This is a genomic window from Paraburkholderia sp. EB58 (assembly GCF_050436665.1).
Classification (GTDB): domain Bacteria; phylum Pseudomonadota; class Gammaproteobacteria; order Burkholderiales; family Burkholderiaceae; genus Paraburkholderia.
This window is the reverse complement of the sequence record NZ_JBNDMQ010000024.1, coordinates 1-57,671: the sequence shown is the minus strand read 5'-3', so window position 1 is coordinate 57,671 and position 57,671 is coordinate 1. Positions and strand designations below refer to the sequence as shown.

51 protein-coding genes and 2 tRNA genes (1 of these 53 running past the window's edge) are annotated in these 57,671 nt (G+C 61.0%); 14 read left to right on the top strand and 39 right to left on the bottom strand.

The annotated features are described in order from the left end of the window. Together P3T40_RS29295 and P3T40_RS29290 are read left to right on the top strand one after the other, a co-directional pair. Positions 1 to 822, top strand: the 3' portion of a protein-coding gene (locus P3T40_RS29295; protein ID WP_429271200.1) for an efflux RND transporter periplasmic adaptor subunit. 186 nt of this gene lie to the left of the window's left edge; 822 of the gene's 1,008 nt are visible here — the last part of the coding sequence; the start codon falls outside the window, past its left edge; its stop codon occupies positions 820 to 822. Next, the gene (locus tag P3T40_RS29290) at positions 819 to 2,312 is read left to right on the top strand and encodes an efflux transporter outer membrane subunit (RefSeq protein ID WP_429271199.1); all 1,494 of its coding nucleotides are present in this window, start codon (positions 819 to 821) and stop codon (positions 2,310 to 2,312) included. Before P3T40_RS29295 ends, P3T40_RS29290 begins: the two co-directional genes overlap by 4 nt. A 117-nt stretch (positions 2,313 to 2,429) precedes the next feature. On the opposite strand, the gene P3T40_RS29285 is transcribed toward P3T40_RS29290, so the two are convergent. The 6 genes from P3T40_RS29285 to P3T40_RS29260 form a co-directional block, all read right to left on the bottom strand. After that, positions 2,430 to 2,873: a PRC-barrel domain-containing protein gene (locus P3T40_RS29285; RefSeq protein WP_429271198.1), complete on the bottom strand. Its 444-nt coding sequence runs from the start codon at positions 2,871 to 2,873 to the stop codon at positions 2,430 to 2,432. Positions 2,874 to 3,076: 203 nt separating this feature from the next. After that, positions 3,077 to 3,898 (bottom strand): alpha/beta fold hydrolase, encoded by an 822-nt coding sequence (locus tag P3T40_RS29280; protein ID WP_429271197.1) that lies wholly within the window; start codon positions 3,896 to 3,898, stop codon positions 3,077 to 3,079. A 195-nt stretch (positions 3,899 to 4,093) separates the two neighbouring features. Continuing rightward, a complete protein-coding gene (poxB, locus tag P3T40_RS29275) occupies positions 4,094 to 5,815 on the bottom strand; it encodes a ubiquinone-dependent pyruvate dehydrogenase (protein WP_429271196.1) in 1,722 nt (573 codons plus the stop codon). A gap of 304 nt (positions 5,816 to 6,119) precedes the next feature. Then, complete coding sequence (locus P3T40_RS29270) at positions 6,120 to 6,968, bottom strand: transglutaminase family protein (protein ID WP_429271195.1); 849 nt, start codon at positions 6,966 to 6,968, stop codon at positions 6,120 to 6,122. 8 nt (positions 6,969 to 6,976) lie between these two features. After that, a complete protein-coding gene (locus tag P3T40_RS29265) occupies positions 6,977 to 7,918 on the bottom strand; it encodes an alpha-E domain-containing protein (protein WP_429271194.1) in 942 nt (313 codons plus the stop codon). A gap of 65 nt (positions 7,919 to 7,983) precedes the next feature. Next, the gene (locus tag P3T40_RS29260) at positions 7,984 to 9,396 is read right to left on the bottom strand and encodes a circularly permuted type 2 ATP-grasp protein (protein ID WP_429271193.1); all 1,413 of its coding nucleotides are present in this window, start codon (positions 9,394 to 9,396) and stop codon (positions 7,984 to 7,986) included. A 390-nt stretch (positions 9,397 to 9,786) separates the two neighbouring features. Between P3T40_RS29260 and P3T40_RS29255 the strand changes: the two genes are divergently transcribed. After that, the gene (locus tag P3T40_RS29255; protein WP_429271192.1) at positions 9,787 to 10,749 is read left to right on the top strand and encodes a substrate-binding domain-containing protein; all 963 of its coding nucleotides are present in this window, start codon (positions 9,787 to 9,789) and stop codon (positions 10,747 to 10,749) included. 4 nt (positions 10,750 to 10,753) lie between these two features. Here P3T40_RS29255 and P3T40_RS29250 read toward each other — a convergent pair whose 3' ends face one another. From P3T40_RS29250 to P3T40_RS29240, 3 genes are all read right to left on the bottom strand, one after another. Then, on the bottom strand, positions 10,754 to 12,910 hold the full coding sequence (locus P3T40_RS29250; protein ID WP_429271191.1) for an FUSC family protein: 2,157 nt from the start codon (positions 12,908 to 12,910) through the stop codon (positions 10,754 to 10,756). Positions 12,911 to 13,031: 121 nt separating this feature from the next. Next, positions 13,032 to 13,718, bottom strand: coding sequence for an HAD family hydrolase (locus P3T40_RS29245; protein ID WP_429271190.1), 687 nt, complete (start codon positions 13,716 to 13,718; stop codon positions 13,032 to 13,034). A 114-nt stretch (positions 13,719 to 13,832) separates the two neighbouring features. Continuing rightward, positions 13,833 to 14,645: a hypothetical protein gene (locus P3T40_RS29240; protein ID WP_429271189.1), complete on the bottom strand. Its 813-nt coding sequence runs from the start codon at positions 14,643 to 14,645 to the stop codon at positions 13,833 to 13,835. Positions 14,646 to 14,772: 127 nt separating this feature from the next. On the opposite strand from P3T40_RS29240, the gene P3T40_RS29235 reads away from it, so the two are divergent. Continuing rightward, a complete protein-coding gene (locus tag P3T40_RS29235; protein WP_429271188.1) occupies positions 14,773 to 16,533 on the top strand; it encodes an ABC transporter substrate-binding protein in 1,761 nt (586 codons plus the stop codon). Positions 16,534 to 16,561: 28 nt separating this feature from the next. On the opposite strand, the gene catC is transcribed toward P3T40_RS29235, so the two are convergent. The 3 genes from catC to P3T40_RS29220 all read right to left on the bottom strand — a co-directional run bounded on the left by catC (position 16,562) and on the right by P3T40_RS29220 (position 19,053). After that, a complete protein-coding gene (gene catC, locus P3T40_RS29230; RefSeq protein ID WP_429271187.1) occupies positions 16,562 to 16,852 on the bottom strand; it encodes a muconolactone Delta-isomerase in 291 nt (96 codons plus the stop codon). Positions 16,853 to 16,939: 87 nt separating this feature from the next. Further along, positions 16,940 to 17,848 (bottom strand): catechol 1,2-dioxygenase, encoded by a 909-nt coding sequence (gene catA / locus P3T40_RS29225; protein WP_429271186.1) that lies wholly within the window; start codon positions 17,846 to 17,848, stop codon positions 16,940 to 16,942. A 47-nt stretch (positions 17,849 to 17,895) separates the two neighbouring features. After that, complete coding sequence (locus tag P3T40_RS29220; protein WP_429271185.1) at positions 17,896 to 19,053, bottom strand: muconate/chloromuconate family cycloisomerase; 1,158 nt, start codon at positions 19,051 to 19,053, stop codon at positions 17,896 to 17,898. A 103-nt stretch (positions 19,054 to 19,156) separates the two neighbouring features. On the opposite strand from P3T40_RS29220, the gene P3T40_RS29215 reads away from it, so the two are divergent. The 6 genes from P3T40_RS29215 to P3T40_RS29190 all read left to right on the top strand — a co-directional run bounded on the left by P3T40_RS29215 (position 19,157) and on the right by P3T40_RS29190 (position 26,108). After that, entirely contained in the window at positions 19,157 to 20,044 is an 888-nt protein-coding gene (locus P3T40_RS29215; protein ID WP_429271184.1) for a LysR family transcriptional regulator, read from the top strand. Positions 20,045 to 20,207: 163 nt separating this feature from the next. Continuing rightward, a complete protein-coding gene (locus tag P3T40_RS29210) occupies positions 20,208 to 22,949 on the top strand; it encodes an MGH1-like glycoside hydrolase domain-containing protein (protein ID WP_429271183.1) in 2,742 nt (913 codons plus the stop codon). Between the two features lie 185 nt (positions 22,950 to 23,134). After that, positions 23,135 to 23,641 (top strand): universal stress protein, encoded by a 507-nt coding sequence (locus P3T40_RS29205; RefSeq protein ID WP_429271182.1) that lies wholly within the window; start codon positions 23,135 to 23,137, stop codon positions 23,639 to 23,641. Between the two features lie 174 nt (positions 23,642 to 23,815). Further along, entirely contained in the window at positions 23,816 to 24,160 is a 345-nt protein-coding gene (locus P3T40_RS29200; protein ID WP_429271181.1) for an HdeA/HdeB family chaperone, read from the top strand. A 238-nt stretch (positions 24,161 to 24,398) separates the two neighbouring features. Next, a complete protein-coding gene (locus P3T40_RS29195) occupies positions 24,399 to 25,322 on the top strand; it encodes an esterase (protein WP_429271180.1) in 924 nt (307 codons plus the stop codon). Between the two features lie 186 nt (positions 25,323 to 25,508). Beyond that, complete coding sequence (locus tag P3T40_RS29190) at positions 25,509 to 26,108, top strand: helix-turn-helix transcriptional regulator (protein ID WP_429271179.1); 600 nt, start codon at positions 25,509 to 25,511, stop codon at positions 26,106 to 26,108. 16 nt (positions 26,109 to 26,124) lie between these two features. Here the strand turns inward: P3T40_RS29190 and P3T40_RS29185 are convergent, their stop codons facing one another. The 8 genes from P3T40_RS29185 to P3T40_RS29150 all read right to left on the bottom strand — a co-directional run bounded on the left by P3T40_RS29185 (position 26,125) and on the right by P3T40_RS29150 (position 34,313). Then, positions 26,125 to 27,048: a 2-dehydro-3-deoxygalactonokinase gene (locus P3T40_RS29185; RefSeq protein ID WP_429271178.1), complete on the bottom strand. Its 924-nt coding sequence runs from the start codon at positions 27,046 to 27,048 to the stop codon at positions 26,125 to 26,127. A gap of 94 nt (positions 27,049 to 27,142) precedes the next feature. After that, positions 27,143 to 28,327, bottom strand: coding sequence for a mandelate racemase/muconate lactonizing enzyme family protein (locus tag P3T40_RS29180; protein ID WP_429271177.1), 1,185 nt, complete (start codon positions 28,325 to 28,327; stop codon positions 27,143 to 27,145). A gap of 20 nt (positions 28,328 to 28,347) precedes the next feature. Next, the gene (locus P3T40_RS29175; protein ID WP_429271176.1) at positions 28,348 to 29,424 is read right to left on the bottom strand and encodes an ABC transporter ATP-binding protein; all 1,077 of its coding nucleotides are present in this window, start codon (positions 29,422 to 29,424) and stop codon (positions 28,348 to 28,350) included. Further along, complete coding sequence (locus P3T40_RS29170) at positions 29,411 to 30,370, bottom strand: dihydrodipicolinate synthase family protein (protein WP_429271175.1); 960 nt, start codon at positions 30,368 to 30,370, stop codon at positions 29,411 to 29,413. Before P3T40_RS29170 ends, P3T40_RS29175 begins: the two co-directional genes overlap by 14 nt. Further along, entirely contained in the window at positions 30,367 to 31,185 is an 819-nt protein-coding gene (locus P3T40_RS29165) for an SDR family NAD(P)-dependent oxidoreductase (protein ID WP_429271174.1), read from the bottom strand. The genes P3T40_RS29170 and P3T40_RS29165 overlap by 4 nt, the downstream gene beginning before the upstream one ends. Then, positions 31,182 to 32,021 (bottom strand): carbohydrate ABC transporter permease, encoded by an 840-nt coding sequence (locus P3T40_RS29160; protein ID WP_429271173.1) that lies wholly within the window; start codon positions 32,019 to 32,021, stop codon positions 31,182 to 31,184. Before P3T40_RS29160 ends, P3T40_RS29165 begins: the two co-directional genes overlap by 4 nt. Before the next feature lie 2 nt (positions 32,022 to 32,023). After that, positions 32,024 to 32,959, bottom strand: coding sequence for a carbohydrate ABC transporter permease (locus P3T40_RS29155; protein WP_429271172.1), 936 nt, complete (start codon positions 32,957 to 32,959; stop codon positions 32,024 to 32,026). 88 nt (positions 32,960 to 33,047) lie between these two features. Further along, positions 33,048 to 34,313 (bottom strand): ABC transporter substrate-binding protein, encoded by a 1,266-nt coding sequence (locus tag P3T40_RS29150; RefSeq protein ID WP_429271171.1) that lies wholly within the window; start codon positions 34,311 to 34,313, stop codon positions 33,048 to 33,050. A gap of 182 nt (positions 34,314 to 34,495) precedes the next feature. Between P3T40_RS29150 and P3T40_RS29145 the strand changes: the two genes are divergently transcribed. After that, on the top strand, positions 34,496 to 36,262 hold the full coding sequence (locus tag P3T40_RS29145) for an SMP-30/gluconolactonase/LRE family protein (protein ID WP_429271170.1): 1,767 nt from the start codon (positions 34,496 to 34,498) through the stop codon (positions 36,260 to 36,262). Positions 36,263 to 36,556: 294 nt separating this feature from the next. Further along, a complete protein-coding gene (locus P3T40_RS29140) occupies positions 36,557 to 37,552 on the top strand; it encodes a porin (RefSeq protein ID WP_429271169.1) in 996 nt (331 codons plus the stop codon). 257 nt (positions 37,553 to 37,809) lie between these two features. Here the strand turns inward: P3T40_RS29140 and P3T40_RS29135 are convergent, their stop codons facing one another. The 17 genes from P3T40_RS29135 to P3T40_RS29055 form a co-directional block, all read right to left on the bottom strand. Beyond that, the gene (locus tag P3T40_RS29135) at positions 37,810 to 38,064 is read right to left on the bottom strand and encodes a DUF4148 domain-containing protein (RefSeq protein ID WP_429271168.1); all 255 of its coding nucleotides are present in this window, start codon (positions 38,062 to 38,064) and stop codon (positions 37,810 to 37,812) included. A gap of 240 nt (positions 38,065 to 38,304) precedes the next feature. Continuing rightward, on the bottom strand, positions 38,305 to 39,903 hold the full coding sequence (locus P3T40_RS29130; RefSeq protein WP_429271167.1) for an acyl CoA:acetate/3-ketoacid CoA transferase: 1,599 nt from the start codon (positions 39,901 to 39,903) through the stop codon (positions 38,305 to 38,307). 739 nt (positions 39,904 to 40,642) lie between these two features. After that, positions 40,643 to 40,719 (bottom strand) — tRNA-Pro (locus tag P3T40_RS29125). A gap of 87 nt (positions 40,720 to 40,806) precedes the next feature. Continuing rightward, positions 40,807 to 41,214, bottom strand: coding sequence for a MerR family transcriptional regulator (locus tag P3T40_RS29120; protein WP_429271166.1), 408 nt, complete (start codon positions 41,212 to 41,214; stop codon positions 40,807 to 40,809). 46 nt (positions 41,215 to 41,260) lie between these two features. Continuing rightward, positions 41,261 to 41,671, bottom strand: a complete 411-nt coding sequence (locus tag P3T40_RS29115) for an integration host factor subunit alpha (RefSeq protein ID WP_074300147.1) — start codon at positions 41,669 to 41,671, stop codon at positions 41,261 to 41,263. Positions 41,672 to 41,740: 69 nt separating this feature from the next. After that, on the bottom strand, positions 41,741 to 44,176 hold the full coding sequence (gene pheT, locus P3T40_RS29110; RefSeq protein WP_429271165.1) for a phenylalanine--tRNA ligase subunit beta: 2,436 nt from the start codon (positions 44,174 to 44,176) through the stop codon (positions 41,741 to 41,743). Between the two features lie 254 nt (positions 44,177 to 44,430). Next, on the bottom strand, positions 44,431 to 45,444 hold the full coding sequence (gene pheS / locus P3T40_RS29105; RefSeq protein ID WP_429271164.1) for a phenylalanine--tRNA ligase subunit alpha: 1,014 nt from the start codon (positions 45,442 to 45,444) through the stop codon (positions 44,431 to 44,433). Between the two features lie 157 nt (positions 45,445 to 45,601). Then, entirely contained in the window at positions 45,602 to 45,961 is a 360-nt protein-coding gene (rplT, locus tag P3T40_RS29100) for a 50S ribosomal protein L20 (RefSeq protein ID WP_006052502.1), read from the bottom strand. A gap of 29 nt (positions 45,962 to 45,990) precedes the next feature. Continuing rightward, entirely contained in the window at positions 45,991 to 46,188 is a 198-nt protein-coding gene (gene rpmI, locus P3T40_RS29095) for a 50S ribosomal protein L35 (protein WP_074282768.1), read from the bottom strand. 264 nt (positions 46,189 to 46,452) lie between these two features. Beyond that, complete coding sequence (gene infC / locus P3T40_RS29090) at positions 46,453 to 46,977, bottom strand: translation initiation factor IF-3 (protein ID WP_074263967.1); 525 nt, start codon at positions 46,975 to 46,977, stop codon at positions 46,453 to 46,455. A gap of 49 nt (positions 46,978 to 47,026) precedes the next feature. After that, the gene (gene thrS / locus P3T40_RS29085) at positions 47,027 to 48,934 is read right to left on the bottom strand and encodes a threonine--tRNA ligase (RefSeq protein WP_429271163.1); all 1,908 of its coding nucleotides are present in this window, start codon (positions 48,932 to 48,934) and stop codon (positions 47,027 to 47,029) included. Between the two features lie 252 nt (positions 48,935 to 49,186). After that, a tRNA-Val gene (locus P3T40_RS29080) sits at positions 49,187 to 49,263 on the bottom strand. Between the two features lie 106 nt (positions 49,264 to 49,369). Further along, the gene (locus P3T40_RS29075) at positions 49,370 to 51,613 is read right to left on the bottom strand and encodes a RelA/SpoT family protein (protein WP_429271162.1); all 2,244 of its coding nucleotides are present in this window, start codon (positions 51,611 to 51,613) and stop codon (positions 49,370 to 49,372) included. 64 nt (positions 51,614 to 51,677) lie between these two features. Further along, a complete protein-coding gene (locus tag P3T40_RS29070) occupies positions 51,678 to 52,031 on the bottom strand; it encodes a RidA family protein (RefSeq protein ID WP_429271161.1) in 354 nt (117 codons plus the stop codon). Positions 52,032 to 52,115: 84 nt separating this feature from the next. Beyond that, on the bottom strand, positions 52,116 to 53,054 hold the full coding sequence (locus P3T40_RS29065; RefSeq protein WP_429271160.1) for an alpha/beta fold hydrolase: 939 nt from the start codon (positions 53,052 to 53,054) through the stop codon (positions 52,116 to 52,118). A gap of 524 nt (positions 53,055 to 53,578) precedes the next feature. Next, on the bottom strand, positions 53,579 to 54,220 hold the full coding sequence (locus P3T40_RS29060) for a CoA transferase subunit B (protein WP_429271159.1): 642 nt from the start codon (positions 54,218 to 54,220) through the stop codon (positions 53,579 to 53,581). Positions 54,221 to 54,222: 2 nt separating this feature from the next. Further along, positions 54,223 to 54,927, bottom strand: coding sequence for a CoA transferase subunit A (locus P3T40_RS29055; RefSeq protein ID WP_429271158.1), 705 nt, complete (start codon positions 54,925 to 54,927; stop codon positions 54,223 to 54,225). Positions 54,928 to 55,210: 283 nt separating this feature from the next. Here P3T40_RS29055 and P3T40_RS29050 point away from each other — a divergent pair, with 283 nt between their 5' ends. Then, positions 55,211 to 55,756, top strand: coding sequence for a LuxR C-terminal-related transcriptional regulator (locus tag P3T40_RS29050; RefSeq protein WP_429271157.1), 546 nt, complete (start codon positions 55,211 to 55,213; stop codon positions 55,754 to 55,756). A 33-nt stretch (positions 55,757 to 55,789) separates the two neighbouring features. Here P3T40_RS29050 and P3T40_RS29045 read toward each other — a convergent pair whose 3' ends face one another. Then, the gene (locus tag P3T40_RS29045; protein ID WP_429271156.1) at positions 55,790 to 56,221 is read right to left on the bottom strand and encodes an acyl-CoA thioesterase; all 432 of its coding nucleotides are present in this window, start codon (positions 56,219 to 56,221) and stop codon (positions 55,790 to 55,792) included. Between the two features lie 181 nt (positions 56,222 to 56,402). Continuing rightward, positions 56,403 to 57,179: an SDR family oxidoreductase gene (locus tag P3T40_RS29040; protein ID WP_144156664.1), complete on the bottom strand. Its 777-nt coding sequence runs from the start codon at positions 57,177 to 57,179 to the stop codon at positions 56,403 to 56,405. Between the two features lie 196 nt (positions 57,180 to 57,375). On the opposite strand from P3T40_RS29040, the gene P3T40_RS29035 reads away from it, so the two are divergent. After that, on the top strand, positions 57,376 to 57,671 hold a 296-nt coding region (locus P3T40_RS29035), incomplete at its 3' end, for an NAD(P)/FAD-dependent oxidoreductase (protein WP_429271155.1).

Below are 57,671 nucleotides of genomic sequence, written 5' to 3'. Positions count from 1 at the left end.
GTGGTCGACAATCAGCAGGTCAAACAGGGCCAAACGCTGTTCGTGATCGACCAGGCGCGCTACACGCTCGCGTTGCAGCAAGCGGAAGCCACGGTCCAGCAACGGCGCGCCACGCTCGATCAGGCGCGCCGCGAAGACGTGCGCAACCATCAGTTGGGCGACCTGGTGGCGCGCGAGGTAGCGGAAGAAAGCCGCTCACGCGTCGAAACGGATGAGGCGGCGCTCGCCGATGCGCAGGTCGCGGTCAATACCGCGCGCCTGAATCTGCAACGCACCCACATCGTCAGTCCGGTGGACGGCTATCTGAACGACCGCGCGCCCCGCACCGGCGAGTACGCCTCGGCCAGCCGGGCGGTGCTGTCGGTCGTGGACATGCATTCGTTCCGCGTGGACGGCTACTTCGAGGAAACCAAGCTCTCCGGCATCGATATCGGTCAGGCCGTGGACATCAAGATCATGGGCGAGCCGGGTCTGCTGCGTGGGCACGTGGCGAGTATCGTGTCCGCTATCGAGGACCGCGACCGTGCGGAGGGCTCGAACCTGCTGCCGAACGTGAACCCGGCCTTTAGCTGGGTGCGCCTCGCGCAACGCATACCTGTGCGCGTCGCGCTCGACGACATCCCGAAGGATTTCCGCATGATTGCCGGGCGCACCGCCACGGTGTCCGTGCGCGGACTCGCGCCTCCAGGGGGGACGCGGGGCGCGGTGGATCACACGGCGTCGTCGGCTGCGCAAGCGGGTTCGCCAGCTTCGGCTCAGGCGGCCGCTGAGCAACCTGCTGTGCAACCTTCGGTACAACCTGCAGCGAGCGCCGCAAAATGAAGCTGTCGCGTGCACGTCTCTCTCTGCGATCGACGCCGTTGGCGCCGTTGGTGCCACTTGCGCCTCTCGTGCTTGCGCTCGCCGCCTGCACCGTCGGCCCGAATTATTCGTTGCCAAAGGCCGCGGTCGTCAATGCGCCTTTCGTCGACGCGCCGTTGCCGGATGTCGACGGCGCACACGTATCGCAGCAACCGGTGCCGCCCGACTGGTGGCACCTCTATGACGACCCGGTACTCGAGCAACTGGTGAACGAGGCCCTGCAGTCGAACACCGACTTGCGTGTCGCCGCCGCAAATCTTGCACGTTCGCAGGAGGCGCTCGGCGTTGCTGAGGCTCAAGGCGGCTTCTCCGGCAGCGCGGAGGCAGCATTCGCTCGCGCGCAGGAATCCGGTCAGCAATACCTGATCTTCAGCAAGATTCCGGTCGCAAACGAAGGCGATTTGGGCATCCGCGTCTCGTATGAATTCGATCTGTTCGGCAAGTTGCGCCGCGGGGTGGAAGCGGCGAACGCCGACAGCGAAGCGACCCGGGCAGCGGCCGATCTCGCGCGAATCACCGTGGTGGCCAACGTCGTGCGCTCCTACATCGAGAACTGCTCGGCGGCGGAAGAACTGGTCATCGCGCAGAAGTCACTGGCGCTGCAGAAGGAACGCGTGGACGTTTCGCGGCGTCTGCGCGATGCAGGCCGCGGCAATCAGCCGGATGTGACGAGCGGACAGACTCAGGTCGAGTCGCTGACGGCCGATATTCCGCGCTACACGGCGCGCCGCAAGATCGCCCAGTATCAGCTCGCGATGCTGCTCGCGCGTGCGCCATCCAATCTGCCCCCTGCCGTGCTCACGTGCAACAAGGTGCCGCAGATCAAGCAGGCGCTGCCGGTCGGCGATGGCGCCGCTTTGCTCAAGCGCCGCCCCGATGTGCGCGAAGCCGAACGCCAACTCGCGGCTTCGACGGCGCGCATCGGCGTCGCCACCGGCGCGCTGTATCCCACCGTGAGTTTCGGAGCCGGGACCGGGACGACCGGCCTTGCCGCAGATCTCGGTGATTCGCAAACCAATTACTGGCGATTCGGACCCCTGATCAGTTGGACTTTCCCGACCAACGGTGCGCGCGGTCGCGTACGCGAGGCGCAGGATGCGAGCACGGCGGCGCTCGCGCACTTCGACGGCGTGGTACTCAACGCACTGCGCGAAACGGAGACGAACCTCGCCACCTACGTGTCCGACTACACGCGTGCCGATGCGCTGCGTGCGGCGCTGAAGTCGGCCACCGAGTCGGCTAGCGAAACGCACCGCCTGTATGTGGCCGGCCGGGAGTCGTTTATTTCGGATCTGGATGCGACGCGCACGCTGACTTCAGTCCGCTCGCAGGTGGCTGCGGCCGAAGGACAGGTCGCGCTCGACCAGGCGAATCTGTTCCTCGCGCTCGGCGGCGGGTGGGAGACGGAGACGGTGGCGGACGCAGGCAAGCCCGCGGGCGCCGTGAAGTAACGGGCAGTGGCACAGACGGGCGAGCAACGCCACGGGTCCTGGTGGACCCGGTCAGGCGCCCTGCCACCGCGTACAAGACGCGTCAGATGCAGCGGTCTCAGTGGCGTGCAGTGGAACTCAGTGATGTTCCGAAAACTCAGACCGCGCCATTGGCACCGTGGCCACATGCGCATACTGGAACGCCGGCATTGCCTTGATCGCCTCACGGGTACCGCCGGGCAGCGTCAGCTTGCCTTTCACGAAGTCGAGTTGATCGATCGGCACTGCGACGTCATGCTGCGAGACACCGGCAAACTGATGCGCCGCGATGATCGCGAACGAAGCGGACTTGTCCGGTGCAATGATGATGTCGTGCACAACACCGATCTGCTCGCCGCTGTCATTGACCACCGGCTTGCCTAGAATCGCCTTCTTCACGCTCCAGCCGCGCACAATCAATTCCGACTCCGACACGCTGATGCCGATCGGCTGGGAACCCGCCACCTGGGCACGCGCCTGCAGGCACGCCACGCTGAGCGTGGAGCTGAGCAGGAGGGCCATCACAAGCTGTGATTTTTTCATGATCGTTCTTCCTGTTAGAGAAAAGCACCAAGGCACGACTGCAGTCCGGCTGCTCCTAAGCATAATTGCTGCGTTGCAAAATGCCATCGAATTGCGATGAAATTTTCTGAATGCACGCGGATACGTGATCTGCGAAAGCTAACGGCTCGCGGTCCGGGCACCGCGAGCCTGCCTTACGATTCATACTGCGTTTGCGTACTGCGTTACGACTGGATGAACGCGAGCAGATCGGCGTTGACCTGCGCCGACTCGGTCGTACACATGCCGTGCGGTGCGCCCGGATACACCTTGAGCGTCGCATCCTTGACGATCTCGACCGACTTGCGTCCTGAACCGTCCAACGGCACGATCTGATCGTCATCACCTTGCAGGATCAACGTGGGCACGTCGATTTTTTTGAGGTCGTCGGTGTAATCGACCTCCGAAAACTGCTTGATGCACTCATAGAGCCCGAGCACGGACCCCGCCATCCCTTCGCGCCAGAACTCGTCGATTACGCCTTGCACGACTTTGGCACTGGGCCGGTTGTAGCCATAGAACGGCAGCGCAAGATCCTTGAAGAACTGCGAGCGATTGTTCATCGTACCGTCGCGAATGCCATCGAAGACTTCCAGCGGCACACCTCCCGGGTTGGCCTCGGTCTTCAGCATGAGAGGCGGCACAGCAGAGATCAGGACCATCTTCGACACGCGCGACGTGCCGTGACGGCCCACGTAATGCGAGATTTCGCCTCCGCCGGTTGAATGGCCCACGAGCATCGCGTCTTTCAGATCGAGGGAGTCGATCACGGCCGCCAGGTCATCTGCATAGGTGTCCATCTCGTTGCCGGTGCCGGTCTGACTCGATCGGCCGTGGCTGCGGCGATCATGGGCGATCACGCGATATCCTTTCTGCAGCAGAAACAGCATCTGCACATCCCAGGCGTCGGCGCACAGCGGCCAGCCATGCGAGAAAACGATTGGCTGACCCGTGCCCCAGTCCTTGTAGTAGATGTCTGCGCCGTCCTTGGTAGTAACGAAACTCATGGCATGTGCTCCTGTATGGTCGGGTGATGGCCGGCGCCACGGTTCGCGGCGGTCCCGGCGGGCATTCAGGATGCCATCAAATAGGCATCCTTATGTTTCTGCTTTCACGTTCACTTCGCTTGGCTTCGTGCCGGGCAGCTGGCCGGACATGTCTTGCACGTCCAGCCAGGCACCGTTGTTGTGCCTCACCCGCGCTCAGCGCAGGTTGGTCTTTGCCAGCTCGACGATCTCGTCGCCGCGTCCGCTCAGGATCGCGCGCATCATGTACAGGCTGAAGCCCTTGGCCTGCGCGAGTTCGATCGTAGGCGGCATGGCAAGCTCATGTTTGGAGGTCACCACATCCACCAGCGCCGGCCCAGGATGAGCAAACGCCTGCCGCAGCGCCGCCTCCACGCCCTCCGACTCCTCGACCCGGATGCTGTAGATACCGGCGCCCTGCGCGATCGCGGCAAAGTCGGTCTTGCTCAGATCGACATTGGTATCGAGGAACCCGGCCGCCTTCAACTCCATCGAGACAAAGCCTAGCAGACTATTGTTAAAGACCACTACCTTGATCGGCAAGTCGAGCTGGCGCGCAGTGAGCAAGTCGCCAAGCAGCATCGACAGTCCACCATCGCCCGACAGCGACACCACCTGCCGCTGCGGATGGCCGGCCTGGGCGCCGAGCGCCTGCGGCATCGCATTCGCCATCGAGCCATGATTGAACGAACCGTGCAACTGACGCTTGCCGTTCATCGTCAGATAGCGCGCGGCCCAGAGGGTCGGCGTGCCGACATCGGCGGTAAAGATGGCGTCTTCGCTCGCCGCCTGATCGATCATACGGGCCAGATACTGCGGATGGATCGGCCTGCCGGGACCTGCAGGCGTCGCGAGATCGTCGAGTCCCTTGCGCGCTGACGCGTAGTGTTTGCGGGCATTGTCGATGAAGCGGCGGTCCGTCTTGCGTGTGACCTTCGGCAACAAGGCTGCGACCGTCTCCTTGACGGTGCCAACGAGGCCGAGCGCGAGCGGCGCACGCTTGCCAAGCTGCGAGCCCTTGTGGTCGATCTGCACGATCTTCGCTTCAGGTGGATAGAACGGCCGATACGGGAAATCGCAGCCCAGCAGAAGCAGCGTCTCGCATGACATCATCGCGTGGTAGCCCGAGCTGAAACCGATCAGCCCGGTCATGCCCACGTCATACGGGTTGTCGTATTCGATGAACGGCTTGCCGCGCAGCGCATGCACAATCGGCGCACCCAGCGCGTCCGCGAGCGCGACCACCTCGTCATGGGCCCCCGCTACACCGCTGCCGCACATAATGGTCACCGCTTCGCAGCCGTTCAGCATCGACGCGAGGCGTTCGAGATCGGCTTCGGCCGGCACGATCGTGTGCGGCGAACTGTTGCTCCATTGCGCGGCTTCGCTGGGTCCTTCACTTAGGGCGACATCTCCCGGCAGCACGATCACCGCCACGCCGCGTTCCTCGATGGCTGTGCGCATCGCCCGTTGCAGCACACGTGGGAACTGCGAAGCATTGGAGACCAGTTCGACGAAATGACTGCACTCCTTGAACAGCTCCTGCGGATGCGTTTCCTGAAAGTAGCCGAGGCCGATTTCCGTAGACGGAATATGCGCGGCAATGGCCAACACCGGTTGCTGGTTACGATGGCAATCAAACAGACCATTGATCAGATGCAGATTGCCTGGGCCGCAACTGCCGGCGCAGACAGCGAGCTTGCCGGTGGAGGCCGCGTCGGCACCCGCGGCAAATGCCGCGACCTCTTCGTGACGGGTATGCATCCAGCGTATCGAGCCGAGCTGGTCGAGGCTGTACGCCAGTCCGTTCAGGCTGTCGCCAGTCACTCCCCAGATGCGCTCGACGCCTGCAGCAGCGAGTGTTTTTGCCAGATAGTCCGCGATGGTATGCCGAGCCATACGTTACTCCTTGACGACAGCGTCAACCGAACCCTGCGCGATGAGCACGCAGCCCTGAGTTCGGCGACCTTGTTAGGAAACGGTAAGAGGCGACGCATGGTTGCGCCCAAGAGCGTGGCGGCGTCGATCATGCTCCGGCCAGGGCCGGACGTAGCCGCACGATTGAGCTTAGTTTATGGAATCAGAACTTAAAAGTCCTGAAACGAAGTTAACGCCGGTTGGCGCCGCGGCCCGGATCGCCGCACCGTTTTGGGCCAGCGCCGAAGGGCGACACGCCCTCGGGAAGTTTTTTTAGTTCTAGTTTTTAGTTCTGGCTCTGGCTCTGATTTTGGCTCTGGCTCTGACTCTGGCCCGGCACTTGCGTCACGCTGATCTCGACCGTCAGCGTCTCCGCCCCTTGTCCGGAGCGCACGCCGGACACGGGCATCGCATCGCGGTAATCGAGGCCGGTCGCCGTGCGCACATAGCGATCGTCCGGGCATGTGTCGTTGGCCGCGTCGAAGCCGACCCAGCCCAGCCCGTCGACATGCGCCTCGGCCCAGGCGTGGCTCGCGCTCTGCTGCGCCACATCTTCCATCAGCAGATAACCCGAAATGTAGCGGGCCGGCACGCCTAGCTGCCGCGCCGCGGCGATGAACGCATGCGTGTGATCCTGGCAGACGCCGGAACCGTCGCGCAGGGCCGTCTCCGCGTCCGTGCCGACCCCGGTGCTGCCGGGTTTGTAGACGATCATCGTGTGGACCGCATTCATCAACCTGTGCAGCGAGTCCAGTTGTCCGCTGCTCGCACGCACGCTCTCTGCGAGCGCCTGCACGCGCTCGCCCGGCTTGGTGAGCAGCGTTTCACGCTCGTAGATCCAGGGCGGTGTCGTATCGTAGGTGACGCCGTAGATGCCGGCCATGTCCACGGTCTCCACCGTTCCGGCCGCGACGATGACAATCTCGAGCTTGTTGCGCTCGTGACGCACGAGGTCGGCGCGATTGCCGAAGCCGTCGGTCCAGCTCGTGCCCGGCTCGACCCCATCGACCGTCACGCGCCACTCGAGCACGTTCTGCCCTGGGCCGGACTGGGGACGCAGCCGAAGGCGCTGCAATGCATAAGGTACCGGTTGCTCGTACTGATAGTGGGACGTGTGATGAATCGCGATACGCATGGCCGTACTCAATCGAAGTTGTAGGTCTCGGCGATTTCAAAACCAAGCCGGTTGTTCTGCGCGATGAAGCCGGTGAGAAACTCGTGCAGGCCATGGGAAAAGATCTGCTTGACCGTATTGTCTCTCAGCGTGGCAAGCGTCCTGTCCGCAGTCTTCTGGCAGTCGTGGTTGACGCCGTAGTCCTGCGCCAGATAGCGCAGGTTGTCGACGATGTTCAGATAGCAGAAGTGCAGCGAGCGCGGCATGCGTCCGTTGAGGATGAGGTAATCGGCAATGTTGACTGGCTTGTACTGCACGTCGTAGACCCAGCGGTAAGAACGGTGCGCGTCAACCGAGCGCAGGATCGACTCCCACTGATAGTTGTCGAGCGTCGTGCCGACGTACGAAAGCGAGGGCAGCAGCAAATGATATTTGACGTCGAGAATGCGCGCCGTATTGTCGGCCCGTTCGATGAAGGTGCCGATACGGGAAAAATTGAAAATCTCGTTTCTGAGCATGGTGCCGTGAAAAGCGCCCCGAATCTGCGCGGATTCGCGCTTGATGCGATCAAGCACGGCCGGCAGATCACTCGACGGCACCGGCGCGGCCAGCACCCGCCTGATCCCCATCCAGGCTTCGTTGACGCTCTCCCATGTCTCGCGGGTCAGCGCCGTGCGCACCATGCGTGCGTTCGAGCGCGCCGCTTCGAAGCAGGACAGTACACTCGACGGGTTGTCGGTGTCGCGCAGCAGATAGTCGGGGACGGTGGCGGCCGTACAGGTGTCGTGCTTCTGCTTAAAGCCTGCTTCCGTGCCGGATGTCACGATCACCGACGACCACGTCGCCGGCGCATCCGTGCTTCGTGTCAGCGCCATGCGCAGTCCCGCATCGACCACCCGTGCGATGTTTTCCGCGCGCTCGATATAGCGGTGCATCCAGTAGAGCCCGCTTGCTGTGCGTCCAAGAAGCATGTGCTGTCCTAATCCAGTTTCTGTTTATCACCCGCTGTTTTGCCGCTTATTGGCTGCCTGTTGCCTCAGTCGCCCAGCACCCACGTATCCTTGGTGCCGCCGCCCTGGCTCGAATTGACCACCAGCGAACCCTCCTTCAGCGCCACCCGTGTCAGGCCACCCGGCGTAATGCGAATCTGGTCCGAAACCAGCACGAAGGGCCGCAGATCCACGTGACGTGGTGCAAGCCCCTTCTCGGTCAGGATAGGCGTGGTCGACAGGGCAAGCGTCGGTTGCGCGATGTAATTGTTCGGACGCGCACGCAACTTGGCGGCGAAGTCTTCGCACTCCTTCTTCGAGGCCGCAGGTCCGACCAGCATCCCGTAGCCGCCGGAGCCGTGCACTTCCTTGACGACCAGTTCCTCGAGATGGTCCAGCACGTACTTCAGGCTGCTCGGCTCGGAACAGCGCCACGTAGGTACGTTTTCCAGAATCGATTGGCGGCCCGTATAGAACTCGACGATCTCGGGCATATACGAATAGATCGCCTTGTCGTCGGCAATGCCGGTGCCGGGTGCATTGGCAATCGTAATGTTGCCCGCGCGGTAGACGTCCATGATGCCGGGCACGCCCAGCACGGAGTCGCTGCGGAACGTCATCGGGTCGAGGTAGGCGTCGTCCAGACGCCGGTACAGCACGTCGATCGGGCGGAATCCCTCAGTGGTGCGCATCGCCACATGACCGCCCACCACCTGCAGATCGCTGCCCTCGACCAGATGCACGCCCATCTGGTCGGCCAGAAACGCATGCTCGTAGTAAGCGGAGTTGTGAATGCCTGGCGTCAGCACCGCGATCGTCGGATTGTCGTGGTTGCCGCCAGGCGGGCAAACGGCCGCGAGCGACTGGCGCAGCAACTCGGGATACGCTTCGACCGGCCGCACCTTGACCTGCTGAAACAGCTCCGGGAACAGCTTCATCATCGTCTCGCGGTTCTCCAGCATGTAGGAGACACCGGAGGGGGTGCGCGCATTGTCCTCGAGCACGTAGAACTGGTTTTCGGCAGTCCGTACGATATCGACGCCGATGATGTGCGTATAAACATTCCCCGGCGGACGAAAACCGATCATCTCCGGCAGAAAGGCTTCGTTCTGCGCGATCAGCTGCTTCGGGATACGGCCCGCACGCACGATCTCCTGACGGTGATAGATATCATCCAGGAAGGCATTGAGCGCCATCACGCGCTGCTCGATGCCTTGCGACAGGCGCGTCCATTCCGGCCCGGAGATGATGCGAGGAATGATGTCGAACGGAATCAGGCGCTCGGCCGCCTCCTGCTCGCCGTAAACGGCGAACGTAATGCCGGTTCTGCGGAACACGCTCTCCGCGTCCTGCGCCTTTTGCGCAAGGTTCGCAGGATGCTGCGTATCGAGCCATTGCTTGAGCAGTTCATACGGCGCGCGCACTCCGGCTGCGGAGAGCATCTCATCGAATGGCGTCACTTCAGTTCTCCGTCGTTGTCGCAGGTGTTACGGGTATTGCTGTGGTTTCTTTCATGGTTGTTGCAGGTTGCCCGGCGCAACCGTCCACGTGCCATTAGGATAGTCGAAAGCCATCGCTCCCCGCACGCCGATCAAAAATACCAGCCAGGCAGCGTGTGTCGCGGTTTCCTGACAAGAATTAACAGTCGCGGTAGTCGGGACCCACTCAACGTACGCCTCGCGGGTCGCCATGGAGATCGCGGCTTGGTGTTTACCCTGTTCCCAGCCGGAGTTGAATGGAGGAAATGCCGGAGGTGCTGGCGCCAGGCGAGGCTGTATCATTCCGGTGCGCTAACCGTCGGCGCCCACCAGCAGAGGTCGACGCGCCCCGCGCACAAGGAAAGGAAGCCCATGGTACAAAAGACACGCCGGCGCGTGCTCATGGCCGGCGTACTTGCAGCGTCCGGCCTGGCAGTTTCGACGATTGCTGAAGCCATACCGAATGGCAAGTTCACGATTGCCCTCGTGCTGAAGTCGCTCGCCGATCCGTTCTCGGTCGCCATGTCGAGCGCCGCTGAAAACTATCAGAAGCACTTCGCCTCGCAGTTCGACCTGAATGTGGTCGGCACCGCAACCGAGCTCGACACCGCCACCCAGATTCGCATCGTCGACGACTTGACCGACGCGCACACCAGCGCCATCGTGCTCGCCCCGACCGATTCGAAAGCGCTTGTGCCGGCCGTCATCCGGGCGATCAACGCGGGTGTGATCGTGATCGCCATCGACAATCCGCTCGACGAAGCGGACCTCGACGCCGCTCACCTCGCGGTGCCGTTTGTGGGCCCCGACAACCGCAAGGGCGCGGAGATGGTGGCCAACTATCTGGCGACGAAGTTGAACCGCGACGACGAAGTCGGGATCATCGAGGGCCTCACCCGCGACCGCAACGCCCAGCAGCGCACCGAGGGTTTCAGGAGCGCGATGGATGCGGCCGGCATGAAGGTGGTCGCCGTCGCGCCCGGCGACTATGTCTATGCCAAAGGCGAAGCCGCCGCCGCGACGATGCTGGCGCAGCATCCGCGGCTTCGCGCCTTGCTATGCGGCAACGACAATATGGCGACGGGCGCCGTCGATGCGGTTCGCAACGCGCATCGAACCGGTAGTGTGTACATCACCGGCTACAACAACAATCCGGCCATCAAGGCGCTGCTCAATAGCGGACGGATCCTCGCCACAGTCGATCAGTTCGCGGCGCGGCAAGCCGTGTTCGGCGTCGACGTGGCGCTCAAGGCGCTCACGGAACAGACCCGCCAGCAGGACCTGTCGCCTTTCATCGAAACGCCTTTGCAACTGGTCAAAAGCGGCGCTCGCTGAGCTTTCACGACGCAGCCGCTTCCCGCGCACCCTCCCCGGCGACGCTCGACTCCTCCACCAGCAGGCGGCGCAACTGCGAGACCTGATTGACGGCATCGGCCTCAGCCAGCGACAGGTGTTGGCGCGCAAACGCCGTGTAGTTCGCATCATGCGTGGCGCCGCGCAGCTGCGCGTCAATCTCGCGGCTCACCGCGGCGATCCAGTCGATCAGCGCGCCGTCGGCTCTCGCCTGATGCGCAGCGAAGCGCATGCGCGTCGCCGTACCGGCCGCACGGCGCAGCAGCGCGAGCGCGGTAACCGCAGCCCGGTCGGCCAGCGAACTCTCCAGGCGCTCGAGGCGCAGGCGGTTGAAGGCCTCTTCCGCGTTGTTGCTCGCGAGACCAGCGGCGCGGCGCAGCCGCTCCACTTCGCTGTCCTCGCCGCCGGCGTGCTCGAGCGCGCTCACCAGATAGTTGAGGTTGGCCTGCACGGCGTCGGCCAGCCGGATACGAAAATCGATCGGCTCGCGGCTCGGCCACAACACGAAGGTGGCGAGCAAGGCAATCGCACAGCCGAGCACGTTATTACCCAGCCGGGCGAGCGCGTAGATCAGCTCGCTCGCGCCCGGTGTGGCAAAGCCCGCCACCAGCACGAAGGTCGGCGTCAGGAACAGCACGAACAGGCTGTAGCTCACGGGGCGCAGCGCCATGGTGGCGCAGACCAGCGGAAACACGATCAGCGAGATGCCAATCGGCGAATGAATCGCGAAACCAATGCCGGCGGCCAGCAGACCTCCGGCGATGCTTCCCGCCGCCCGCTCGATGCTGCGCGGCCAGGTGGACGCAATCGACGGCTGCAGGATCAGCAGGATCGCCATAGTCGCCCAATAACCGAACGGCAGATGCAGGCCCCGCACGATCATGAATCCCGCCGTGACGGCGACCCCAACGCGCGCCGCATGCCGCAGTCCGATTGACTGCAGCGTCGCGTTGGCCTTGAGGGTCATCCATGCACGCGCCAGGTTGTCGGTGGCGGCCTGAACCCAGCTGGCGTCGCGCCGCGGCGCCGGCTCGAATTCGAGCGCGCCCGCGGCGCGCAGCTTGAGCGCCAATGGTTCGCCCAAGGCCGCTTCCAGCGATCCGGCCAGTTTTTGCAGGCGGCGTTGCAGCGCGGCGCGAGTTGCCCGCGCGTCTTTGACGACCGGCTTGTCGTTAGGCTCGCTGACGGCGCGACCGATCCGCAGCATCACCTCGGCTAGCGCGGACAAGAGACGCGCCGCGCGCCGCGGCTCATGCAGGGTGTGATGGCCGCGCTCGCAAGCATCGGTGACAGCGATCAAATACCCGAAGAGCCGCTCGGTATCCGCCAGCGCAAGCACCAGGTTCTCGTAAGTCTCGCGCTTGTCCAATCGCAAGTTCGGGACCCTGGCCAGCGCCTTGCGGGCCGTCTCGAGCGCGGCGCGGGCCTGACCGCGATAGGTCGCGGCATGCCGTGCCCAGTGGCCGAAGTCGGCCGATTCGCGACGCAGCAGACGGGCACTGTCCAGTGCGATGTCTGCGAGCCGCCCATAGACGGCACGCAAGGCGTCGCGGCTCGGGCCAAACGGATGGATCCGCCACACGGTCAGACTCAGCACCACCGCGAACAGGCATCCCGAGAGGTAGATGGCAAGGAACAGCAGTCCGTCGCGCGCGTGGTGCAACGGCTTCTCGACCATCACGACGCACGCGGTGGCCGCGAGGATCCCCACTTGCGCGGCCGCCGCTCCCCAGACCCGGGCGAGCGCGCCCGCCGTCGAAAACAGCAGGATCGCGGCGGTCGCGGCGAGCGTGCCGGCACCGGAGGCGAACGCGGTGATTCCGCCACATAGTGTGGACAGCAGCGCAAAACTTACCATCGATGCAAAGCGCATGCGATTGGAGCCGGCCGCGTCGGCAAGGCAGGTCCAGAACGCGCCGATCGCGGCCCACGCGAACAAAGGGTTGTGCAGCAGGTAGCCCAGCAACAGCATCGCCGTGGACGCGCACGCGGCCCTCAGCCCTTCGGACAGATTGGTCTCGTCCATCGCGAACGACACCATCCACACCGGCCGCCGGCGCGACACGTAGTCGCCCAGCGCGTGCAAAGTGTTCAACCGGCGGTTCGCCGCGTGCTTTGCCCTGCGGTTGAAATGACCAAACATTGCGCCTTGGGAATGGGAGAGCTACGTTCGGACGCGCATCAAGCCGCGTGTGTCGTCACGATTGCACGCTTCATCATTGCGGAATTCAAGATAATAAGGGTAAACCCTCTCCGCCCCGGCGCTATACGCCGCGCCATTGCGCGAGCAAGGCCGGCAACTGTTCCATGTCTTCGAACACCAGCGCGACGCCGGCTTCGCGCAACCCGTCGGGGGTGCTGTGGCTCAGGCTGGCGGGAGCGTAGCCGAACACCGTCGCCCCAGCAGCCACACCGGCGGTCGCACCGGTTATCGTGTCTTCCACGACCGCGCAACGCCGCGGGTCCACGCCCAATCCTTTTGCTGCAGCCAGGTACACATCGGGAAACGGCTTGCTGCGCGGCATTTCGTGTCCGCTGAAAACACGGCCTTCGAAGTATTCGAGCATGCCGGTCTTCTTCAATTGCATCTCGACCTTGTGCCGGTCGGCACCCGACGCCACCGCAATGCGGCCATCGAGCGCTTCGTGGAGCGCCCGAACGGCCGCGGGTGCACCGCTGATCTCGACGAGCTCGCGCTCGAGCGCCTCATTCCGGCGCTCCCTGAACCCTGTCAGCCATTCTTCCGTGATGGCCACGCCCGTGTTTGCCTCGATGCGTGGGGCTTCATCGCGCACCAGCTTGCCAATGAACAAACGCATCGTGTCTTCCACGCTAATCGACCAGCCTAGCTCACCCAGCATCTGCGCGAGCACGCGGTTAGTAATCAGTTCGGAATCGACGAGCACGCCGTCGCAGTCAAAAAGTACGGCGTCGAAAGGGAAGGAAGGCATTGTGGCAGGCATTTAGGCAATAGGCAGGAGGGTCTCGAAGAGGGTTAAGGATACTGTAGGTTGGGATTGCGCGCGTGCTGGCCCGAGACCAGCACACGCAGGAGTGCCCCCTATCTAGTCGTCTTTCGCCGTGTCGATCGACAAGATGTCGCGATAACTGCCGTGCAAGGAGAGCAGGATCAGCGCGCTGATCAGCGGCGTCAAAACCAGACCGCGCACGAGCATCGGCACGACCTGCGCGAGCATCGCGTCGGCCGCCAATACGACTGCATAAATAAGGGCAACCGGGCCGTTATGGAACACGGCGCGCAGGCTCGTGGTCATCGCATCAACCGGTGAAAACTTCTGCAGAACGATGAGCGCCGGCGCAAACCAGACCGCAGCAATGGCGATTGCAAAGACGATTGCGTGCAAAACGGGCTCAAAGGCACTGACCCGGTCATTGGGTTCGCCGAAGATGAGCGAGAAACTGTGGGCGCCGCTCGGCAGCATCGACGTCGCCAGTTTGACGTGCAGCAGTGCGAAGGATAACAACTGCCCCGTTCCAATCATCGCCGCGCACCCAAGCACGACGATCACTAGCGCCTTGCAATGACGGCCGAGGGCGCGACGTGTCTCGCCAGCGCTCCACTGAAACGGGTTGCGCCTGCCTGCCGGCGTCAGTATCGTGGCGCCCGCAACCACGGCCAGAAGCAGTGTTGCGAACAGCCGGTAAGGTGCGACCAGCTCAAGCGCCGTCGCGAGATCTGCACTGCCCAGAATCGCGGCGAGCCAGATCAACGGTCGCGCGCGAGCCATGGTCAACCCGTCAACCAGCCACTCCCCTATTCGCAGGACGCTCACGCTGCGGATCTCATGACTCGCCAACCCGTTCGCGCTCCGGGTAGGCCCAGTTTTCACGTCAATGCACAGGTCCTGCCGATCCATGACCGTTTCCTTTTTTTATAGCGAGAAAAATACTCGTCTGCAGACGCTTGCCGCGATGGGCGAACCAATCCCGCGCCAAGCCAGAAACCGCTAGCGAAGGCGTTGCGTCAGAACGAGGGGTTGATCGATGTGGACATCATGCAAGACAAAGGGGAAAATAAAAACGGATGAACTCCAAAAATTAATTTCCTCTTTTATGCGCCTCATCGACCAGTTCCACAAGATTCACGCTTTGCTGGAAAAACAGAACGCGCAACCCGGCTTGCTCGTCCTGGCAGAGGCGCTGAACTGCAGCGAGCGTAACGCGCGGCTCTTGCTGCGCAAGATGGAGGAGAAGGGTTGGCTACGCTGGGAGGCGACGCGCGGTCGCGGCCACTTCTCGCGCCTGACGCTGCTCGCCACGCCACAGCAGGTGTCGCTGGATCGTCTATCGGGGCTGCTCGCCGAGGGTGAACTGGAGCAGGCATTTGCCAGCCTTGACGGCGACCAACGCAAACTGCTGGCGGCCCGGCTTCCGGACTTCGTGCAGGTGCCACAGGCCGACGGATCGCGCGACCGGCTTCGGATACCGCTAAAGCGTGCTGTGATGGGCCTTGACCCGCTCGAGATTCTCTTTGCTCTGGAAGCGCATCTGGTTAGCCAGATCTTCGCGCGGCTGGTGGAGTTCGACCGGACCACCCGGCAGTTGGTCCCTGCCCTGGCTCACTATTGGGAATCCGAGGACGACGGGAAAGTCTGGCACTTCTGGCTGCGACCGGGTCTTACTTTCCACGATGGCAGTGAGCTGGAACCGCAAGACGTGCAGCAGACAATACTGCGGTTGCGCGACAAGCCCAGTCCCAATCAATACCTGTATACGCATCTGGAATCGGTTGAGGTGGGTGGCTGCCGAAGAGTGACATGTCGCCTGAAGACCACGGACTATCTGTGGCCGAATTACCTCGCAGCCGTGGAGGCGTCGATCATCCCGAGAAACCGGAGCAGCGATTTTTCGCTCATGCCGGTCGGGAGCGGCCCCTTCAAACTGACGCGTCGTAGCGAATACCGGCTGACCCTGTCGGCATTCGAGGACTACTACCGCGAACGCGCCCTGCTCGACGAAATCGACCTATGGGTCATCGCCGCAGCCGAGGAAACGTCGGAATTCGACCTGCACTTCGGCTACTGCTGCGAACCCTCTGCGACACAGAACACGATTGCGCAGATTCTGGCGGGTTGCACGCATATCATATGCAACACTAACCGTCCTTTGTTCGCGAAGGCTTCGCAACGATTGGCGTTAGCGGACTGGCTTGCGCCAACCGTGTTAATCACGAAGGGTGATGCGTCGCGGCGGCCTGCATCGGGGTTATTGTCAACGTGGGAGCATCGTGTTGCCGCTCCCCGCGTTCGTCGGCCACCTATTCCGAAGGGAACGACGTTGACGATGGTGGCGATATTGAGCCCCGAGCATACGGCGATCGCCCATTTGGTCAAACACAGGCTCGAGGCGGCGCAGATTCAGGTCACGCTCGAGGTCATGCCGTACGAAGAATATCTTCGCTTCGACTGGCCAGACTCGGCCGACCTCGTTGTGGGTGCTGGCGCCATGGATCCGGACGAAGATATGGGCTGCTATGCATTTTTTGCGTCGGATACCATGATCCGTCGATGGATGCCTGCAAATCGCCTCCTGCGCATCGACGCGAAGCTGCAGGCGATCCGCGCAACCGCCGACGCCCAGACACGCATGAAAGAATATGCGGAGCTCGGTAAGCAGTTGGTCGAGGAAGGCTGGATGATCCCGATCTCGCATGAGATTCGCCACGTTCGTGTCGAAGCGCACGTGGGCGGGGTGAAGGATCTGTCGTTCGGGCATGTGCCGTTTGCCGACCTCTGGCTGCGATAGTGACGATCCGCTTGTTGAGTCTGAACCCTCAACGATCCCCGTCCCGAACCGACGATGCATGGCGGCATAGCGCCCGCACTTCGAGTTGCATATACGGGAACAGCGGCAACTGGCTCAGCACGTCGTGCAAGTGCGACGGGCTTTCGACGTCGAATATGCTGATATTCGCGTAGTGGCCCGCGATACGCCACAGATGCCGCCATACCCCTTCTTCCTGCAGTTTCTGCGACATCGCTTTCTCATCCGCCTTCAGCCGCGCGGCGCGCTCAGCGTCCATGTCCAGCGGCAGATTGACGGTCATCTCTACGTGAAACAGCATCGTTTGCTCCTTGTTAAGCTTAAAGCCCCGGCTGCGCGGCAAAGCGCGCAGCGAGGCCGATAACAACCAACGGTATGAGTGGGCGCCTTAAGCCTCGGCGCGCAACCGTTCGACTTCGGCGCCCGGCAAGTTGTCGCGCTCCTTGAACAGCGTGAAGTCGAAATCGATCAGCGCGAAATTGCCTTCCACGCCATAGGGCTTGCCCTCTGCACCCTCGGCCTGCTTGACGGCCGGCACGAGGCCATCACGCGTGGCGAACGCGAAGTCGTCCCACAGATACGGGTCACCGTCGATATTGATCTGCGTGGTCAGCTTGCGAAAACCCGGCGCTGAGATGAAGAAGTGGATATGCGCCGGACGATGTCCATGACGGCCAAGCTGATCGAGCAGCAGTTGTGTCTGACCTTGCGGCGGTACGCTGTAGCCGACCGGCACCACGCTGCGGAAACTGTAATTGCCGCTGGCATCTGTGCGAATCGAGCGGCGCAGATTGAAGGCCGGCTGCGATTTATCGAAGTACGAATAGTTGCCGAGATGGTTCGCGTGCCACACTTCGACCAGCGCATTCGCCAGCGGCTTGCCGTCTTCGCCGAGCACCCGCCCGCGCATCACCAGCGTCTGGCCGGGATCGGTGCCGTCGTCGAGTCGAGCGTGGCCGGCGGATTCCGGCGCGCCGGCCACATACAGCGGCCCTTCGATCGTGCGCGGCGTACCGCCTTCGATACCGGCTTTCGCCTCCGCCTCGTCGAGACGCAGATCGAGGAAATGCTCGAAGGCGAGGCCTGCGGCCAGCAGGCCCAATTCGCCGCTCTTGCCGGCGTCGCCGAGATAGTTCAGCGCGGTCCAGAATTCGTCAGGCTGCACGTCCAGGTCTTCGATCGTGTAGAACAGATCGCGCACGATTCGGTTGACGATCTCCTTGGTGCGCGGATTGCCTTCACTGATGGCACTGTCGTTGATTTTCTGCAACAGCGTGTCGATGGCTTGCTTGTTCATGGGGTATCTCCTTCATGCAATATTGTGGATAACTAATGGGTGAACCGTTAGCTCACGGCAATGCTTGCGCCTTTGTGCGAATCTCTCCGCAGACGCTCGATCTTGTTCCAGTCCAGCGTGATGCCCAGACCCGGACCTTGTGGAAGTTGCAACGAAAAATTCTCGTAGCGCAGCGGTTCGGTGAGAATCTCTTCGGTGAGCAACAACGGTCCGAACAGCTCCGTGCCCCACTTCAACTCATCGAACGTGCTGAAGAGTTGCGCCGAAGCGATCGTGCCCACGGCGCCTTCGAGCATCGTGCCGCCGTACAGGTCGATGTTCGCCGCCGCGGCGATCGCCGCCACCTGCGCGGCTCCGGAAAGACCACCCGACTGGGCGATCTTCACCGCGAACACGTCGGCCGCACGCTCGCTGGCGACGGCAAAGGCATCGGCCGGTCCGTGCAGTGCTTCGTCAGCCATGATCGGGACCAGAGCCAGGTCCGTCAGGCGTTTCAAGCCTGCCCGATTCTCCGCTGCAATCGGTTGCTCGATCAGCGCAATGCCTGCGTCAGCAAATCGCCGGGCGGCCCAGATCGCTTCCGATTCGCTCCACGCCTGATTCACATCGACACGCACTTCGCCGCGTCCTTCGAGCGCCCTCTGTATGGCAACGACGTGCGCGACATCATCGGCTACGGCACGCGAGCCGATCTTCAGCTTGAACACGCGATGACGCTTCGCTTCAAATACGCGCTCAGCTTCATCGATATCGCGCTGCGTGTCGCCGCTCGCGAGCGTCCACGCAACGTCCACGGCATCACGTACACGTCCGCCGAACAGCTCGGATAACGGTACGCCGAGCCGTTGCGCCTGGGCGTCGAACAAGGCGGTTTCAACAGCGGATTTGGCGAAACGGTTGCCCTGAAACAGCGCCCGCAGCTTCGCCATGGCGGCGCCCGGACGGGTCGCATCCATACCCGCAAGCAATGGAGCGAAGTAGGTATCGATGTTGACCTTGATACTTTCCGGGCTTTCCTCGCCGTACGCCAGACCGCCAATGGTGGTGCCCTCGCCCACGCCAACCACGCCGTCGCCGCAGCGGATGCGCACCAGCACGAGCGTCTGGCAGTTCATGGTGGCGACCGAGAGGCGATGCGGGCGAATCGTCGGTACGTCGACGAGAATCGTCTCCACGCGCTCGATCTTCACGGGTGTTGCTATCATTCGTTGCGCTCCTGAACTGCTTTGCTGAGGCCTCCATATTAGGAACAAAGCCGCGACGCAGTCCAACACCCATTCAGACTACTTTCATACCTTAGAGGTATGCATGGAACTTCGCCAACTCCGCTACTTCATTGCCGTTGCGGAAGAAATGAACATCACGCGCGCCGCCGATCGCCTGCACATGACCCAGCCGCCGCTCAGCCGGCAGATCCAGCAGATCGAGGAAAGCGTGGGTCTCGCCCTGTTCCAGCGCGGCTCGCGGCCGTTACGGCTGACTGAAGCGGGCCGCATCTTCTATACGCAGGCCAAGCGCCTGATCGGCGAAGCCGACGAACTCGCACCGCTCACACGGCGCCTCGCGCAACTGGCCGAGCGGATTGTGATCGGCTTTGTGCCGTCGACGCTGTATGGCGCGTTGCCCGCCGTGATACGCGCGTTCCGCGAAGCGGCGCCGCAGATCGAACTGTCGCTCATCGAAATGTTCACCATCGAACAACTGGCGGCGCTCAAAGGCGGCCGCATTGACGTGGGCTTCGGGCGCCTGCGTTTTGATGACGCGCAACTGGCACGCGAAGTCCTCGTCGAAGAACGGATGATTGCCGCACTGCCGCAAGATCATCCGCTCGCGCGGCAAAAAAAGCCGCTGACGCTTGCCGCGCTCGCGCAGGAAACCTTGATCGTTTACCCGAGCACGCCGCGGCCGAGTTACGCAGACCAGCAACTCTCAGCGATGCATGACCACGCACTCGAGCCGAAGGCGATTCATGAAGTGCGGGAATTGCAGACCGCGTTGGGGCTGGTCGCGGCGCAGGTCGGGGTATGTCTTGTGCCGGAGAGCGTGGAGGGTTTGCGGGCGCATGGGGTGGTGTACCGACCGATTCCGGCGGCCCATGTGGTGTCGCCGATCATCATGAGCAGGCGGCTGCAGGACGAGTCGCCGGCTACGACGTTGATGTGCTCGCTGGCGCGGCAGTTGTTTCGGGGTGAGTGAGGTCGCTGCTGCGGCGCCTATAATGGTTATCCGGATGTTCGTCCAGGCCCCATTGCTGCGCAGCGCGAAGCAGGTATTGCCGACGCGCCCGGCTTCGACGAGCCACGAGTGCTATCTCAGCCATTGACCATGCTGGACAGTCGATTTCGGGTCGGGAGGTTCCATGCGGCCGCAACGCGCAATCAATCTGCTCCAATCGAAGGAAGGAGCCCGCCTTCACGGTCCACAACTCGACCGATGGCGCCGCTGGGGGCCCTATCTGAGCGAGCGTCAATGGGGTACCGTCCGTGAGGACTACAGCGAATACGGCACGGCGTGGGACTACTTCCCGCACGATCACGCGCGCAGCCGCATGTACCGTTGGGGTGAAGACGGGATCGCCGGATTCGGCAACGACCCGCTCGACTGGTGCGTGTCGCTCGCGCTCTGGAACGGGCATGATCCGGTCATCAAGGAGCGGCTCTTTGGACTGACGAATGAGCAAGGCAATCACGGCGAGGACGTAAAGGAGCTGTACTTCTATCTCGACGGCACGCCGACTCATTCGTACATGAAGATGCTGTACAAGTATCCTCATGACGCGTACCCCTACCAGAAGCTGATCGAGGAAAACGGGCGGCGCGGCGCTGATCAGCCGGAATATGAAATCCTCGATACCGGCGTGTTCGACAACAACCGCTATTTCGATATCGTTGTCGAGTATGCGAAGCACACGCCCGACGATATCGTGATGCGCGTTACCGTCGAAAACCGCGCAGATCAGCCAGCCGCACTTCATGTCTTGCCGCAATTCTGGGCGCGCAACAGATGGGCGTGGTCGGGCAAGCCGGGCAAACCGTCGCTGACGCTGGAGCCCAGTACCAAGGAAGGCGCCCGCATCGTCGCTCGCAATCCCGCGCTCGAAACAATGATTGTGACGGCGTCGGCGCAACGGCCGATTGAATGGCTTTTCTGCGAAAACGAAACGAATGGGCCCCGCATTTTCGGCCTCGAAGGAACGGGACCTTTCAAGGACGGCTTCAACGATTACCTCATTGATGGTGACGAGCAGGCAATCCGCCGCGACAAGGGCACCCGTGCCGCTGCGCATGTGCATTTGCAGTTCGCTCCCCATGAGAGCTCGGTGCTCTATCTGCGCTGGCGTCCCGCAACGGCTCCGGATGCCGTGCCGGTTGATGTGGAAGAACTGTTCGCGCGCCGTCAAGCGGAGGCTGACGAGTTCTATTCAGTACTCCAACACGACATCGACGATGCGGATGCGCGTCTCGTACAGCGTCAGGCGCTCGCCGGAATGCTGTGGTCGAAGCAGTATTACCAGTTCGACGTGACGCGCTGGCATGACGGCGACCCCGGTCAACCGAATCCGCCGAAGGCACGCAGGCACGGCCGCAACGCGGACTGGCGGCACATGTGCAACGGCGACATCGTGTCGATGCCGGACAAGTGGGAGTACCCCTGGTACGCGTCATGGGACCTCGCTTTTCATGCAGTCGCGTTCGCGGCAATCGACCCCGACTTCGCGAAGAAACAATTGCTGCTACTCGTTAAGGATCGCTACATGCATCCCAACGGGCAATTACCCGCCTACGAGTGGGCCTTCAGCGATGCGAATCCACCGGTTCACGCCTGGGCCACATGGCGTGTGTACGAACTCGACCGCGAGGTGACAGGCGTTGGGGATCCCGAGTTTCTGGAGATGATGTTTCACAAGCTGCTGCTCAATTTCTCGTGGTGGGTCAACCGCAAGGATGCCGATGACCGCAACATTTTTCAGGGCGGCTTTCTTGGGCTCGACAACGTCGGCATCTTCGACCGGTCTTCACCGCTACCCACTGGCGGCCGTATCGATCAGGCCGATGGCACTGCGTGGATGGCCTCGTACGCACTCGATCTGATGCAGATCGGTCTCGAACTGGCGATGAGAAATGACGCGTACGTGGAAATCGCCGTCAAGTTCTTTGAGCATTTTCTCTATATCGCAGAGGCGATCAGTTGCGGCGATAGCTGCGGTACAGGGTTATGGGACGAACACGACGAGTTCTTCTACGACTTGCTGCACCTTCCGGATGGTAGCCACGTGCCGATGCGCATACGTTCGATCGTCGGACTGATTCCGCTGTTCGCCGTACACGTGCTCGAGGACCGCGTGTACGGTCATCTACCCGGATTGCGCGAACGGCTGGCGTGGTTTCTCGATCACCGGCCAAATCTGGCCAAGCTGGTGTCGCGCTGGACCGAGCCCGGCAAGGGCAACACCACCCTGCTCTCGCTGTTGCGCGGCTACCGGATGACCGCGCTGTTGCGGCGTGCGCTCGACGAAGATGAATTTCTGTCTGAGTACGGCGTGCGGGCACTGTCCCGCGTGCATCGTGACGCGCCCTACGTTTTCGATCATGGCGGCGCAAGCTTCTGTATCAAGTACTTGCCTGGCGAATCGGATACACGTGTGTTCGGCGGCAATTCGAACTGGCGTGGCCCGGTCTGGATGCCGGTCAATTACCTGCTGATCGAATCGCTGTATGAGTTTCATCGTTACTACGGCGACGAGTTTCGCATCGAGTATCCAACGGGTTCGGGCAACCATTTGTCGCTGAGCGAGATTGCCGATAGGCTTGCGCACCGCATCACTTCGCTCTTTCTCAAAGACGCAAAAGGCGTGCGGCCCGTGATGGCAGCCTATCCCACGCTGCAAGCAGACCCGCGCTCACAGGATCTCATGCTCTTTCATGAGTACTTTCACGGCGACGATGGCCGCGGCGTTGGCGCATCACATCAGACCGGCTGGAGCGGACTCGTCGCGCTGCTGCTCCAGCCGCGCATGATGAAGCTGTCGCATGTGGAAGCGGAGACGGCGTCCGTGGCCGCGCCAATCGCTGAGGATAACGCAGCAGTCGCGGGGCGGTAGAGTCGACCACCTGCTGGGTCGACGGTCCGCAAGGGCGTGAAAGCGGGCCCTTGCCTCGCCGCGCCATGTCTGCATGGACGCGCTAATTTTCCTCTCATTCTGCCTCGACAAGATACGGCCATGGAACACGAACGGCACAAGCCAGCCGAAGTGTTCCACTGTCCCACTTCATAGAGGCACCCAGAATGTTCACAAAGATTCTAGTTGCGGTTAGTGCAAGCTCGATCGATACAGTATTGGCATCGGCTATCGAAACTGCGCGAAAGTACGATGCACAAATTCTTGCGCTGCACGCGGTCGATCCTACGCCATACTTGACGGGGCCGATCGACTACGACTTCGGACTGATCTTCGATGCGATGGAAGCCCATGGACGCGAAATCGTCACGCGAATGGCGGAGGTGCTGGACAACCATTCGTCTCTCGCCGAAACCCGCATGATCACGTTGCCGATGTCGGGCGTCTCGGTCGGCCGGGCGATCGCCTCTGTCGCCGACACGTCGGCTGCCGACCTGATCATTCTCGGCGAGCGGAATTCGAGCTGGTTGAACTGGCGGAACGAAGACGTTGCTTCGGAGGTACGGCGCTATACGAACGTGCCGATTCAGACCGTTTCCAGCAGAGTCATCGCCAACATGACGCGTCGTGACGTTACACGCTGGACCAGGGCACCCGCTACTGACGCCAGATAAGCCCGGGGCACAAGTGGACGTTTCGTTCCAGAGCAATCTTCCCCAGTTAACTCGTAGCTAATTCTGAGTCTCTACGATGCGCAGTGTACCGGCTGAATGTGCATTGCCGGCTGTTCGGCTCTAGAGCCATCACCTTGCGAGAAATTCAGACTTTCTCGCCTCATGGAGTGTTGTATGAAATCCGGAAAATTTATGAAACCCGCCGCCGTCCTGGCCGTTTTGGTCTGTTTGGCCGCCGCTCAAACAGCTAGCGCGCAGGAGAAGAACGTGAGTCCGGCGAAAATGACTTGCGCCGATTATGTTGCAGTCGACGAGGCGTATCAACCGGCGCTGGTTTACTGGGTTGCCGGTGTCGATAAGCTCGGCGTCAAGGAAACGGACAGGGTGGTGATCGATACGGCTCATCCGGTGGGAGAAATCGTAGCAGAAGCCTGTACCAAAGATCCGCACGCCCCGTTCGCGTCGAAAGTCAGATCCATGATCAAGACGAAGCAACTTTCGCTCTTCGCCCATTCGTGATGATTCTTGCGGCGACCGCACTCGAAGAAATCCGCGCTGGCACGCTGGTCGCCGCGATCGCCATCACCGGGCCGGCGGCAGCGCTTCTTCATTTCATTTCCATCAGGAGGCCACAATGCGGAGCCATAACTGCGAACGGCGTTCACAAGGCGAGCTTCCAAGCAGTACCAACTCGGCTTCGGGCCTCCCTACGCCTCTCCAGGTGCGTGACATTGGCAGCTTTCACGTCGGAGGCCGAATGATCTCACTGACCGGCATGGCTCCGCGAGTCCGCGTCAGTACGGCCGGAGGCGCAGTTCATCCCATCGATCCCAATGGGGAGATGATCGTCGGCCAGATGTACGTTCAATACGTGAAGCTCGCACATCCACGCAGCGCGCATCCTCTGCTGCTATGGCATGGCGGAGGAATGAGTGGCGTGAACTGGGAAACGACGCCAGATGGTCGGCCCGGATGGCAAATGTTCTTTCTTCGAGCAGGCTTCGATGTGTTCGTCTCCGACGCGGTCGAGCGCGGCCGGGCGTCGTGGGCGCCTTATCCCGACGCCTACGCGGACGCACCCTATTTCCGCACGGCACGTGAAGCGTGGGAAGAGACGTTCCGTTTCGGTCCGCCCGCTTCCTGGAATGTCGATCCTGAACAGCGGCATTCTCACGAGGGGCTTCGCTTCCCCGTCGCTCGCATGGAAGCGTTCATGAACCAGTTTGTGCCGCGCTGGGGCGGCAACGACAAGCTCACCCAACATGCGTACGATGCGCTCATAGCCCGGCTAGACAGCAGCATCGTGCTGACACACAGTCAAGGTGGCAATTTCGGACTCAACGCCCCGCTGCACGCGCCCGGTCGTATCAAGGCCGTCATCTCGCTCGAGCCGTCCGGCGCACCCAACCCTGAACATTGTGACCCGCGAGTTTTGCGCGGCATACCGCATCTGTTCCTCTGGGGCGACTATCTGGACCAACACCCTTTCTGGGTCAATTCTGTGCCCAAGGTACGGCGTTGGTATGAAGCGCTGACCGCTGCCGGTGTCGACGCGCAATGGATTGATTTGCCGGCACGCGGAATCATCGGCAACAGCCACGCACTGATGGCCGACAATAACAGCGATTCAATCGCCGAAATCGTGCTTGACTGGATGCGCGACAGGAAACTCGTCGGCTGATCCATTGAAGAATATCCCGAAGCCATGATGAACGACTCGCGCCATCTTCTTAGTGCCGGACTGTTTGCCGAAAGTCTTCGGACAGCCGGTTCAGGCCGATTCGCGAGCGCTTTGCTTGCGGCGCTGAATACGGCTATCGCAGTGGACCACTGCACTGTTGTCCGCGTATGCTGCGGGCGCGCATCCATGGTCGGCACCGCGAGCCGACACTCGCAGGATCTTCCCGTCGCGCCGCTGGATGAATACGTCGCCGGCTACGGCCGCCTCGCCCCTCTCGTGCGTGAACTCGCTTCCTCAAGCGCACGGCAGCGAAACGGTGCGGATGCCCGTTCCGTTGTCGTCGACCCCGCCTCCCATGTCGAATGCGTCGACCGCTTCTTCGCGCGACCAGCGATCATTGACACGCTTTCGATCGCAATGCCCGGTAACGACACCATCTCATTCCTCAGCCTATATAGGACCGCGCGGATCGGGCCGTTCAAAAGCCACGACAAGATCCTGATTGCCTCCGTTGGCGAGTTCCTCGCCACACTCGCCGAGATGCATATTCGATTGTTGAGCGTGCCTGCACCCCCGCCGGAATTTCTGCACAAGTGGCACCACGCGCTTTCTGGACGGGAAAGATCGGTCGCGATGCTGCTGGGGCGTGGCGAGACTGTCAACGCGGTCGCCACCACCCTCGAACTCTCACCAACGACGGTTACGACATACAAAAAGCGCGCTTTCACCAAGCTCGGCATTACGCGTCAATCCGAGCTTGTCGCGCTCACCGTATTGCTTCGCTAGCGTCGTCGTTTGGGTCTCAGACCGACTCACACACCACGATGCCGGCCTCTCTCGCGACCCGCACGTGGCCCTGAACAGTGGCGCCGTCCCGCGCACGCACCGATTGCAAGCCGGCAAGCTGCAGAGCAACTTCATAACGACAGCACAAGTCGTCGTCCCCGATCAGGACGATGGGCCGTTCGTCATTCACGTTCTCCGCGGCGATGGCGCTCGCGACTTCCAGGCCGATCAGGATACCCGACAGGTAGTCAGGCAATGCGGCCGGATGCTCTTCACCCATCAGACCCGCCGTGCGCGCAGCAAAGAGCACGTGCGTGGCTTGCGACGGATGATTCAAACCAAGCGTTGCACCGCGCGCAAAGGCTTCGTTATCTCCGCCACCAAACTCCATCAGCCGGCCAAGAATACCGTGCTTGGTGAGCAAGCCGTACAACTCCCCCGTCATATAGGTGGCGAACCGGGTAATCCTCGATTGCTCGCCCACGAAGGCCCATTTGCTGTGCGTGCCGGGCAGCACGCACACGCTGTCGGCTTCCACATCGGCGCCCCAGATCTGCGTCTCTTCTCCACGCATTACGTCGTACATCGACGCTCCCGAGCCGCAGCGCAGTCCCGGAATGATGTGCATGTCGACTTTGCTCGATATTGATAGCGTCGTAAAGGCACGGGCCGCGGCGGCTGGCGTCGCAGGACAATCCAGGTAAGGCGCCTCCACCCAGCCTTGACGGCTGCCGATCATGCCGCTCGCCACGATTGGACAACCGAACTGATCGATCCAGTCGCTACAGATCGCATTCAGTGACGCCTCGAACTGCCTTTCCTTCACGGACATCACGCCGCCCGCCGCACTTCTCGCCTCAATGATTCCTCCCTCGGTCGACACGAGTGTGGCGCGCAAACTCGACGTTCCCCAGTCGAGACTGACAAATGACGGATTCATAATATGGGATCCTTATTAATATAATAAAAGAAAAATTTGGATGTATTTCCGGCGCAGCGCGAAACGACTCGCTCGCACTGCGCCAATTCTGCTTCTACACAGCGGGCTTCTTCCGAATGTGCTGCCACACTTTCTCGCTCGGCTCGATACCGAGACCTGGGCCGTCGGGTAGCTGGAATGCTCCATCGACGCAACGCATGGTCGTTTTCACGTATTGCAGGTTGCGATCGAAAACCGAATGCTGGTATTCATGCATCGGTGCATTGGGCAGCGCGGCGGTTGCATGCAGGCTCGCTGCCTGGAAAATACCGATACCGATGCTAGCGTGTGGAATCACTTTCATATGGAACGCATTGGCCATCCGCGCAATCTGCATGAACTGGCTGATGCCGATATGCCCCATTTCAGGCTGAATAATCGACATCGCGCGTTTTTCTAGCCGTGGGCGGTATTCGTAAACCGTGCGCCACTCCTCGCCTAGTGCGAGCGGCACACGGATCTGCGTACCGACCCTCGCCTGGCCTTCGATATCCTCCGGCTGACACGGCGCTTCGACGAAGTAGGGACGATAAGGCGTAAGCTGGTCGATGAGCTGGATCGCTTCCTGAGCCGTGAATTTCCAGTGCAAATCGACCATGAGTTGCACGCTCTCCCCGAGTCCTTCCCGGAGTGCGCGCATTTCGTCGACGATTCCGTCGAAGGACACCGCCGCGTGATACTTGAACGCAATGAATCCTTTGGCAACAAACGAGCGCGCCAGCGCCACACGCTCCTCGAGCGAGCGGCCCGGAAGACCCGAAACATAGGCCGGAATCGACGTCTGACGCTGCCCACCAATCAGCTTGACCACCGGCTGTCCGACCAGCTTTCCGAACAGATCCCAGATGGCGATGTCCACGCCAGCAATGGAATCGACGTAGAAGCCGCCAAAAAAGCCGCGCACCCGCATCATGTCGTACAGATCTTCCTGGATCACAACAGCGTCGCGCGGATCGCGTCCAATGACAGCCGGCCCGAGCACGTCGTCGATGATCGCTGTCACGGCCTCAGGCGCCACAATCCCGTAGGTCTCGCCCCAGCCCACCGTGCCGTCGTCCGCGGTCAGCTTGATGAGCACCGACATGTCAGTCGCCGGATAGATCGTTCTATTGCCCTTGCGGATCAAGTAGCCGCGGCTGTTGACCTGTTCGTCCTGGCCGAGGCCGCCCAGGTAAGGCACATCACGGGGGATCGAAACAATGAAGGTGTCGACCGACGCTATTCTGGGTGAGATAGTCATATCGAACGAGTCGTGATTGATCAGGATGCGGAAATGCGCGAGCCATCGCCCGCGAAAAGATGCAGTGCTTCATCGGCGAATGCGAGCCCGATGAGATCACCTCTCGCGCATGTCGCTGCGCCGTCGACTTTCACCATAATCGATCCCATCACCGTCTTCACGTAGACGAACGTTTCGCTGCCGAGCCGTTCGGCGAGGTTGACTTCGCCGATCAGCGCTGCATCACGCTTATCGACAATACGCAGATGTTCAGGCCGCACACCCAGGGTCAGGGTCCGACTGGTCACCCGCTTCGTCACCGGAATGCACACGTGCCCGGCTGGCAGGTCGACTTTGACCGAGGTCGAATCCACGGGCGTTGCCGACACCTCAATGAAGTTCATTTTCGGCGAGCCGATAAACCCGGCGACAAACTGGTTTGCCGGACGATGGTACAGATCGAGCGGACGCCCCACCTGTTCGATTTTTCCGTCACGCAGCACGACGATCTTGTCCGCGAGGGTCATCGCTTCCACCTGGTCATGCGTCACGTAGACAAACGTGGTGCCAAGTTCTTCCTTGATGCGTGCAAGCTCGAGCCGCATTTCGACGCGCAACGCAGCGTCAAGATTGGAGAGCGGTTCGTCGAACAGAAAGAGCGAAGGCTCGCGCACGATCGCCCGGCCAATCGCCACGCGCTGACGTTGGCCGCCGGAGAGATCTTTTGGCCTTCTTGCCAACAGATGCTCGATTTGCAGAATGCGCGCACTTTCCTGAACCTTTTCTTCGATACGCCCCTTCGGCAGATTCGCCATCTTCAGGCCGAAGCCCATATTCTCCGCTACGCTCATGTGCGGATAGAGGGCATACGACTGAAACACCATTGCGATCCCGCGCCTCGCCGGCTGCAACGCCGTGACATCGTTACCGCCGATTGAAATCGTGCCGGACGTGCTTTCCTCGAGCCCCGCAATCAATCTGAGCAATGTGGATTTTCCACACCCCGACGGTCCGACGAACACGCAGAATTCGCCATCGGCAACATGCAGGTCGACGTCCTGAATGACGGATGCGTCGCCGAACGATTTACTGATCTGACGCAATTCAAGCTGTGCCATGTCGCTCGCCTCCGACGGTGGAAAGTACTTGTTGAGGAAGCAGGAGATCGTCGATGTCGCGCAGGAAATCGTCGACGTCAGAGGTATCGGCCGCGTCGAGCAAAGGACCCGATGCGCGCTGCAATCTGCATTTGATCAGTCCGCGCCGATGCAGAACGTACTTCGTCAGCGACCAGCGAAACACGGCCTGCACGTTCAGGATCGGCAGCATGCGTGTGAACAGCGCCCTGACCTGTTCGCTTTGCCCTGCCCTATGCGCCTTGAACAATGCAACGTGAATCTCTACCAGTTCGATCGCCGGCATCGTGCCACACGCGCCGCGCCGCAGTTCGTCCGTGATGTAGCGGCCGCCCGCGCCACCGAACACGCCCAGCATCGTTGTCGGGGCACTGTCCTTGAGAATCGAAAGCCGCTGCCCGCTCGGCAAGGTTTCTTCCTTGATGTACCGGATGGCCGGCACCGCATTGAGGATTTCGAGCAGGACGCGGGGGTCGAGTCCTGCACCGACCGGTGCCGGTACGTTCTGCAGCATGACAGGTGTATCCGGCACGGCCGCTGCTACGCGACTGAAAAACTCGATCTGTGCCTGCGCGGTCAACCGGTCCGGCGGGACCGCGATCATCAGTGCCGCCGCTCCGCCTAGGGACAACGCTTGCGCGAGCCGGATGGTCACCTCGGCATCTGTACTGGAAACGCCGGCAATCAACGGTACGCGCCCGTCGATTTCGTCGAGCACGATGTCAGTCAGCGTGAGCCGTTCGTCGACGCTCAGTTGTCCGAACTCACTGGCGACGCCCGGATAAGTGATACCGTCGACTCCAGCCTTGATCAGATAGCGCACCAGATTGCGCAGGCTGGCTACGTCAGGATTGCCGTTCTCCTCGAACGGGGTCGGCAACACCGGAAACACGCCGACAAGCGGTTTGTGGGCGTTCGTTATCGTCATTTCTTGTTCTCCGCGATGTGCAGGGCAGGAAGTCCCCACGAGGTACGAATATGGTTCGACAACAGCGCGCTGGCTGCGAGCGACGTCAAGCCGCCGTCGATTGGTAGATCCACGCCGGTGATGAAGGAAGACTCGTCGCTGGCGAGGAAGAGCGCCGCATTGGCCACGTCGGCGGGCTCGCCGATGCGACCCATCGGGTAGCTCTGCGCGACGGCCGCAAGATCCGTCGGCGTGAGTCCCTCAACCGTGCGCTCCGTCGCGATGAATGCCGGCGAGATCGAGTTGCAGCGCACGCGCTGCATGCCGAATTCGACGGCGATTTGCTTCGTCAGCGCCCGCACGCCGCCCTTTGCGGCCGTGTACGCGGCAAGACCCGGATTCGCGACGATCTGGTTGATCGACGCAACGTTGACAATCGATCCTCCGCCACGTGCGATCATTTCCGGCATCGCGGCACGGCAGAAACGAAACGTTGCGCCCAGTGCAGAATCGATCGTGCGGGCCCAGCCTTCGTCGGTCTCGTTCGTGAGGCTCGCAGCAGTGTACTGAACGGCGTTGTTGACGAGCACATCGAGGCCGCCGAAACGCGCTCCTGCGATGCGAATGGCTTCATCGACGGTGGATTGTTTATGCGCGTCGAGACACAACATTTCGATGCGCTCAAGCGGCAGGCCGGCGATTGCGCGCCCGGCGCTCGCATCCGACAGTTCAACGGCGATCACCCGAGCCCCCTCGCCAACGAACCGTTCGAGGATCGCGCGGCCGATACCTTGACCGGCGCCGGTGACGATCGCAACCTTGTTCTCAAGTCTCATGATTTGACCGCTCCAGCCGTAAGTCCCTTGATGAAGTAGCGCTGCAGGAAGGCGAACCCCAGTACGACGGGCAGCGAGATGACGATCGACTCGGCCATCGCTCCGCCCCAGTTCGCGCGGCCTTCGCCCAGATAGCTCAGCAGCAGGCCGGGCCCGACCGTGCGCAACTCCGGGGACGTAATAAGCGTGAGCGAAAAGAGCAGATCGTTCCAGGCCCACATGAACGAATACAGGCCGACGGTCACCATTGCGGGGATAGCGAGCGGCAACACGATTCGATGCAGGATGTAGGCCTCGCTCGCCCCATCGACGCGAGCCGCCTCGATTATTTCATTAGGAATATTGATGAAGTAGCTGTAGAGCATGTAGGTGCCGCTCGGCAATGCGAGGATGATATAAGCGACGATCAGTCCAACGCGCGTATTGAGCAGGTTGGCCCACTGCAACATCGGGTAGACGCTGATCAGCAGCATCGCAAACGGGAACATCTGCGCCGAGAGCATCAGGAACATCAGCGGCTTGCGGCCGAAATAGCGGAACTTGGCGAAGCTATACGCCGCATAGGTCGACAGCGCTACAGTGAGAAGCGCGCCGCCGCCCGCCGTGATCAGGCTGTTGCGAAGTTGCATCGCGGTCTCGCTGTGACTGAACAGCGCGCGATAGTTTTCCAGCGTCGGTACGTGCGGCAATATAGTCGGAATGCGCACGAACACTTCGCCCTCCGGCTTGATCGACGTCAGCAGCATCCAGACGATCGGCAAAAACAGAAAGCCACCAATCACGAGCAACAGCGTCATGAAACCGGTTCTTGCTCGCCAGTTATTGAGAAGCAACATGCTTAGTTCTCCCGCTTGAACAGAATGCGCAGATAGAAGATCGACGGGATCGCAATGGTCAGGAACCACAGCACGCCGATCGTGCATGCGCTGCCGACATCCCAGTTCTGAAACGCCTGCTTGTAGACTTCGATGGACAGCATCGTCGTGGCCTTGACCGGACCGCCCTGAGTGAGCGCATAGATCACGTCGAACGCCTGCAGGTTACTCATTGCGCCGAGTATGGTCACGATGATGATCGTCGGAGCTAGATGGGGTAACACGACGTAGCGGAAAACGCCGATGTTTTCGCAACCGTCGACTCGCGCCGCGTCCATCTGATCCTGCGACACGCCCTGCAGACCTGCCAGGAAGAACGCCATGAAAAGCGGCACCGAAACCCAGACGCGTGTAAGGACCACGGCCGCCATAGCCGAGTGCGCTTCGGCCAGCCAGGGTACAGGTTCGGTAATCACGCCCAACTGCAGCAGAATCGCGTTGAGGATGCCGTACTGACCATTGAAGATCCACGCGGCAAGAAACGCGGTAACGGTCGATGGAAGAACCCAGGGCAATAGCGAAAGCGCGCGCAGAAATGCCTTGCCCCTAAACGACTGATTGAGCACCACCGCCCACGCGAGACCGAGCACGAGCGTGATGCTGGTGGTCAGCACCACGAACGTCAGTGTGTTTAACCAGATCGACAGCGTGTCGGGATTGCTCAGCAGCTTCCTGAAGTTACTCAGACCGACAAAGCGGGGCGTATCCATTTCTATCGTGTAGCGATAGAAGGAGAGTTTGAGCGATTGAAGAAACGGAATCAGGATAACGGCGACGAATGCAATCAGCGAAGGCAGCGCGAAAGCAAATCCAATTCTTCTTTCGTGCGACTTCAGTGATCCACGCTGCTTTGCTGCCCGTAGATCGGACTGCGTCAAGGGTAGGCTAGCCTTGTTCATAGGGACCGGGTTCGTGTAAAGGATTAACGCGCGGGCACGAGTTCATTCGCGGCGACGCCTGACGGGCTGGTCATGCGTCGCCACTCGCTTAGATGGCGGCACTCAGCCGCTTACTCATGGTGTCGATTGCTTCCGCAGCCGTCTTTTGCCCCAGCACGGCGGCTTGCACCTGCTCGCCGACGATCACCGTCAGGTCCGCGACATTCGGGTAGAGCGCAAGTTCGTCACGTGTGGCGCTTTTTGCGCTCCTGGTCCAATTCGCAACATACGGGTCGCCGGATAGTTTGGCGATTGCGCTTCGGGTGACGGGGAACAGACCAATCTGCCGGAAATACTCGAGTTGCGGCTCGTCAGTCATGCTGAGATACGAAACGAAGCGGGCAGGCGCCGACTTCACATCGAAACTTTGCTTGTCTTGCGCGAAACTGCCGAGCAGATGCCCCCACGCAAACGAGCGCGGAACATCGCCTTTCTTTACAACCGGTGTCGCGACAGATTCAACGTTCACGTCGAAGGCGGTGCCTTTACCAGAATTGTCGCGGGCGAAACCGCGCGCAAGCGGTGCATCCTGATAGAACGCGCAGCGGTTCTGCGCGAACAGGCGGCGGGCGTCGTAGCGGTCCGTGTCTTTTGCGGCCAAACGGTCTTTCACGAGGTCGCTCATAAACCCGAGCGCGCGCACGCCAGCGGGGCTGTTGACCACGACCTGTCCCTGCTCGTTGAAAATGTGACCGCCGAAGGTCCACAGCCACGTCTGGAAGTCCGCCGACATTGACGCATTGTCTTTGGTAGACATGCCGTACGGCACGGCTTCCGGGAATTTCGCCTTGACCGCCTTGAGCGATTCGATGAATGCGTCAATCGTGACGGGCGCCTCGCGAACCCCGGCTTCCTTCAGGACGGCCGCGTTGGCGACCATGCCGATCGAGCCCGCAGTCCACGGCATGCTCAGTTGCTTGCCCTTGAATTGGCCAAGCCGCAGGATTGCCGGATCGATGACCTTTTCGAGCGCCGCCTTGCCGTAGATGTCGTTGAAGTCGATCATCTTGCCGGTCGCGCCGAATTGCGGCAGCCATTGCAGGGCGAGTTGGGCCGCGTCGACTGGCTGGTGGGCACGCAGTCGCAGAAAAAGATTCTGCTGCATCTGCGCGTATGGGAACCCCACGACGTTGACCGCCGCACCAGGGTCGCCTTGCTGAAACTGTTGGAAAATCATGCCCAATGTGGCCTTGCTGGCTGCTTCGTCCTGGGACCACCCCACATACGTGAAATCGCTCGTGGCAGCTTTGAGCAGCGCCGGCGCGAAAATGGATGAGGCGGCCACGGCGGAAATGAATTTGCGTCGTGTGAGCATACTTGTCTCCTTGTTTCTATAATTGGAACTCGTGATGCCATCCTAGCACGGTTTTTTTTAAAGTTCCATCTAATAGAACAACGAAGCGATCGTACTATTTTTGGGCGTACAATGCCCTCAAGAGACGTTCTACAGGGACACTGGCCCGCCATCTCCGCCAAGGGGCGAAAGACTTGACCAAATTGAAACGAAAAATAGTAGAAACCACCTCCACGAATCCGCTGAGCCCGGAACTGGAGAGTGAGGGGACGGCGACGCTCGCCCTCGCTGAAGACAAAGGCCCAGCCGGCGTCGGCGTGCTCGAAAAGGCGATGTATCTATTGAATATAGTCTCGCAGGCGCCTGCGCCGATGACTTTCACACAGCTGCTCAGGGCTTGCGGGCTGCCCAAGGGCACGCTGCACCGGATTCTGACGACGCTCCAGCGCGAAGGCCTGCTGCGCCACGATGCGTACAGCAAGACGTTCCGCCTCGGGCTGCGCTTTCTCGAACTCGCGCACGAGGTGTGGAGCGACTTCGACCTGCGGGTCGGCGCGCAAGACGAACTCGTTCTGCTGCGCGATCTCGTAGGCGAATCGGTCCATCTGGCGATTCTGGACGGCAACAGTGCGGTGGTCATCGCCAGCGAAGATGCGCGCCAGGTCGGGCGAATTTCGCTCGGCGTCGGCATGCGCCTGCCGCTACATGCAAGCGCGGTCGGCAAGGCCATCGCGGCCTATCTCGACCCGCTCCAGCAGCAGGACCTGCTGAACACCATCACGCTGCAGCCGCTCGGTCCGCGCACGATCACGTCCATCGACGCGCTCAGAAGCGAACTCGACCTGACACGCTCGCGCGGCTATGCACTCGCCAATCAGGAAAGCTCGGGCGACACGGTCGCGCTGGCGGCCCCGGTGTTCGACTTCGAGGGCCGGCCGATCGGCGCGGTGGCCATCTCCGGCAATGCCAGCCGGCTCGACGCGGCGCGCGCGCACAACCTGTCGGCTGCGGTGATGGGCGCTGCGCGCAAGATCTCGCACAACTCGGGCGGTCAATCGATGTCGCTAGCCGCCAAGAGCCAGCCTCCCGCGCTGGCTAACGCAGACGTCCACTGTGTCAGCCAGGTGCCGTCGCTGCTGGGCGAGGCGCCGATGTGGTCGACCCGCGACGGCGCGCTCTACTGGGTCGACATCCTCACGCCGACCATCCACCGTTTCGATGCCGCGAGCCGTTCCAGCACGGAAACCAAACTCGGCTCGATGCTGAGTCTCGTGGTCCCGAAAGCAACTGGCGGCTTGCTCATCGCGACACCAGGCGGCCTCATGACCGTCGACGAAGTCGGCAATCTGACGCGCTTCTCCCATCCGGAGTTCGACCGGCCGGGCAATCGCTACAACGACGGTAAATGCGACCGCATGGGCCGGCTGTGGGTTGGCACGATGGACATGGGCGCGGCGGCTAACCGCGGCAATCTGTTCCGGGTCGACGCAGACGGGTCCTGGAAGAAGATGGATACGGGTTTCACGGTAGCGAACGGGCTGGGCTGGAGCCCGGACAATACGCGGATGTATTTCACGGATTCACACCGCAAGACCATCTACCAGTATGACTTCGACCTGATCAACGGCGCGATCGCCAATCGCCGGTCGCTGATCACGCTCGACTCGTCGGCGGGCTCGCCCGACGGGCTGACCGTCGATGCGGACGGCTGCCTGTGGGTCGCCATGTGGGACGACTGGTGCGTCGTGCGCTTCGATCCCGAAGGCCGGGAAATGACGCGCATCCGCATGCCCGTGCCACGCCCCACCAGTTGCTGCTTCGGCGGCCAGAATCTGGACGTGCTCTATGTCACCAGTGCGCGCGTCCGGCTGACCGAAGACATGCTCAACGGCGCCCCGCTGTCCGGATCGCTCTTCGCGGTCAGTATTCCCGGCGTGCGCGGTCTCCCCGAGACGACCTTCGCCGGATAAGCCTCTTCCGCGGACTCACGCGTGACATCGCCGGCACCGCGCCCGGCGGTGTCGTCAAAACCTTCCCAGCGCCCTCCTCCTTCACGCCGCCGCCGCTTGCGCCTTCGCGCCTAAGCCTCGGCACGCCTCGCCTTTTCCCCGCGGTTAGCCATGTGCCGGCCTTGACGCGTCGTTACAACGCGACCCCCTAGGGCTATCCCGAAGATTCTTTAAAACGACTTGCATCAGTTCCATTGAATGCTAAACTCGCCTCATCAGTTCCAATAGACGGAACTAAACGAGGAGACTGACAATATGAAAAGAAAGTTGTTCGTAGCTGCCTTGACCGCCTTGGGTGCGAACGCCGCGATGGCGCAGTCGTCGGTGACGCTGTATGGACTGGTCGACCTCGAGGTCGGCAAGTACGACGGCAGCAATGCTATTCGGATGAATACCGGGGCAACCAGCTTCTGGGGTCTCAAAGGGAGCGAGGATCTGGGAGGCGGGTACAAGGCGGTCTTCCAGTTGGAACAGCAGTTCAATCCGAACAACGGCACGTTCTATAACTCGAGTTCGTTCTTCAGTGGTCGCTCGACCGTCGGGCTCGAGGGATGGTTCGGTCACCTCGTGGTAGGCCGGGACGTCAATGCGAGCCACTACGCCGAAGTATCGGCCGACCCATTTGGTCAGAACGGTCTGGTGGCCGGATATGCCGCGCGCGGCGGCATTTCGGAGGCAAACGGCGGCCCAGGGCAAATCGACACCGTGCGCACGAACAATTCGGCAAATTATGCGTACACGCTGGGTCCCGTGACTGTTCGCGCGCAGGTCGCCTCACACGACTCGGCGGTTCAGGGCGACAACGTTCCCTATTCCGCGTCGATCGTTTATCAGGATCCGAATCTCAAGCTCGCCGCCTCGTACATCCGTCCGCAGCCGGAAAACGCTCGCTGGGCCTATACGGCTGGTCAGTACGACTTCGGTTTTGCGCGGCTATATGCCGGCTATGGCTTTGGCCAGAACACTTTTAGTCAGTCGATGCACAACCAGATGGTCGGCCTCAACATCCCCATTGGCCCAACGCAGGCGGTCATGACGACCTTCAGTCACACGACATCCAACGGACAAACGATTCAATGCCGTAGCGCATTGGGCTATTTCTACTTCCTGTCCAAAGCGACGAGCGTCTATGCGGATGTTGTCTACGACTCCAAGTCAGGCAGATTCGCGTACGGGACCACAGGATGGCAGGCGACGGGCTCGTCGACTAACGGCACAGGCTATACGGTCGGTCTGCGACACCTGTTCTGATCTGCAACACACCGGCGCAATGTCGGTCACGTACACAACATGAGGTCGACAAAAAAGGAGGTGAGCTGACGAGTGATGCGAGGAGAGAGGTCATCAGGCGAGCTTTGGGTCCGGGCGTTTTCACCCTGCGAATGCCTGGACGGAGAGCTTCGTTTGCTGCCCGTTTTGCCGGCCCGGGGCAGCGGGCCGGTCTTTTTCGCCGATGTGGCGAGATCTGAACTACGTACTGCCTGGGACTTTACGTACTGATGTAACAGCTACTGCGATGACCCGTTCGCTGTCGGCGTCGGGATGTTTTTGGCTTGCTTTGCTGCGATACGTGCTTCTGCTGCCTGAAGATTGCCAGGGTACTCAACATAATCGACGAGTGCGGGATGGAAGCCCGCATTCTCGACCTCGATGAGCTCGGCAATGACTTGCGCACGGGTCAAGGGCTCGCTTGACTGTGCGAAGGAAACAGCTGGAACAGCTGATACAGAGAGTGTCGCTACGGCATAGAAAAGGAGTTTCACGATGACTTTCCTCCGAAGATAGGAGACGTCGCCCCCGGCCACACCGGCGAAGCGCCGACGGCCGGTGAATGGATTGTAGTCCGGGCGACTTTATCTTGCCGGGTACGTCACTTGTGGCCGACTTCATTTCACCGTGGTGGCAGTGGGCATCCCCCTCACTCCAGCATAAAAGACGATGAGTTCGACGGGAGAATTGTCGGTGTATCCACGGTGAACCGCGGTTGCCCGGCAGGATAGCCTTTAAATATATTGGTCGCAGCACAGATGTTCGGTCTGCTGACGGTCCTGCAGCGTGGTGGCGAGGCCCATGGGCTTGGATTGATAGATGCGCGGGTCCATCAGCGCCACGTCGCCGATAATCGGGCGAAACGCCATATGAGAGAGCACGTCTCGTTCGATGTCGATGCCTGGCGCCACTTCAATCAGCTGCAGCCCCTCGGGCCGCAGCCTGAAGACGCAGCGCTCGGTCACGTACAGCACTGACTGGCCCTTGGCCGCGGCAAGCGGTCCGTTGAATGTGATCTGCTCAACCGCTGCGACGAATTTGCTCGTTCGCCCTTCGGCTACGATTCGCAGTTGACCACCTTCGGCACAAGTAGCGTCTCCATCGGCGGTGAACGTACCGGCGAACACAAGCTGGCGCGCATTCTGGCTGATGTTGATAAACCCTCCGGCGCCGGCAAGATGAGAACCGAACCGGCTGACATTGACGTTGCCGGCGCGGTCGATCTGAGCCATGCCGAGGCACGCGAGGTCCAGCCCACCGCCATCATAGAAATCGATCTGCTGATTCTGGTGCAGTAGCGCCTGCGTATTGATGCCTGCGCCGAAATCGAGGCCGCCCTGGAGCATGCCACCGACCACGCCGGATTCCGCCGTCAAAGTCAGATCATCAAGTATGCGCTCTTCCGCAGCGACTGCTGCCACTGCCTCGGGCATGCCGATTCCCAGATTGATCGCGCCGCCTAAGGGCAACTCAAACGCACAGCGCCGCGCTATCAGCTTTCGCTCGTTGAGTTCGAGTGCCGGGATCTTGTCGACAGCGACGCGGATCTCGCCTGAATAGGCTGGGTTGTAATCGGTGGCATACGTCTGCCGATGAGTCGCCGGAGGCGCTACCACCACGCAATCGACCAGGGTGCCGGGGACGACCACGCGCCGTGCATCGAGCGAGCCGCTCGACGCGATTCTCTCCACCTGCGCAATGACGAGACCGTTGGAATTTCGCGCTGCCATGGCAACAGCCTGGGCGTCGAGCAGCAGAGCCTCGCGCTCCATCGTGATGTTGCCTTCGGGATCGGCAGTGGTACCGCGAATCAGGGCGACGTCGATTTTGAGGGCCTTGTAGAAAAGCCATTCTTCGCCCTCGATCTCCATGACGTGTACGAGTTCTTCCGTCGTCCGTGCGTTAATTTTCCCGCCATCTTGCCGCGGGTCGACGAAGGTGCCAAGGCCCACCTTGGTGAGGGTGCCTGCCTTGTGAGCCGCCGAGTCGCGATAGAGATGAGAAATTGTGCCCAGTGGGAGGTTGTAGGCCTGGATCCGATTGTCCGTCGCCAACTTCGCGAGCTTGGGCACGAGCGACCAATGGCCTCCAATTACGCGGCGCACCAATCCCTCATAGGCAAGCCGGTTCAGTCCGCGCTCCTTGCCATCGCCGCACGCGGCCGCAAAAACGAGCGTCAGGTCACGTGGACCTTCCGTGGTGACGAAACGCCGTTCCAGCGCAGCGATCAATTCCTCGGGCGTACCCGTTCCAACAAAGCCGGAGCAACTCACCACGTCCCCATTGCGAATCAACGCAATGGCTTCCTCGGCAGTTTTGATTTTGTCTTTCATCATGGCTGCGCCCTCACGCTCGCCGCCGTTGATTTGATCCTGATTGATCCCCAATGATGTCTGACTCGTACAGACGATCCTGGATGCTAGAGATTCGATCACTGCCCACTATGACGGGTATCGGGCGGTACCGGCCACCTGTATTCGCGGCCGCGCGTATGACGCGCTCGCGCATTAGTGTGAATATCTCAAAAGCAAAGATAGATACCGCAATGCTCGCGACCAGTGCCATTATCACCAGTGCAAGCGCAAGTGCCGTGAAATTGCCGACCATTTTCATTCTCCTCGGTATTACTCAACAGATGTGGGCAATTTGCGCCGGAAGAATTAGGTGGGAATTACGTCGCCTGCGTGAGCTGCTTGCGTGCGCTTCATGGCAGTCCGCGAATGGCTCATTAAATACTCGTTCACTCTGCACGAAGGTACGCCCCAAGAGCGCAGACAGAAGACTCAAACGGCGAGGCGATCGCCCGACATCAACGATATGATTAGTTATGCGAAGCTTCCCACACCAGCATTTGGCCAGAAGTATGTGATTCGGGACAGGCGTAGCAACCCTAAAACGGATCAGGCATGCCGTGATGTTTGGGAAGGGGCAATGGCGCGGGATGGCCTCGCTGCACCTTCCGCAGGGTGACGCGGCCTGAATATTAGAAATTTCTAATATTCCTTCTGCTTTGCCCAAATTTCAGGCACCAAAGAAAAACCCGCACAGCCTTGCGGCGTGCGGGTTGGATCTTGGTCGGGGCGAGAGGATTTGAACCTCCGACCACCTGCACCCCATGCAGGTACGCTACCAGGCTGCGCTACGCCCCGAACAGCTAAAAATTATAACAGACACTTCAATCGATTAGAACCGCGATTGACCAACAAAACTGCGAAATTAGAAAACTACGGAGGTCGCTAGCGGCTCAACAGATCGATCACATGCAGCAGTTCTTTGCGCAATTGATCGACATCGACAGCAGTCGTGCTTGCGGACGACGCCTCGACCACCTCGCCCTCTTCCACCCCATCATCAGGCGGCCCACTGTGCACTGCACCATGCGAATCGAGCCTGTTACGTGCACCGTTGATCGTGAAGCCCTGCTCGTACAGCAGTTCGCGAATCCGTCTGATCAACAGTACTTCATGATGCTGGTAGTAGCGGCGATTGCCCCGCCGCTTCACCGGCCTCAACTGCGTGAACTCCTGCTCCCAATACCGCAACACATGCGGCTTCACACCGCACAGTTCGCTCACCTCACCTATGGTGAAGTAGCGCTTCGCCGGAATCGGAGGCAAGACGACTTTTTCGATCGTCGCTGTCATCGTCAGTTAGCCGTCGTGGTGGGTTGCGCAGGAACGCGCCAGTCGATTAGCGCGCGAAGCTTGCCTCAGCGCCGGTCTCGACCAGCGCTTTCAGCTTTTGACTTGCATGGAACGTCACAACGCGGCGAGCAGCAATCGGAATAGCCTCGCCGGTCTTAGGATTCCGGCCGGGACGCTGGGGCTTGTCGCGCAACTGAAAGTTGCCAAAGCCCGACAGCTTCACGCTATCCCCGCTCTCCAGCGCATCACGAATCACCTCGAAGAACGCCTCCACCATGTCCTTCGCTTCCCGCTTGTTGAGCCCGACATTGTCGAACAGCAACTCAGCGAGCTCGGCCTTGGTGAGCGTGGGCGTTTCCGCCGAAGCGTTTGCGGGTGATGTCGGAATATCTCGAATCATGGCGCTACGCTGCGCCGTAAGAAGGGCTTCGAAATCACTCGAGTTCATTTCATTCATATCTATCAAATGGCGCGCCAACCAGGAACCGGAGAATGCGAAAACTACCGCTTAAAGAGTATTCGCGGATTATCCGCGCAACCGTGCGCCATATACTCGAGCCAGACGATCCACCAGGGTTTGAATGGCCAGATCGACCGTTTCATCCTGAAGGGTCCCGCCAGTATCTTGCAAGGTCACACGGAACGCAAGGCTTTTCTCGTGAGCTGCCAACCCACCGGAAGTGTTTGATTTTGGACGGAATTCGTCGAAAAGCGCAACCCTTCTGACAGTCTTGCAGGCGTCCTCGGAAAGCGCCTTTTGCATCTCGTCCAGCAGTGCCTGGACCTCGATTTTCTGATCGACGACCACCGCGATATCGCGACGCACCGGTGGAAACTTCGAAACTTCCGACGGTACCGGTAATGCACGCTGAATTAATGCATCTGCCTCGATTTCAAACAGAATAGGCGCATGCGGCAGATCATATTTCTGCATCCAGCGCGGATGCAATTCGCCAATCCAACCCACTGCGCGGCCATTCAGTTCAATGCGCGCGCTGCGTCCCGGATGCAATGCCGGATGCTCGGCTTTCACAAAGCGCGCCACTGCCGGCGAGAGCAACGCTTCCAGATCGCCCTTGACGTCGAAGTAGTCGACGGCGCGCGTCGCCGCGCCCCATTGTTCTTCCTGCGTCGGGCCGTACGCGAGCGCGCCGAACATCTTCGGCTGCGCGAAGCCTTCGACCTGCAGTTCGCCGGCCTTGATCGCGGGATCGCGCAGGAACACGCGACCTACTTCGAAGACGCGCACGCGATCCGCCACGCGACGGTTCAGGTTCGTGCGCAATACTTCGATCAGGCTGCCGAACAGCGTCGTGCGCATCACCGAAAGCTGGCTTGCGATCGGGTTCAGCAGGCGAACCGGCTTGTCGTTGCCCGCGAAATCCTGCTCCCATTGCGCATCGACGAAGCTGAAATTCACCGTCTCCGCGTAGTCGCGCGCGGCGAGCGCGTGACGGATATCGTGGAGGGTGCGCTGCGTTTCGTTGGTCGCACGCATTTCGCTCGTCGCCACGGGCGGACGCGCCGGAATCTTTTCGAAGCCGTAGATACGTGCGACTTCTTCGATCAGGTCTTCTTCGATTTCAATGTCGAAGCGATACGACGGCGGCGTTACGGAGAACACGTCGCCATCCTGTGTGAACGTGAGACCGAGGCGCGCGAAGATCTGCGCGATCTCGTCTGCACCGATCTTGATGCCAATGATTCGGTTGGCACGTGCGACGCGCATTTTCACCGGTACCCGTTGCGGTATGTTGACGATCTGGTCATCCACCGGACCGGCTTCGCCACCGCAGATATCGAGGATCAATTGCGTGATGCGTTCGATATGCTCGACGGTGGTCGCATAGTCGACACCGCGCTCGAAGCGATGCCCTGCATCTGTCGAAAAGTTGTATTTGCGCGAGCGGCCGCGAATGCTATCCGGCCACCAGAAGGCGGCTTCCAGATAGATGTTGGTCGTGTCGAGCGTCACGGCCGTGCTGTCGCCGCCCATGATGCCCGCGAGACTTTCGATGTGCTGATCATCCGCAATGACGCCAACCGTTTCGTCGAGTTCGACGGTGTTGCCGTTCAGCAGCTTGAGCGTTTCACCCTTGCGACCCCAGCGCACATCCATGCTGCCGTGGATCTTGTCCAGATCGAACACGTGCGACGGACGGCCCAGTTCGAGCATCACATAGTTCGAGATGTCGACCAGCGCGGAGATGCTGCGCTGCCCCGACCGCGCCAGACGCTCGACCATCCATTGCGGCGACTTCGCACGCGCATTCACGCCGCGAATCACACGGCCCGAGAAACGGCCGCACAGGTCAGGCGCCGAGATCTTGACCGGCAAGGTCTCGTTCAGAGTAACAGCGGCCGGCTTGATGTCGAGCGCATGCAGCGGCGCGCCCGTGATGGCCGACGTTTCGCGTGCCACGCCGAATACCGACAGGCAGTCGGCCTTGTTCGGCGTCAGCTTGATTTCGAAGACGGTGTCGTCGAGGTTGAGCGTCTCGCGGATGTCCTGGCCAATCGGCGTATCTTCCGGCAGGATCATCAGACCGCTATGATCTTCCGAGAGCTTCAGTTCGCGCGCCGAGCACAGCATGCCCTGGCTTTCCACGCCGCGCAGCTTCGAGAGCTTGATCGCGAACGGGGCGCCGCCCTCTTCGGCCGGGGGCAGTTCTGCGCCCACCAGCGCGACCGGCACCTTGATGCCTGGCGCGACGTTCGGCGCACCGCAGACGATGTTGAGCGTCGCACCCGTGCCGGCGTCGACCTGACACACGTTGAGCTTGTCCGCGTCCGGGTGCTTGACGACCTCGAGAACCTGGCCGACAACGATCTTCTTGGTCGGCGGCGCAGCAGGCCGCAGGCCCTCGACTTCGAGTCCCGCCATCGTCAGCGCGTGCGACAGCTCGTCCGTCGTCATCTGCGGGTCGACAAAGCTTCTTAGCCAGGATTCCGGGAATTGCATGGTTCTGTGTACGTTCTGATCAGGTTAGTCCACGTCCGGCTGGTGCCTTCTTTGGTTACCGCTCTTTGGTAACCAGGCGCCCTGCCGGTGGCACTGCTTGCGGCGCGCACTTGCCTGTGTCTCTGTATCTGGCAGCGTGCGCGGCCGCCCTCGTTGCGCGTTGTTACGTGCTGCTGCAACCGGTCTCGCCAGATTACTCGCGGGCGGCCTATCGAGCCCGCCGTAGCATTCTGGCCGTCGTCCGGCTCGAAGCGTTAAGCGAATTGCCGCAGGAAGCGCAGGTCGTTGTCGAAGAACAGACGCAGGTCCTGCACACCGTAGCGCAACATCGTCAGCCGCTCGAGGCCGCTGCCGAAGGCGAAACCGATGTAACGCTCCGGGTCGAGGCCCATGTTGCGGATCACCGTGGGGTGAACCTGGCCGGAACCCGAGATTTCGAGCCACTTGCCGGCGTTCTTGCCCGTTTCGAACAGCATGTCGATTTCAGCCGACGGTTCGGTGAACGGAAAGTACGACGGACGGAAGCGCACGAGGATGTCATCGCGCTCGAAGAATTTTTTGAGGAAGTCGGTGTAGACGCCCTTCAGGTCGGCGAAGCTGATGTTCTCGTCGATCCACAGGCCTTCGACCTGATTGAACATCGGCGAGTGCGTCGCGTCGCTGTCCACACGGTACGTGCGGCCCGGCACGATCACCTTGATCGGCGGCGTGTTGGTGCGCGCGTAGCGCACCTGCATCGGGCTCGTATGCGTGCGCAGCAGCAACTGGCGGCCGTCGGCATCCTTGCCGTCAACGTAGAAGGTGTCCTGCATCGAACGGGCCGGATGGTTTTCCGGGCTGTTCAGCGCGGTGAAGTTGTACCAGTCGGTTTCGATTTCGGGGCCGTCGGCCACGTCGAATCCGATCGTACGGAAAATCTGTTCGACGCGTTCCCACGTGCGCATGACCGGATGCAGGCTGCCTGCTCCGAGGCCGCGGCCGGGCAACGTGACGTCAATGGCCTCAGCGGCGAGGCGCTGGTTCAAGAGCGCGTCGGCAAGCGCCTGACGGCGGGCCGTCAACGCGGCTTCCACCTGCTGCTTGACGACGTTGATCCGCGCGCCTTCGGTCTTGCGCATCTCAGGATCGAGTTTGCCAAGGCCCTTCAACAGTTCGGTCAGCGCACCCGATTTGCCGAGAAAGCGGGCTTTCTCGTTCTCGAGGGTGGTGACGTCGTTGGCTTCCCCGAAGGCTTTTTGCGCGTCAGCGACAATCTGGTCCAGATCCATTGATCCCATCATTTCAACGTCAGTGTTCAATCGATGCAAAACTGGTTCGACCAACAAAAAAGGGGCTCGGTGAGGAGCCCCGTTTTTGTTGCAGCGTCACCGAGACTACCGGATCTTCGCTGCAACGAACCACGCAGTTTAATTGCCCAAAGCGCAATCAGGCTGCAACGGCGGCTTTCACCTGCTGAACGATCGCAGCAAAAGCAGCCTTGTCGAACACAGCCATGTCGGCCAGCACCTTGCGGTCGAGTTCGATCGAAGCCTTCTTCAGGCCGTTGATGAACACGCTGTACGTCATGTCGTGCTGACGCACCGCCGCGTTGATACGCGTGATCCACAATGCACGGAACACACGCTTCTTGTTGCGGCGATCGCGGTAGGCGTATTGGCCTGCGCGCATGACCGCCTGCTTGGCGATGCGATAGACGTTATTGCGACGGCCGCGGTAACCCTTGGCCAGCTTGATGATCTTCTTGTGACGGGCCCGTGCGGTAACCCCACGTTTGACTCTAGGCATAATTAGCTCCTGTGAGTTTTAGTTAAGGGTTAAGCGAACGGCAGCATTGCGCGCACGGAGTTCATATCTGACTCATGAACTGACGTGGAACCGCGCAGATGGCGTTTGTTCTTGGTGGTCTTCTTGGTAAGAATGTGGCGCTTGAAGGCTTGACCGCGCTTGACGGTACCGCCCGGACGCACCACGAAGCGCTTCGCAGCACTCTTCTTGGTCTTCATCTTCGGCATAACAACTCCATTATTAGATGGATATGGGTGTGCGGTCGGCCTGATGGCCATTACCCGCCCTTCGAAACCCACTCCACTTGGTATGCAGTCGGCCGATCTACCAGCCGCCGCTTTTCAGGAACGACGCCTATTTGCATAGGTGCTGTTCCGAAACCTGCTTGTCTTCGCCGCGCACACACACGCAGGCGGCGAAGTCCTGCTCAATCTTTTCAACACGACGGCGCGCGCCTCGCGGCGCGCTGCCACACAACCAGCCTTGGCTGCTTACTTCTTTTTCTTCGGAGCGAGCACCATGATCATCTGGCGCCCTTCCATCTTCGGCATTTGCTCAACCTGACCGACTTCGTCGAGGTCAGTGCGCAGGCGTTCCAGCATGCGCATACCGATTTCCTGGTGAGCCATTTCGCGGCCACGGAAACGCAACGTGATTTTCGTCTTGTCACCGTCGTCGAGGAAGCGAATGAGGTTGCGCAGCTTGACGTTGTAATCGCCGTCATCAGTGCCCGGGCGGAATTTGACTTCCTTGACCTGGACAATCTTCTGCTTGAGCTTCGCCTCGTGTTGCTTCTTCGCTTCCGAGTACTTGAACTTGCCGTAGTCCATCAAGCGGCAAACCGGCGGCACCGCTTGCGGGGCGATCTCGACCAGATCCACATCCTGCTGTTCCGACATGCGGAAAGCATCGGCAAGCTTCACGATGCCGAGGGGTTCGTTCTCGACTCCGACCAGACGCACCTCGGGTGCAGTGATTTCACCGTTGATGCGGTGCGCAGACTTATCAGTAGCGATGTTACGTTTCCTCTAAAAATTAAAAAAACGAGCCGCGCTGCCAGGTGGTTTACCTGAACGACTGCACATCCTCGCGCAGACGATCAATGAAGGCGCTGAGGGGCATCACACCCAGATCAACACCGCCACGGGCACGCACGGCTACCGTTTGGGCATCACGCTCTTTATCGCCGACCACAAGGAGGTACGGGACCTTTTCCAGCGTGTGCTCACGTATTTTATAGCTAATCTTCTCGTTGCGCAAATCCGCCTCTACTCTAACCCCTTGTTTTTGCAACGATTGGGCCAGAGACTGGGCATATTCCGTCTGACTTTCCGCAATATTCATCACAACCACCTGCATTGGCGCGAGCCACGAAGGCATCGCACCAGCATGGTGCTCGATCAGAATGCCCAGGAAACGCTCCATTGATCCGACGATTGCCCGGTGCAGCATGATCGGACGGCGGCGGCTGTTGTCTTCCGCCACGTATTCGGCGCCGAGGCGCTCCGGCAGCACCATGTCGAGCTGGAGCGTACCGCATTGCCACGAGCGGCCCAGCGCGTCCTTGATGTGGTATTCGACCTTCGGGCCGTAGAACGCGCCCTCGCCGGCGAGCTCTTCCCAAGTCACGCCGCAAGCCGTCAGCGCGTCGCGCAGACCCTGTTCGGCGCGATCCCACGTCTCATCGGTGCCAGCACGCGCGTCCGGACGCAGCGACAGCTTGATCTCGACGTTATCGAAGCCGAAGTCCTTGTACACGCTCATCGCCAGCGTGTTGAAGGCGATCGACTCGCTGATGAACTGGTCTTCGGTACAGAAAATGTGCGCGTCGTCCTGCACGAAGCCACGCACGCGCATCAGGCCGTGCAGCGCGCCCGACGACTCGTTGCGGTGGCACGAGCCGAACTCCGCATAACGCAGCGGCAGATCGCGATACGAACGCAGACCGTGGTTGAAGACCTGCACGTGCCCCGGGCAGTTCATCGGCTTGATCGCGTAATCGCGCTTTTCCGATTCGGTCGTGAACATGTTTTCACGATAGTTCTGCCAGTGACCCGATGCCTCCCACAGCGAGCGGTCCATGATCATCGGTGTCTTGATCTCGAGGTAGCCGGCCTCGTTCACGCGGCGGCGCATGTACTGTTCGACCTGCTGCCACAACGTCCAGCCACGCGGATGCCAGAACACCATGCCCGGCGATTCGTCCTGCATATGGAACAGGTCGAGTTGCTTGCCGAGCTTGCGGTGATCGCGCTTCTCCGCCTCTTCAAGCATGTGCAGATACGCTTCCTGGTCTTCCTTCTTCGTCCAGGCCGTACCGTAGATGCGCTGCAACTGTTCGTTCTTCGAATCACCGCGCCAGTAGGCGCCGGCAACCTTCATCAGCTTGAAGACCTTCAGCTTGCCGGTGGACGGCACGTGCGGGCCACGGCACAGATCCGTGAAGCCGCCGTGCGAGTACAGCTTGATTTCGTCAGTCGAAGGAATCGACTCGATAATCTCGGCCTTGTACTTTTCGCCGATGCTCTTGAAGTAGTCCACCGCTTCGTCACGCGACACCACGCGGCGCGAAACCGGCTCGTCTTTCTTCGCGAGGTCCTGCATGCGCTTTTCGATCTTCTCGAGATCTTCCGGCGTGAAGGGACGGTTGTACGCGAAGTCGTAGTAGAAGCCGTTGTCGATCACAGGACCGATGGTGACCTGCGCTTCGGGGTACAGGTCTTTCACCGCGTACGCGAGCAAGTGCGCCGTGGAGTGACGAATGATGTCGAGGCCGTCGGCGTCTTTTTCCGTCACGATCGCGAGCGACACATCGCGGTCGATCAGCGCGGACGTATCAACCAGTTCACCGTCGATCTTGCCGCCGAGCGCGGCCTTCGCGAGGCCGGGGCCGATCGACGCGGCCACTTCGGCGACCGTCACCGGATGCTCGTACTGTCGAACAGAACCGTCAGGCAGACGTATCGAAACCATTGCGTTCTCCGTGGTGCCGACCGGCGGCGGCACATACAACCAGGTTCAAAAAAGTCAAAAAAAATGCGGCCCCGCTTTCGAGGGGCCGCATTCACATTTCCTGCAAACTACATTGGCGAAAGTGGTCCTCGACTAGCGTCGCTCCGAAGTAGTTTCGGTCAACGTTCGCGGTGTCATAACCGTATTCGCCTTTTGCGCCAAGGCGCTTACTGCAGCTTGCGAAACCCCGGAAAACCGGAATTTCTCTTTCGTTGGTAGGCTCGATTGGACTCGAACCAACGACCCCCACCATGTCAAGGTGGTGCTCTAACCAGCTGAGCTACGAGCCTGAAGAAACGAGATTATATGGAGCCCCACATCGCTTGGCAAGTACTTTTGTACACCGACGCTGAAAATTCCCGCTGCGCTTTATCGTTACGCAGCGCACCGCAAGCGTCACGTCTTGCGCCCTGCCCGCAACACGCCCGTGACCTCTCCGAGCAACGTGCAGGCACGCTGAATCTGCGCGGCGCTCGACACCTCGACCGTGAACTGCATGAACGCGGCGTTACGACGCGTTTGCGTTTTCACGCCGATCACGTTCATCTTCTCGCGCGCGAACACTTCGGAGATGTCGCGCAGCAGCCCCTGGCGATCCGTCGCGTCGATCGTGAGGTCGACCGGGTACACCGACCGCCCGTTCCCGCCCATCACATCGGCGGACCACGCGGTCTCCAGCACGCGCTCAGGTGCGCGCTCGGCCATGCGCAGAAACGTCGGGCAATCACTGCGGTGAATCGACATGCCTTTACCGCGCGTCACGAAACCGCTGATGCTGTCGGGTGGCGCCGGCCGGCAGCAACGCGCGAGTTGGGTCAGCAATGCGTCGACGCCGACCACCAGCACGCCCGTCGATGCGCCATGCGCGACACTCGAGCCGCTGCTGCGCTTCTCGAACTGCTCCGGCACTTCGGCCACAGGCTCGGGCGGCGGCGCATCCTGCAGCGCCTGCTCCACCTGCCGCAAGCTGAACTCTTCCTTGCCGACCACCGAGAACAGATCATCGGTAGTCTTGAAGCCCAGCTTCGCCGCGAGCTGATCCAGATTGACCGAGGTCTTGCCTTCACGCTGCAGCGTCTTTTCGACCATCGCCCGACCCGTGGCGATGTTCTCCTGCAACTCGACCGCGTTGAACCACGCGCGCACCTTTTGTCGCGCACGCGGACTATGCAAATAGCCAAGCTGCGGATTGAGCCAGTCGCGCGATGGTCCGCCCTCTTTCACGGACACGATCTCGACCGTCTGGCCGTTTTGCAACTGCGTGTTGAGTGGCACCATCGCGCCATCCACACGTGCGCCACGGCAACGGTGCCCCAATTCGCTGTGCAGGTGATACGCGAAATCGACAGGCGTCGAGCCTTGCGGCAACGGAATCACACGCGCCTGCGGCGTGAGCACGTAGATGTGGTCGTCGTCGAAGGTAGCCTGACGCAATTGCTCCCACGGCTGCGCAGCGCGCTTCTCACCGTGCTCGCCTTCGGACACTTCATCCTTCCACGCGAGCAACTGGCGCAACCACGCAATCTTCTCGTCGTATTTCTCGCTGGCGGTGACCTGGCCGCCGTAGCCGCGCGTGCCGGCTTCCTTGTAGCGCCAGTGGGCCGCCACGCCATACTCGGCGAACTGGTGCATCTCCTGGGTACGGATCTGCACTTCGAATGCGCGGCCGTCGTCGCCGATCACAACCGTATGCAACGATTTGTAGCCGTTCGGCTTGGGCCGCGAGATGTAGTCGTCGAATTCCTTTGGCACCGGCTGCCACAGGTTGTGCACGATGCCGAGCACCGTGTAGCAATCCTTGATATCCGGCACGATCACGCGGAACGCGCGCACGTCGTAGAGCTCCGCGAAGTCGAGCTCCTTGCCGCGCATCTTGCGCCAGATGCTGTAGATGTGTTTCGGCCGCCCGCTGACTTCCGCGCGGATATTCGCGGCGGACAGTTCCTGCTGCAGCCGCGCGATGGCCTGGGCCACATAGGTTTCGCGCTCGACGCGCTTCTCGTCGAGCAGCTTCGCGATACGCTTGTAGGTAGCGGGCTCTTCGAAGCGCAGCGCGAGATCCTCGAGCTCCCACTTGAGTTGCCAGATGCCGAGACGGTTCGCGAGCGGCGCGTAAATATCGAGCGTCTCGCGCGCCACATCGGGCGTTGGCGTCATCTTGGCCGCCGCGTAATAACGCATCGATTGAAGCCGCGAAGCAAGCCGGATCAGCACCACGCGGATATCTTGCGCAAACGCGAGCAGCATCTTGCGCAGCGCTTCGACTTGCGCGCGGCGCGCAGCCTGGGCATCGCGTCCGGCTTCGGGAATCGCATTCTGCGCAGCGCGCAAACTGACGGTGCCAAGCCGCAGCAGTTTGCGCACGTCACTGACGAGCTGCGCGACCTCTTCGCCGAAGTTGTCGGCAATCACCTGCTCGGGGTCCTGCAGATGCGGCGTCAGCGCAAACAAGGCCGCCGCCAGCACCGCCGGCGGATCGACATTGAGCGTGCGCATGATCGCGGCCGTACCCGCTGCGTGATCCGCCAGTAATTCGCCCGACGACAGCCGCACCTCGCCCGCGTGTTCCCGCACGAACGCCATCGCCTCTTCGAAGGAAGGGAGAGGAACAGGTGCGGTCGTAACGGTATCGGTATTCATGGTGCGACGGCCCACCGGGCCAGACGGATCAACAGGGATTCAACAACAAAATTCAGATGCGGACTTAGCTGCGCTGTGCGGCAACAACGACCACTTCAACGAGGCACTTCGGGTTCGCAAGCTTCGCTTCGACGGTGGCGCGGGGCGGCGTGTCGCCTTGCGCGACCCACTCGTCCCACACGGCGTTCATGCCGGCGAAATGGACCATGTCGGCGATATAAATCTGCACCGACAACAGCAGCGACTTGTCGCTGTCCACTTCAGCCAGCAGACGGTCGATGTGGCCGAGCACTTCACGCGTCTGGCCGGTGATGTCCTGATCTGCGTCCTCGGCGATCTGGCCAGCGAGGTACACGGTGCCGTTATGCACAGCGATTTCGGAGAGCCGCTTGCCGACGTGGTGACGAATGACTGCCATGACGATTCCTGGTGATGGTTAAGGTTGATCGGAGATCCGTTGCGCCTCGCCCCTAAATCCGGAGACGCGCTGCGAAACCCCATATTATGACGCGTCGCCAACCGGTCCGATGAAGAAACGGCGGGCAATCTCGATCTGCTCGGCGCCGATAAACGCCGGCGCGTGGCCCACGCCGGGAATTTCAACGCTCGACACCGCCTTGCCCTGTGCAACCATCTTTTCAACCGTTTCGTGCGACAGCAAGTCCGATTGCGCGCCGCGCACCACAAGCACCGGCGCCTGAATCGCCATCAGCGCGCCCCACAGCGCAGCCTCGCCGGCTGCCACCTGTTCTTCCGTAGTTGCGGCAAAGGGTACCGCGATGCGGGGGTCATAACGGAAATACCACGCGCCATCGCGTTCATGCAGGAGCGGCGTGTTGATCTCGCGCCACTCCTCCGGCGTCAAGGGGCCGAACGATTGCGCCAGCAAGGCTGCGTAATCAATGCCCTGCTGCAGGGTTTCGAACTTCACCGGCTCGCCGAGATACTCGCCGATGCGGGTCACTGCGCCCGGTTCGAGATGCGGGCCGACGTCGTTCAGCAGCATCTTCTGGATCGGCGAATCCGGCAGACCCGCAAGCCCCAGCCCGATCAGGCCGCCCATCGAAGTGCCGAACCAGTCCACCTTTTCCACGTCCAGCCGCGCGATCAGCGTGACCATGTCCGAGACGTACTGCGGCACCGTGTAGTAATTGGGGACGTTCAGCCAGGATGAAAGTCCACGGCCGACCACATCCGGGCAGACCACCCGGTACGTATCCGCAAGAACCGCCGCCAGCCGGTCGAAGTCGCGCCCTGAACGCGTCAGGCCGTGCACGCAGAGCAGCACCCGTGGGTTCGCCGGGTCGCCCCATTCGGTGTACGCGAGGCGATGCAGGCCGCCGGGGCTCGCACATTGCACGAAACGTTGACGGGGTGTCGCAGCAACGGCTGCGGCATGCGGGGCGATTGAGGCAAGCGGCACGGAGGACGTAGCGGTCATCGGAATTTCCTTGCGTGAGCACGGACCTCAGTCCGGCATATCAGGCGCAGCACTCAGGGGCCAAGGTGGCAGGGCATGACAAAGCGCCACCGAATGCAGCAAACACAAGCCGGACGAGACGCGGATGAAAGGGCATGCAACGTTTGGACGATTGTAAACTGCTTTGCCGCCCGCCAAGGGTCGGCCGGATGGCATAGGCAAAAAGCACAATGCGAGTCGGTGCGGCTGCGGCCAAATAGTGCGGCTGCGGCGTGGTAGCGCGACTGGCGGCAAGAACTGCTGCCTGCCAAATAGACCGCAAAAAGGGCCCTCGCACGAGGCTGCGTAAGAAGCGACACACGAGGGCATCACCCAGCCCGTCAAAAGACCAGCACGGCACGCCGCATCCCTCGCAACCGCCCGCGCAAAAACAAAGCGGGCGAAGACTCGTGTCTCGCCCGCTTCAAATCAGTCTTGCATCGGTCATCGGTGAGGCTTACGGCAAACGACGGAATCCCCGACAGTCGCCGCGCTCCTCTGCCCGATCAGCTCACCGCACTCACATCCAGCGGCGCGCCGGTCTTGGCCTTGATTTCATCAACCGTGACACCCGGAGCCAGTTCGGTCAGCTTCAGACCCTCTGCCGTCACGTCAATCACGCCGAGGTCCGTGATGATCTGGTTGACCACGCCTACGCCCGTCAGCGGCAGCGTGCATTCCTCGAGAATCTTATGCTGGTCGCCTTTCGCAACATGCTCCATTAGCACGACGACGCGCTTGACGCCCGCCACCAGATCCATCGCGCCGCCCATGCCCTTGATCATCTTGCCGGGGATCATCCAGTTCGCCAGATCGCCGTTCTTGCTGATCTGCATGGCGCCCAGGATGGCGAGGTTGATGTGGCCGCCGCGAATCATCGCGAATGAGTCCGCCGACGAAAAAATCGACGAGCCCGGCAGCGTGGTCACCGTCTGCTTGCCTGCGTTGATCAGGTCCGCATCCACTTCCTCTTCGGTCGGCGACGGGCCGATGCCGAGCAGGCCGTTTTCCGACTGCAGCCATACTTCGACGCCCGCCGGCACGTGGTTCGCCACCAGCGTCGGCAAGCCGATACCGAGATTCACGTAGAAGCCGTCCTGCAGTTCCTTAGCCGCGCGCGCGGCCATTTGGTCACGAGTCCATGCCATGATTACTCTCCTCTCGCGCGGACAATGCGTTGTTCGATGCGTTTCTCCGGATGCGCATTGAGCACAATGCGCTGCACGAAGATGCCCGGCGTATGGATGGCGTCCGGATCGAGCTCGCCCACTTCAACGATTTCCTCGACTTCCGCGACCGTGATCTTGCCCGCCATCGCGCACATCGGGTTGAAGTTGCGCGCGGTACGGCGATAGATCAGGTTGCCCGACTTGTCGGCCTTCCAGGCCTTCACGAGCGCCACGTCGGCCGTCAGCGAATGTTCGAGCACATAGTGGTTCTCGCCGAACTGGCGGGTTTCCTTGCCTTCGGCGATCAGCGTGCCGTAGCCGGTGTTGGTGAAGAAGGCGGGAATGCCCGAACCGCCTGCACGCAGCTTCTCGGCGAGCGTGCCTTGCGGCGTGAATTCGAGCTCGAGTTCGCCGGCCAGGTACTGGCGCTCGAACTCCTTGTTTTCGCCCACATACGACGAGATCATCTTCTTGATCTGCCGCGTTTCAAGCAGCAGGCCGAGGCCGAAGCCATCGACACCCGCATTGTTGCTAATGCAGGTGATGCCCTTGACGCCCGTGTCGCGCAGCGCCGCGATCAGCGCCTCCGGAATGCCGCACAGGCCAAAGCCGCCGACGGCGAATGTCTGCCCGTCCTTGACGATGTCCTTGAGCGCGTCAGCCGCGCCTGGATAGACCTTGTTCATCAGTGTGTCCCTTCCTTTATGGAAACCCGAAATCCGGTACGTCGGATCGGTGCGATGCGGAGTGACGCGCGGTATTACCGTGCCCGGCCTGAGACCAAAGCGTCATTCTAGTCATCCATGGCGGGCCGTGCGCTGACATCGCATAGTTACACCACGCCGAGGGCCGCCACGGCCCGTCACCTGCGGCATCGCAGCCTTGTGATTTGACCGAAAGGGTACGATGCGCAGACCATACGGCACAATACGCAAAAATACATAAGTGATTTCCGCTTCAGCACCTTTCATGCCCGCACTGGATTACCAAACCGCCTTCCACCTCGCGCCTATCGGCCTCGTGCTGTCGCGCGAGCGCTTCATTGAAGACTGCAACGATCAGTTGGCGTCGATCTTCGGCTGCCCGCGCGAAGCGCTGCTCGGGAAGTCATTCCAGGTGCTGTATCCATCGGTGGACGAGTTCGAGCGGATTGGCACGCGCATTCCGCCCATCATGACCGCTCAAGGCAGCTATGCCGACGACCGGATCATGAAGCGGGCCAATGGTGAATTGTTCTGGTGCCACGTGACGGGCCGCTCGCTCGAGCGCGCCGACCCGCATGCGGCGGGGGTGTGGACTTTCGAAGACCTGAGCGCGACGCGCCGGGTCGCTGTCGAGCTGACGCCGCGCGAGCGGGAGATCGCCGCGCAACTCGTGACGGGCAAAACCAGCAAACAGATCGGCCGGATTCTCGATATCAGCTCGCGCACGGTGGACGTCTATCGGGCGCGGCTGATGCGCAAGTACGGCACGGGCAATGCCACCGAGCTGCTGCAGAGGCTGCTCGGGCATTGATTGCACGCGAAGTCTGGACGGTGGCAGCCTAGCTCAGGCCGCCCTGACGAGCACCGCGTTTTCGATCGTCGAGCGCAGCAAGTCCGGAATCGGCACCGACTTGCCGGCCGCGTAGTCGATCCATACGCAACGCGCCGCACCGCGTGCGTAGACGGTCGCAGGATCGTCGGTACGGGTCAGTTCAAAAGCGGTGTCGAAGCTGCTGCGGCCAGGCGTGCCGACCGACATCCGGCCAATGATGTCACCGGGGTAATGAAGCTGCTTGAGGAAATCCATCGACGCATTGACGATCACGGGCCCCTGCCCTTCGCCATTGCCGCCGGCGATACCGAGCTGCTCGAACCAGGAAATCCGCACCTGCTCCATGTAACGGAAATAGACCGTGTTGTTCACATGGCCGAATGCATCCATGTCGCCCCAGCGGATCGGCATGGACATCTCAAAAACTGCATGGTATTCGTTCATCGTACTTCTTCTACAGGTTAAAACAGGGTGCGCACCGGCTTCGCCCGCGACAGGCAACGGGCGGCGCGGCGCGCGAGTCAGGCCGGGATCGAGGTGATCACGGCGGTAAGCGCGGTAAGCGCAGTACGTTCGGCCATGGCAGCCGTCGCTGCCATGGAAGCCATATCAGTCATCGAAGCCCTTAGGAAAGCCCGAAGCCGTCGTCGGCGGCGATGATCGCGCCGTTGATGAATTGCGATTCGTCGGCGGCGAGCAGCAACAGCAGGCCGTCCAGGTCTTCCGGCTGACCGACGCGGTGGCGCGGCAGCATCGACACCAGCTTCTGCCCCTGATCGGTCGACCAGTGATGGTGATTGATCTCCGTATCGATGTAACCCGGGCAGATTGCATTCACATTGATGCCATGGCGCCCCCATTCCTGCGCCATCGCTTTCGTCATATGAACCACGGCGGCCTTGCTCATCGAGTACAGGCCGATTTGCGGCAGCACGCGCAAACCCGCCACGGAGGCGATGTTGATGATCCGGTACGACGGCTTCTGGCCGCCATTGCCGCGCATGATCATGCGCTTGGCGACTTCCTGCGCCACGAAGAAGGCGCCGCGCGTATTCGTGTCGAAGACGTACTCGAAGTCGGCGGGCGTGACTTCCGAGAGTTTCTGCGTGGTCGACACACCCGAGTTGTTCACGAGGATGTCGATTGTGCCCGCTTCCGTCTCGGCATGCGCCACGGCCGACTTGATGCTCTGATAATCGGTCACGTCGAGCGAAACGACGTGCGCAGCGCCGCCGGACGCTTCGATTTCTGCCCGCAATTCCTTCAGACGCTCGGTGCGCCGACTCGCCAGCACGACCTTCGCGCCGGCCTGCGACAGGACCTGAGCGAAGCGTTTGCCGAGCCCGCTCGAGGCGCCCGTAATCAGCGCAACCTTGCCTTCCAGATTGATCGAACGGCCCATTGTGGTTACCTTGTTCGTTGGGTTAGAGGCGCGGCGAGGCCGCGAAGGCTCATCCATACCCGGCGATTACCCGGGCAACACCGTATCACAGAAATAGAACGATCGTGCTAATCTTTGCTCATTGGGTTGCGGCGCTGGAGTCGTTCGCCCACAATACGATCCCGAAAAAAGCATTCTAACGGTAAGAGGAGCATCAATGACCCCCGCAAGTCTCATTGAGCAGTACGGCCCGCGCGAGTCGATGGAATACGACGTGGTGGTGGTCGGCGGCGGCCCAGCCGGCCTGTCCGCGGCGATCCGCCTGAAGCAGCTGGCAGCGGCAAAAGGCGTCGAAATCGGCGTCTGCGTACTGGAAAAAGGCTCGGAGATCGGGGCGCACATCCTCTCCGGCGCGGTCATGGACCCCCGCGCGCTGAACGAACTGATCCCCGACTGGAAAGAAAAAGGCGCGCCATTAGACGTGGAAGTGACCGAGGACCGCTTCCTGTTCCT

Coding starts and splice junctions, on each gene's coding strand:
- P3T40_RS29290 (WP_429271199.1), top strand. CDS start 819: ATGAAGCTGTCGCGTGCACGTCTCTCTCTGCGATCGACGCCGTTGGCG.
- P3T40_RS29285 (WP_429271198.1), bottom strand. CDS start 2,873: ATGAAAAAATCACAGCTTGTGATGGCCCTCCTGCTCAGCTCCACGCTC.
- P3T40_RS29280 (WP_429271197.1), bottom strand. CDS start 3,898: ATGAGTTTCGTTACTACCAAGGACGGCGCAGACATCTACTACAAGGAC.
- poxB (WP_429271196.1), bottom strand. CDS start 5,815: ATGGCTCGGCATACCATCGCGGACTATCTGGCAAAAACACTCGCTGCT.
- P3T40_RS29270 (WP_429271195.1), bottom strand. CDS start 6,968: ATGCGTATCGCGATTCATCACACGTCCCACTATCAGTACGAGCAACCG.
- P3T40_RS29265 (WP_429271194.1), bottom strand. CDS start 7,918: ATGCTTCTTGGACGCACAGCAAGCGGGCTCTACTGGATGCACCGCTAT.
- P3T40_RS29255 (WP_429271192.1), top strand. CDS start 9,787: ATGGTACAAAAGACACGCCGGCGCGTGCTCATGGCCGGCGTACTTGCA.
- P3T40_RS29250 (WP_429271191.1), bottom strand. CDS start 12,910: ATGTTTGGTCATTTCAACCGCAGGGCAAAGCACGCGGCGAACCGCCGG.
- P3T40_RS29245 (WP_429271190.1), bottom strand. CDS start 13,718: ATGCCTTCCTTCCCTTTCGACGCCGTACTTTTTGACTGCGACGGCGTG.
- P3T40_RS29240 (WP_429271189.1), bottom strand. CDS start 14,645: ATGGATCGGCAGGACCTGTGCATTGACGTGAAAACTGGGCCTACCCGG.
- P3T40_RS29235 (WP_429271188.1), top strand. CDS start 14,773: ATGTGGACATCATGCAAGACAAAGGGGAAAATAAAAACGGATGAACTC.
- catC (WP_429271187.1), bottom strand. CDS start 16,852: ATGCTGTTTCACGTAGAGATGACCGTCAATCTGCCGCTGGACATGGAC.
- catA (WP_429271186.1), bottom strand. CDS start 17,848: ATGAACAAGCAAGCCATCGACACGCTGTTGCAGAAAATCAACGACAGT.
- P3T40_RS29220 (WP_429271185.1), bottom strand. CDS start 19,053: ATGATAGCAACACCCGTGAAGATCGAGCGCGTGGAGACGATTCTCGTC.
- P3T40_RS29215 (WP_429271184.1), top strand. CDS start 19,157: ATGGAACTTCGCCAACTCCGCTACTTCATTGCCGTTGCGGAAGAAATG.
- P3T40_RS29210 (WP_429271183.1), top strand. CDS start 20,208: ATGCGGCCGCAACGCGCAATCAATCTGCTCCAATCGAAGGAAGGAGCC.
- P3T40_RS29205 (WP_429271182.1), top strand. CDS start 23,135: ATGTTCACAAAGATTCTAGTTGCGGTTAGTGCAAGCTCGATCGATACA.
- P3T40_RS29200 (WP_429271181.1), top strand. CDS start 23,816: ATGAAATCCGGAAAATTTATGAAACCCGCCGCCGTCCTGGCCGTTTTG.
- P3T40_RS29195 (WP_429271180.1), top strand. CDS start 24,399: ATGATCTCACTGACCGGCATGGCTCCGCGAGTCCGCGTCAGTACGGCC.
- P3T40_RS29190 (WP_429271179.1), top strand. CDS start 25,509: ATGGTCGGCACCGCGAGCCGACACTCGCAGGATCTTCCCGTCGCGCCG.
- P3T40_RS29185 (WP_429271178.1), bottom strand. CDS start 27,048: ATGAATCCGTCATTTGTCAGTCTCGACTGGGGAACGTCGAGTTTGCGC.
- P3T40_RS29180 (WP_429271177.1), bottom strand. CDS start 28,327: ATGACTATCTCACCCAGAATAGCGTCGGTCGACACCTTCATTGTTTCG.
- P3T40_RS29175 (WP_429271176.1), bottom strand. CDS start 29,424: ATGGCACAGCTTGAATTGCGTCAGATCAGTAAATCGTTCGGCGACGCA.
- P3T40_RS29170 (WP_429271175.1), bottom strand. CDS start 30,370: ATGACGATAACGAACGCCCACAAACCGCTTGTCGGCGTGTTTCCGGTG.
- P3T40_RS29165 (WP_429271174.1), bottom strand. CDS start 31,185: ATGAGACTTGAGAACAAGGTTGCGATCGTCACCGGCGCCGGTCAAGGT.
- P3T40_RS29160 (WP_429271173.1), bottom strand. CDS start 32,021: ATGTTGCTTCTCAATAACTGGCGAGCAAGAACCGGTTTCATGACGCTG.
- P3T40_RS29155 (WP_429271172.1), bottom strand. CDS start 32,959: ATGAACAAGGCTAGCCTACCCTTGACGCAGTCCGATCTACGGGCAGCA.
- P3T40_RS29150 (WP_429271171.1), bottom strand. CDS start 34,313: ATGCTCACACGACGCAAATTCATTTCCGCCGTGGCCGCCTCATCCATT.
- P3T40_RS29140 (WP_429271169.1), top strand. CDS start 36,557: ATGAAAAGAAAGTTGTTCGTAGCTGCCTTGACCGCCTTGGGTGCGAAC.
- P3T40_RS29130 (WP_429271167.1), bottom strand. CDS start 39,903: ATGAAAGACAAAATCAAAACTGCCGAGGAAGCCATTGCGTTGATTCGC.
- P3T40_RS29120 (WP_429271166.1), bottom strand. CDS start 41,214: ATGACAGCGACGATCGAAAAAGTCGTCTTGCCTCCGATTCCGGCGAAG.
- P3T40_RS29115 (WP_074300147.1), bottom strand. CDS start 41,671: ATGAATGAAATGAACTCGAGTGATTTCGAAGCCCTTCTTACGGCGCAG.
- pheT (WP_429271165.1), bottom strand. CDS start 44,176: ATGCAATTCCCGGAATCCTGGCTAAGAAGCTTTGTCGACCCGCAGATG.
- pheS (WP_429271164.1), bottom strand. CDS start 45,444: ATGGATCTGGACCAGATTGTCGCTGACGCGCAAAAAGCCTTCGGGGAA.
- rplT (WP_006052502.1), bottom strand. CDS start 45,961: ATGCCTAGAGTCAAACGTGGGGTTACCGCACGGGCCCGTCACAAGAAG.
- rpmI (WP_074282768.1), bottom strand. CDS start 46,188: ATGCCGAAGATGAAGACCAAGAAGAGTGCTGCGAAGCGCTTCGTGGTG.
- thrS (WP_429271163.1), bottom strand. CDS start 48,934: ATGGTTTCGATACGTCTGCCTGACGGTTCTGTTCGACAGTACGAGCAT.
- P3T40_RS29075 (WP_429271162.1), bottom strand. CDS start 51,613: ATGAATACCGATACCGTTACGACCGCACCTGTTCCTCTCCCTTCCTTC.
- P3T40_RS29070 (WP_429271161.1), bottom strand. CDS start 52,031: ATGGCAGTCATTCGTCACCACGTCGGCAAGCGGCTCTCCGAAATCGCT.
- P3T40_RS29065 (WP_429271160.1), bottom strand. CDS start 53,054: ATGACCGCTACGTCCTCCGTGCCGCTTGCCTCAATCGCCCCGCATGCC.
- P3T40_RS29060 (WP_429271159.1), bottom strand. CDS start 54,220: ATGGCATGGACTCGTGACCAAATGGCCGCGCGCGCGGCTAAGGAACTG.
- P3T40_RS29055 (WP_429271158.1), bottom strand. CDS start 54,927: ATGAACAAGGTCTATCCAGGCGCGGCTGACGCGCTCAAGGACATCGTC.
- P3T40_RS29050 (WP_429271157.1), top strand. CDS start 55,211: ATGCCCGCACTGGATTACCAAACCGCCTTCCACCTCGCGCCTATCGGC.
- P3T40_RS29045 (WP_429271156.1), bottom strand. CDS start 56,221: ATGAACGAATACCATGCAGTTTTTGAGATGTCCATGCCGATCCGCTGG.
- P3T40_RS29040 (WP_144156664.1), bottom strand. CDS start 57,179: ATGGGCCGTTCGATCAATCTGGAAGGCAAGGTTGCGCTGATTACGGGC.